Origin of the sequence: Gluconobacter japonicus, from assembly GCF_002723975.1 — a bacterium.
Classification (GTDB): Bacteria; Pseudomonadota; Alphaproteobacteria; order Acetobacterales; family Acetobacteraceae; genus Gluconobacter; species Gluconobacter japonicus.
Genome location: NZ_BEWO01000005.1, coordinates 115,343 through 171,712 on the forward strand (window position 1 = coordinate 115,343; position 56,370 = coordinate 171,712).

At 55.9% G+C, this 56,370-nt stretch carries 57 protein-coding genes and 2 tRNA genes (1 of these 59 running past the window's edge); 35 read left to right on the forward strand and 24 right to left on the reverse strand.

Features of this window, described 5'->3' with window-relative positions:
- The 3 genes from uvrC to GJA01_RS04980 form a co-directional block, all read left to right on the forward strand.
- Positions 1-764, forward strand: partial view of an excinuclease ABC subunit UvrC gene (gene uvrC / locus GJA01_RS04970; protein ID WP_253783332.1) — the 3' end only. Its footprint begins 1,120 nt before the window's first position; the window shows 764 of its 1,884 coding nt (coding positions 1,121-1,884); its start codon lies off the left edge, out of view; it ends in the stop codon at positions 762-764.
- A gap of 108 nt (positions 765-872) precedes the next feature.
- On the forward strand, positions 873-1,475 hold the full coding sequence (pgsA, locus tag GJA01_RS04975) for a CDP-diacylglycerol--glycerol-3-phosphate 3-phosphatidyltransferase (RefSeq protein ID WP_062504326.1): 603 nt from the start codon (positions 873-875) through the stop codon (positions 1,473-1,475).
- A gap of 101 nt (positions 1,476-1,576) precedes the next feature.
- The gene (locus GJA01_RS04980) at positions 1,577-2,182 is read left to right on the forward strand and encodes a hypothetical protein (protein WP_062504328.1); all 606 of its coding nucleotides are present in this window, start codon (positions 1,577-1,579) and stop codon (positions 2,180-2,182) included.
- 53 nt (positions 2,183-2,235) lie between these two features.
- On the opposite strand, the gene lexA is transcribed toward GJA01_RS04980, so the two are convergent.
- Positions 2,236-2,961, reverse strand: a complete 726-nt coding sequence (gene lexA / locus GJA01_RS04985) for a transcriptional repressor LexA (RefSeq protein WP_062504330.1) — start codon at positions 2,959-2,961, stop codon at positions 2,236-2,238.
- A gap of 307 nt (positions 2,962-3,268) precedes the next feature.
- Between lexA and rpmG the strand changes: the two genes are divergently transcribed.
- Entirely contained in the window at positions 3,269-3,436 is a 168-nt protein-coding gene (rpmG, locus tag GJA01_RS04990; RefSeq protein WP_007281888.1) for a 50S ribosomal protein L33, read from the forward strand.
- 102 nt (positions 3,437-3,538) lie between these two features.
- Here the strand turns inward: rpmG and GJA01_RS04995 are convergent, their stop codons facing one another.
- Positions 3,539-3,868 carry an FtsB family cell division protein gene (locus tag GJA01_RS04995; protein WP_062504332.1) on the reverse strand — a complete coding sequence of 110 codons (330 nt, stop codon included), beginning with the start codon at positions 3,866-3,868 and terminating at the stop codon, positions 3,539-3,541.
- Between the two features lie 136 nt (positions 3,869-4,004).
- On the reverse strand, positions 4,005-5,285 hold the full coding sequence (gene eno, locus GJA01_RS05000; protein WP_023942328.1) for a phosphopyruvate hydratase: 1,281 nt from the start codon (positions 5,283-5,285) through the stop codon (positions 4,005-4,007).
- Between the two features lie 101 nt (positions 5,286-5,386).
- Between eno and GJA01_RS05005 the strand changes: the two genes are divergently transcribed.
- Positions 5,387-5,872, forward strand: a complete 486-nt coding sequence (locus tag GJA01_RS05005; protein ID WP_253783334.1) for a DUF3429 domain-containing protein — start codon at positions 5,387-5,389, stop codon at positions 5,870-5,872.
- On the opposite strand, the gene kdsA is transcribed toward GJA01_RS05005, so the two are convergent.
- The 4 genes from kdsA to tpiA all read right to left on the reverse strand — a co-directional run bounded on the left by kdsA (position 5,860) and on the right by tpiA (position 9,522).
- Positions 5,860-6,684: a 3-deoxy-8-phosphooctulonate synthase gene (kdsA, locus tag GJA01_RS05010; RefSeq protein ID WP_062504336.1), complete on the reverse strand. Its 825-nt coding sequence runs from the start codon at positions 6,682-6,684 to the stop codon at positions 5,860-5,862. The genes GJA01_RS05005 and kdsA overlap by 13 nt on opposite strands.
- Positions 6,681-8,312 carry a CTP synthase gene (locus GJA01_RS05015; RefSeq protein ID WP_062504338.1) on the reverse strand — a complete coding sequence of 544 codons (1,632 nt, stop codon included), beginning with the start codon at positions 8,310-8,312 and terminating at the stop codon, positions 6,681-6,683. Before GJA01_RS05015 ends, kdsA begins: the two co-directional genes overlap by 4 nt.
- A 62-nt stretch (positions 8,313-8,374) precedes the next feature.
- Positions 8,375-8,725 (reverse strand): preprotein translocase subunit SecG, encoded by a 351-nt coding sequence (secG, locus tag GJA01_RS05020; RefSeq protein ID WP_010501757.1) that lies wholly within the window; start codon positions 8,723-8,725, stop codon positions 8,375-8,377.
- On the reverse strand, positions 8,722-9,522 hold the full coding sequence (tpiA, locus tag GJA01_RS05025; protein WP_062504340.1) for a triose-phosphate isomerase: 801 nt from the start codon (positions 9,520-9,522) through the stop codon (positions 8,722-8,724). The genes secG and tpiA overlap by 4 nt, the downstream gene beginning before the upstream one ends.
- 123 nt (positions 9,523-9,645) lie before the next feature.
- Between tpiA and GJA01_RS05030 the strand changes: the two genes are divergently transcribed.
- The 12 genes from GJA01_RS05030 to GJA01_RS05085 all read left to right on the forward strand — a co-directional run bounded on the left by GJA01_RS05030 (position 9,646) and on the right by GJA01_RS05085 (position 22,693).
- A complete protein-coding gene (locus GJA01_RS05030; RefSeq protein ID WP_062504342.1) occupies positions 9,646-11,583 on the forward strand; it encodes a peptidyl-prolyl cis-trans isomerase in 1,938 nt (645 codons plus the stop codon).
- Positions 11,583-12,995, forward strand: a complete 1,413-nt coding sequence (gene trpE / locus GJA01_RS05035; protein ID WP_062504344.1) for an anthranilate synthase component I — start codon at positions 11,583-11,585, stop codon at positions 12,993-12,995. The genes GJA01_RS05030 and trpE overlap by 1 nt, the downstream gene beginning before the upstream one ends.
- A gap of 48 nt (positions 12,996-13,043) precedes the next feature.
- Positions 13,044-13,640, forward strand: coding sequence for an anthranilate synthase component II (locus GJA01_RS05040; protein ID WP_061932954.1), 597 nt, complete (start codon positions 13,044-13,046; stop codon positions 13,638-13,640).
- The gene (trpD, locus tag GJA01_RS05045) at positions 13,637-14,728 is read left to right on the forward strand and encodes an anthranilate phosphoribosyltransferase (RefSeq protein ID WP_062504346.1); all 1,092 of its coding nucleotides are present in this window, start codon (positions 13,637-13,639) and stop codon (positions 14,726-14,728) included. The genes GJA01_RS05040 and trpD overlap by 4 nt, the downstream gene beginning before the upstream one ends.
- Positions 14,725-15,648: an indole-3-glycerol phosphate synthase TrpC gene (gene trpC / locus GJA01_RS05050; RefSeq protein ID WP_062504348.1), complete on the forward strand. Its 924-nt coding sequence runs from the start codon at positions 14,725-14,727 to the stop codon at positions 15,646-15,648. Before trpD ends, trpC begins: the two co-directional genes overlap by 4 nt.
- 170 nt (positions 15,649-15,818) lie before the next feature.
- A complete protein-coding gene (pdhA, locus tag GJA01_RS05055; RefSeq protein WP_062504350.1) occupies positions 15,819-16,823 on the forward strand; it encodes a pyruvate dehydrogenase (acetyl-transferring) E1 component subunit alpha in 1,005 nt (334 codons plus the stop codon).
- A gap of 5 nt (positions 16,824-16,828) precedes the next feature.
- Positions 16,829-18,196, forward strand: a complete 1,368-nt coding sequence (locus GJA01_RS05060; protein WP_062504352.1) for a pyruvate dehydrogenase complex E1 component subunit beta — start codon at positions 16,829-16,831, stop codon at positions 18,194-18,196.
- A 6-nt stretch (positions 18,197-18,202) separates the two neighbouring features.
- Positions 18,203-19,429: a pyruvate dehydrogenase complex dihydrolipoamide acetyltransferase gene (locus GJA01_RS05065; RefSeq protein ID WP_062504354.1), complete on the forward strand. Its 1,227-nt coding sequence runs from the start codon at positions 18,203-18,205 to the stop codon at positions 19,427-19,429.
- A 3-nt stretch (positions 19,430-19,432) separates the two neighbouring features.
- Positions 19,433-20,839 carry a dihydrolipoyl dehydrogenase gene (gene lpdA, locus GJA01_RS05070; RefSeq protein WP_062015159.1) on the forward strand — a complete coding sequence of 469 codons (1,407 nt, stop codon included), beginning with the start codon at positions 19,433-19,435 and terminating at the stop codon, positions 20,837-20,839.
- A gap of 4 nt (positions 20,840-20,843) precedes the next feature.
- Entirely contained in the window at positions 20,844-21,812 is a 969-nt protein-coding gene (lipA, locus tag GJA01_RS05075; protein WP_010501738.1) for a lipoyl synthase, read from the forward strand.
- Positions 21,812-22,285, forward strand: a complete 474-nt coding sequence (locus GJA01_RS05080) for a type II toxin-antitoxin system RatA family toxin (RefSeq protein WP_062504355.1) — start codon at positions 21,812-21,814, stop codon at positions 22,283-22,285. Before lipA ends, GJA01_RS05080 begins: the two co-directional genes overlap by 1 nt.
- A gap of 93 nt (positions 22,286-22,378) precedes the next feature.
- Positions 22,379-22,693 (forward strand): hypothetical protein, encoded by a 315-nt coding sequence (locus GJA01_RS05085; protein ID WP_010501734.1) that lies wholly within the window; start codon positions 22,379-22,381, stop codon positions 22,691-22,693.
- A gap of 57 nt (positions 22,694-22,750) precedes the next feature.
- Here the strand turns inward: GJA01_RS05085 and GJA01_RS05090 are convergent, their stop codons facing one another.
- From GJA01_RS05090 to GJA01_RS05100, 3 genes are read right to left on the reverse strand one after another with little or no spacing between them, the layout of a single operon-like run.
- Positions 22,751-23,236, reverse strand: coding sequence for a CinA family protein (locus GJA01_RS05090; protein WP_062504357.1), 486 nt, complete (start codon positions 23,234-23,236; stop codon positions 22,751-22,753).
- Positions 23,223-25,100 carry a lytic transglycosylase domain-containing protein gene (locus tag GJA01_RS05095; protein ID WP_062504359.1) on the reverse strand — a complete coding sequence of 626 codons (1,878 nt, stop codon included), beginning with the start codon at positions 25,098-25,100 and terminating at the stop codon, positions 23,223-23,225. Before GJA01_RS05095 ends, GJA01_RS05090 begins: the two co-directional genes overlap by 14 nt.
- Positions 25,081-25,683, reverse strand: a complete 603-nt coding sequence (locus GJA01_RS05100) for a YjbE family putative metal transport protein (RefSeq protein WP_062504361.1) — start codon at positions 25,681-25,683, stop codon at positions 25,081-25,083. Before GJA01_RS05100 ends, GJA01_RS05095 begins: the two co-directional genes overlap by 20 nt.
- Positions 25,684-25,773: 90 nt before the next feature.
- Here GJA01_RS05100 and purB point away from each other — a divergent pair, with 90 nt between their 5' ends.
- The 9 genes from purB (at position 25,774) to GJA01_RS05145 (ending at position 32,699) form a co-directional block, all read left to right on the forward strand.
- Positions 25,774-27,105 (forward strand): adenylosuccinate lyase, encoded by a 1,332-nt coding sequence (gene purB, locus GJA01_RS05105; protein ID WP_062504363.1) that lies wholly within the window; start codon positions 25,774-25,776, stop codon positions 27,103-27,105.
- A 143-nt stretch (positions 27,106-27,248) separates the two neighbouring features.
- Positions 27,249-28,013 carry a phosphoribosylaminoimidazolesuccinocarboxamide synthase gene (purC, locus tag GJA01_RS05110; protein ID WP_010501729.1) on the forward strand — a complete coding sequence of 255 codons (765 nt, stop codon included), beginning with the start codon at positions 27,249-27,251 and terminating at the stop codon, positions 28,011-28,013.
- Positions 28,010-28,252 (forward strand): phosphoribosylformylglycinamidine synthase subunit PurS, encoded by a 243-nt coding sequence (gene purS, locus GJA01_RS05115; RefSeq protein ID WP_061932973.1) that lies wholly within the window; start codon positions 28,010-28,012, stop codon positions 28,250-28,252. Before purC ends, purS begins: the two co-directional genes overlap by 4 nt.
- Positions 28,249-28,650, forward strand: coding sequence for a Rap1a/Tai family immunity protein (locus GJA01_RS05120; protein ID WP_062504365.1), 402 nt, complete (start codon positions 28,249-28,251; stop codon positions 28,648-28,650). Before purS ends, GJA01_RS05120 begins: the two co-directional genes overlap by 4 nt.
- A complete protein-coding gene (purQ, locus tag GJA01_RS05125) occupies positions 28,647-29,348 on the forward strand; it encodes a phosphoribosylformylglycinamidine synthase subunit PurQ (protein WP_062504367.1) in 702 nt (233 codons plus the stop codon). Before GJA01_RS05120 ends, purQ begins: the two co-directional genes overlap by 4 nt.
- Positions 29,345-31,549 carry a phosphoribosylformylglycinamidine synthase subunit PurL gene (gene purL / locus GJA01_RS05130; RefSeq protein WP_062504368.1) on the forward strand — a complete coding sequence of 735 codons (2,205 nt, stop codon included), beginning with the start codon at positions 29,345-29,347 and terminating at the stop codon, positions 31,547-31,549. Before purQ ends, purL begins: the two co-directional genes overlap by 4 nt.
- A 3-nt stretch (positions 31,550-31,552) precedes the next feature.
- A complete protein-coding gene (locus tag GJA01_RS05135) occupies positions 31,553-31,783 on the forward strand; it encodes a BolA family protein (RefSeq protein ID WP_023942351.1) in 231 nt (76 codons plus the stop codon).
- Positions 31,784-31,872: 89 nt separating this feature from the next.
- Positions 31,873-32,208 carry a Grx4 family monothiol glutaredoxin gene (grxD, locus tag GJA01_RS05140; protein WP_007281919.1) on the forward strand — a complete coding sequence of 112 codons (336 nt, stop codon included), beginning with the start codon at positions 31,873-31,875 and terminating at the stop codon, positions 32,206-32,208.
- Positions 32,209-32,399: 191 nt separating this feature from the next.
- Positions 32,400-32,699 carry a hypothetical protein gene (locus tag GJA01_RS05145; RefSeq protein WP_062504370.1) on the forward strand — a complete coding sequence of 100 codons (300 nt, stop codon included), beginning with the start codon at positions 32,400-32,402 and terminating at the stop codon, positions 32,697-32,699.
- A gap of 3 nt (positions 32,700-32,702) precedes the next feature.
- On the opposite strand, the gene GJA01_RS05150 is transcribed toward GJA01_RS05145, so the two are convergent.
- From GJA01_RS05150 to GJA01_RS05160, 3 genes are read right to left on the reverse strand one after another with little or no spacing between them, the layout of a single operon-like run.
- A complete protein-coding gene (locus tag GJA01_RS05150; protein WP_082785277.1) occupies positions 32,703-33,074 on the reverse strand; it encodes a YraN family protein in 372 nt (123 codons plus the stop codon).
- Entirely contained in the window at positions 33,071-34,069 is a 999-nt protein-coding gene (gene hemB / locus GJA01_RS05155; RefSeq protein ID WP_061933352.1) for a porphobilinogen synthase, read from the reverse strand. The genes GJA01_RS05150 and hemB overlap by 4 nt, the downstream gene beginning before the upstream one ends.
- A gap of 16 nt (positions 34,070-34,085) precedes the next feature.
- Positions 34,086-35,528 (reverse strand): APC family permease, encoded by a 1,443-nt coding sequence (locus GJA01_RS05160; protein ID WP_062504374.1) that lies wholly within the window; start codon positions 35,526-35,528, stop codon positions 34,086-34,088.
- Positions 35,529-35,620: 92 nt separating this feature from the next.
- On the opposite strand from GJA01_RS05160, the gene glyA reads away from it, so the two are divergent.
- On the forward strand, positions 35,621-36,925 hold the full coding sequence (glyA, locus tag GJA01_RS05165; protein ID WP_062504376.1) for a serine hydroxymethyltransferase: 1,305 nt from the start codon (positions 35,621-35,623) through the stop codon (positions 36,923-36,925).
- On the opposite strand, the gene GJA01_RS05170 is transcribed toward glyA, so the two are convergent.
- Positions 36,922-37,971 carry a M14 family metallopeptidase gene (locus GJA01_RS05170; protein ID WP_062504378.1) on the reverse strand — a complete coding sequence of 350 codons (1,050 nt, stop codon included), beginning with the start codon at positions 37,969-37,971 and terminating at the stop codon, positions 36,922-36,924. The genes glyA and GJA01_RS05170 overlap by 4 nt on opposite strands.
- Entirely contained in the window at positions 37,968-39,161 is a 1,194-nt protein-coding gene (gene argE, locus GJA01_RS05175) for an acetylornithine deacetylase (RefSeq protein WP_253783337.1), read from the reverse strand. Before argE ends, GJA01_RS05170 begins: the two co-directional genes overlap by 4 nt.
- Positions 39,162-39,312: 151 nt before the next feature.
- Here argE and GJA01_RS05180 point away from each other — a divergent pair, with 151 nt between their 5' ends.
- Complete coding sequence (locus tag GJA01_RS05180; RefSeq protein WP_062504381.1) at positions 39,313-40,518, forward strand: glycosyltransferase family 4 protein; 1,206 nt, start codon at positions 39,313-39,315, stop codon at positions 40,516-40,518.
- A complete protein-coding gene (locus tag GJA01_RS05185) occupies positions 40,509-41,573 on the forward strand; it encodes a glycosyltransferase (RefSeq protein WP_062504383.1) in 1,065 nt (354 codons plus the stop codon). Before GJA01_RS05180 ends, GJA01_RS05185 begins: the two co-directional genes overlap by 10 nt.
- On the opposite strand, the gene GJA01_RS05190 is transcribed toward GJA01_RS05185, so the two are convergent.
- Positions 41,570-42,808, reverse strand: a complete 1,239-nt coding sequence (locus GJA01_RS05190; protein ID WP_062504384.1) for a DEAD/DEAH box helicase — start codon at positions 42,806-42,808, stop codon at positions 41,570-41,572. The two genes, GJA01_RS05185 and GJA01_RS05190, sit on opposite strands and share 4 nt — an antisense overlap.
- Here GJA01_RS05190 and GJA01_RS05195 point away from each other — a divergent pair.
- Both GJA01_RS05195 and GJA01_RS05200 read left to right on the forward strand, forming a co-directional pair.
- The gene (locus GJA01_RS05195) at positions 42,792-43,724 is read left to right on the forward strand and encodes a mitochondrial fission ELM1 family protein (protein ID WP_062504386.1); all 933 of its coding nucleotides are present in this window, start codon (positions 42,792-42,794) and stop codon (positions 43,722-43,724) included. The genes GJA01_RS05190 and GJA01_RS05195 overlap by 17 nt on opposite strands.
- 11 nt (positions 43,725-43,735) lie before the next feature.
- Entirely contained in the window at positions 43,736-45,610 is a 1,875-nt protein-coding gene (locus tag GJA01_RS05200; protein ID WP_062504388.1) for a hypothetical protein, read from the forward strand.
- On the opposite strand, the gene GJA01_RS05205 is transcribed toward GJA01_RS05200, so the two are convergent.
- Complete coding sequence (locus tag GJA01_RS05205) at positions 45,592-46,716, reverse strand: acyltransferase family protein (RefSeq protein ID WP_253783341.1); 1,125 nt, start codon at positions 46,714-46,716, stop codon at positions 45,592-45,594. The genes GJA01_RS05200 and GJA01_RS05205 overlap by 19 nt on opposite strands.
- A 122-nt stretch (positions 46,717-46,838) precedes the next feature.
- Between GJA01_RS05205 and GJA01_RS05210 the strand changes: the two genes are divergently transcribed.
- A tRNA-Val gene (locus GJA01_RS05210) sits at positions 46,839-46,913 on the forward strand.
- 330 nt (positions 46,914-47,243) lie between these two features.
- Positions 47,244-47,858: a YitT family protein gene (locus GJA01_RS05215; RefSeq protein WP_062015317.1), complete on the forward strand. Its 615-nt coding sequence runs from the start codon at positions 47,244-47,246 to the stop codon at positions 47,856-47,858.
- A gap of 15 nt (positions 47,859-47,873) precedes the next feature.
- Here GJA01_RS05215 and GJA01_RS05220 read toward each other — a convergent pair whose 3' ends face one another.
- Complete coding sequence (locus tag GJA01_RS05220) at positions 47,874-49,310, reverse strand: sensor domain-containing diguanylate cyclase (protein ID WP_062504392.1); 1,437 nt, start codon at positions 49,308-49,310, stop codon at positions 47,874-47,876.
- Positions 49,311-49,667: 357 nt separating this feature from the next.
- Between GJA01_RS05220 and GJA01_RS05225 the strand changes: the two genes are divergently transcribed.
- Positions 49,668-51,146 (forward strand): MFS transporter, encoded by a 1,479-nt coding sequence (locus tag GJA01_RS05225; RefSeq protein ID WP_062504393.1) that lies wholly within the window; start codon positions 49,668-49,670, stop codon positions 51,144-51,146.
- A gap of 341 nt (positions 51,147-51,487) precedes the next feature.
- Here the strand turns inward: GJA01_RS05225 and GJA01_RS05235 are convergent, their stop codons facing one another.
- The 3 genes from GJA01_RS05235 to GJA01_RS05245 form a co-directional block, all read right to left on the reverse strand.
- Positions 51,488-52,087, reverse strand: coding sequence for a nucleoside 2-deoxyribosyltransferase (locus GJA01_RS05235; protein ID WP_062504397.1), 600 nt, complete (start codon positions 52,085-52,087; stop codon positions 51,488-51,490).
- A gap of 64 nt (positions 52,088-52,151) precedes the next feature.
- Complete coding sequence (gene xylB, locus GJA01_RS05240; RefSeq protein WP_062504432.1) at positions 52,152-53,612, reverse strand: xylulokinase; 1,461 nt, start codon at positions 53,610-53,612, stop codon at positions 52,152-52,154.
- A 111-nt stretch (positions 53,613-53,723) separates the two neighbouring features.
- Positions 53,724-54,605 carry an N-formylglutamate amidohydrolase gene (locus GJA01_RS05245; protein ID WP_062504399.1) on the reverse strand — a complete coding sequence of 294 codons (882 nt, stop codon included), beginning with the start codon at positions 54,603-54,605 and terminating at the stop codon, positions 53,724-53,726.
- Between the two features lie 77 nt (positions 54,606-54,682).
- Here GJA01_RS05245 and GJA01_RS05250 point away from each other — a divergent pair.
- Positions 54,683-54,757: transfer RNA gene (locus GJA01_RS05250), tRNA-Val, on the forward strand.
- A gap of 101 nt (positions 54,758-54,858) precedes the next feature.
- Here GJA01_RS05250 and GJA01_RS05255 read toward each other — a convergent pair.
- The 3 genes from GJA01_RS05255 to GJA01_RS05265 all read right to left on the reverse strand — a co-directional run bounded on the left by GJA01_RS05255 (position 54,859) and on the right by GJA01_RS05265 (position 55,931).
- Positions 54,859-55,026, reverse strand: a complete 168-nt coding sequence (locus GJA01_RS05255) for a DUF2256 domain-containing protein (RefSeq protein WP_216634305.1) — start codon at positions 55,024-55,026, stop codon at positions 54,859-54,861.
- A gap of 93 nt (positions 55,027-55,119) precedes the next feature.
- The gene (locus tag GJA01_RS05260; protein ID WP_010501677.1) at positions 55,120-55,326 is read right to left on the reverse strand and encodes a cold-shock protein; all 207 of its coding nucleotides are present in this window, start codon (positions 55,324-55,326) and stop codon (positions 55,120-55,122) included.
- 350 nt (positions 55,327-55,676) lie between these two features.
- Positions 55,677-55,931, reverse strand: a complete 255-nt coding sequence (locus tag GJA01_RS05265; protein ID WP_010501675.1) for a hypothetical protein — start codon at positions 55,929-55,931, stop codon at positions 55,677-55,679.
- Positions 55,932-56,370 lie beyond the last annotated feature (439 nt).

The window sequence follows — 56,370 nt, forward strand, 5'->3', positions numbered from 1 at the left end:
CCTTGGAACGGAAGCTTGCGGAAAATACGGGCCAGAAAAAGCTTCTTGAAGGTGTAGCGAAGGTTTTCAACCTTCCAGAAACGCCCAAACGTATCGAAACCTATGACAACTCACACATCATGGGGCAGGCGCCTTATGGTGTCATGGTCGTGGGCGGCCCGGAAGGGTTTGAAAAACGATCCTACCGGAAATACGCCATTAAAGGGCCTGTCACTCCGGGAGATGATTTCGGCATGATGCGTGAAGTCATGGAACGCCGTTTTGGCAAGGACAGGGAAACCGACGAGAGACCCGAAGACTGGCCGGATCTTCTGCTGATTGATGGTGGTCTGGGACAATTCAATGCGGTCCGCGCGGTACTGAATGATCTGGGCGTGACAGGCATTCCCATTGTGGCGATTGCCAAAGGGCCGGATCGGGATGCGGGCAGAGAATGGTTCTTTACGGAAACCCAGCCCCCATTCCAGCTTCCACCGCGAGACCCGGTTCTTTACTACCTCCAGCGCCTACGCGATGAGGCTCATCGCTTTGCCATCACAACACACAGGGCAGGGCGCTCCAAAGGATTGCGAAAATCAGAACTGGATGACGTTCCGGGAATCGGCGGTGCTCGCAAGAAAGCTCTTCTGAATCACTTTGGCTCTGCAAAAAGTGTGAGACAGGCCAGCCTTGAAGAGCTTGAAACAGCGCCAGGAATCAGTTCAGGCATTGCCAGAGCCATATACGGACATTTTCATCCTGAATGGCTCCGGACGCAAAGCTGACATTTCCGTGAGGATCGAGGCTCCATCTCCTTTTGGCACAAAAAATACACACATCCCGATCAGATTGGCGCATACCGGAACCAGCCAAACTGTTCTAGACTGCCTTCGATGCTCACTGATCTGCCAAATGTCCTGACCCTGCTTCGCATAGCGGCCATTCCAGTTCTGGTCGCTCTGCTAGCCCTGCATTCCGCACTGGGGAATGTAGCAGCCTGTGTTGTCTATACGGCGGCCTGCATCACGGATTATCTGGATGGCGCTCTGGCACGTCGGTGGCAGATGCTGTCCGAACTGGGGCGCATGATGGACCCTATCGCGGACAAGCTCCTGGTAGGAGCCCTGCTACTGGCTTTGGCTGGCCTGACGGTTCTTCCGGTATTCTCGCTCTACGCCGCGATCATCATTATGCTGCGCGAGATCCTTGTGAGCGGTCTGCGTGAATACATGGCTTCCCAGCGGGAAACCCTTCCTTCTACCCGTCTGGCAAAATGGAAGACCGGCATCCAGATGGTCGCCATTGGCTTCCTGATTGGTGGAGACAAGGCCGCTGCCGCTCTTCATCTGTCCTTTCTGCCCGCCACGCTGATTGGTGGTATTCTGCTGTGGATCTCAGTTATTCCAACAGTTCTCAGTGGCTGGGGCTACCTTACAATTGGCTTTTCCAGAATGATGGCATCTGATCCGCGCAAGTCCTCGAAGATCGTATCCTGATCTGGACTGTGCACGATTATTATTGCAGTTATCATCCCATCATCTGGCGCTTTCACGCAATGATCGCTAAAGGTCAATGATCGACCTTATGGGAGTATGCAATGCGTAAGGCCGCTCTACTGGCATTACCTCTCGCCCTGAGTGGCTGTTCGGGCATGGGCAAGTTTTTGAACGATACAGCTCTGTGGTCAGGCAGCAATCCTAACGCGCCACACGGGGATAGTGAAAACTTGCGTCGTGCTCGCGGGGAAACAGTTGCCTCCACGCCGATCCTTCCGGAAGGCGGGAATATGTGGCCTGGCTCTCCTCAGCCTCTGCCAACTCTGAAAGATGTTGAAAACCCCGATAGCGTGTTCAATCGCGCTCTGGGCGATCCTGCGACATATTTCGGCGGCGCCTCAATCGACAAAACATTTATGGGGGGAATTGCCGGCTCTGGTGCTTTGGGGTCCATGGGACATCAGATGAAACCAGGAGAAAGCATCTCGGCTGGAGAAAGTTCGGATACACGTCATGGTGTGTCTCAGGACCGGAGCAACCTCATCCCAGCACTTCCGACAAGCGTTCCAGATAACGCGCCCCATTTCCTGTCAAAAAACCCCGACAAGACAATCATCATTCCAAACGGAGATGGCACAAGTACGCTCATCGCCCCTGACGGAAAGGTAAGGGTTGTCCGCGGCATTCCAACTGCCCCGAAACATTAATCTGCATAATGGTTCCTGAAAGGCCCTCGCGGACTTACAGGAACCATACACGTTCAATACTGACGGAAGAGCGCTACCAAACGCCCCTGAATGCGAACACGCGACGCCGGAAGAATGCGGGTTTCATAATCCCGGTTGGCAGCTTCAAGGGCGATTGTAGAACCGCGCCGACGCAGTTTCTTGAGGGTCACTTCCTGATCATCAATCAAAGCCACGACAATCTGGCCATTATCCGCGAGTTCGCCACGGCGAATGATCGCCATATCTCCGTCCAGAATGCCCGCTTCAATCATGGAATCGCCTGCAACGGTCAGGGCATAATGTTCACCCGTGCCAAGCAGGGAAGAGGGTACCTGAATATGGGTGCTCTCATCCTGAAGAGCCTCAATCGGCAGACCTGCCGCGATACGCCCGTAGAGAGGAATCTGAACATTCACATCTTCGACGGGCGAGCGCGGCGCTTCCGAAAAAGCCCCCTCCATAGCCTGACGGCCACCTTCGACGACTGTCGGCACGAATGGAGCCTGCGCAACAGTGCTCTCAGCATGTGGCGCATCCATTCCCATATGAGGAAGACGCAGAACCTCCAACGCTCGGGCACGATGATGATGCCGACGCAGGAAGCCCCGTTCCTCAAGAGCGGAAATCAAGCGATGGATACCTGATTTGGAGCGGAGCTCGAGCGCATCCTTCATTTCGTCGAAAGAGGGAGAATACCCGGTCCGGCGAAGGTGCTCGTCAATATATAGCAAAAGCTGGTGCTGCTTGCGCGTCAGCATACAGGCGCTCCTGTGCGCCTCGGTGGAGGCATAATCTGAAAACAGACAGAACACATGACCAACATGTATCTCCCTTTTGTTCTTTATAGGTTCCTCTTTACCGGACCACAAGGACGTCAATGTCCTGAAAACATGAGTTTTAGCGGCTAAAATTGATTATTTTTCCGAAAAAAGACACGTTATCAGCGGATTTTCACGAGAAAGCCTTGACCTGAGACAGACAAATCAGCATGGTGCGCCGAACTAGATCAACCTGCTGCTTTGACACTTGCGAGCGGCATCAGGACGGCGCAAGCCCGAGGGTATCATGGCAAAAACCAACGTTATTCAGATCCGTCTCGTTTCGTCGGCTGACACCGGCTACTTCTATGTCACGAAGAAGAACGCACGTTCTGCTACGGGCAAGATGGAAGTCCGTAAGTATGACCCGGTCGCTCGCAAGCATGTGACCTTCCGCGAAGCCAAGATCAAGTAAGACCTCGCGGATCATACGAGTTTAAAAAGGCGGCCTTACGGTCGCCTTTTTTGTTGCCCCCACAAAAAAGAACCGATTAAGCGGTTCTTTCAAAAACTGACCTCAGAAAAGCTTGTCGTGCGGACCATAGGGCACAACAATATCCCCATTCCGAGTCAGATTCAGCATAGCCCGTGACCGCTCATCGAGAATATCAGCATCAAGCGCCTTTTCTTTCAGAGCCAGCACCCGCCGATGCCAGACAGCCTGCTCATCCTTGGCATCCTGTTGCGCCTGAAGAGCCTGCTGCTGAAGAACAAGCTGATCCTGATAGGCGCGAATACCATGCGCCCCATGGAGAGCATTCCAGCCGAAATAAGCCGTTAGGGAAAGAAACAGGACTGGCGGCGCAACCGTACGGATGGCGCGCTTGATGAGTCGAAGAGGTCTCACGCGGGGTACAGTCTCCCTTGGCTTTCAAACGTCCTGATAGCCTACCTCAGAGAGACAGAGCGAAACAATCATTCATGTCAAAAGACACCTGATTATTTTCTAAAAAAACCGGCCCCTTTTGGGGCCGGCTTTCTGGTTAGGCATTCTTGAGAATGCTGCGACCTGCATAACGTGCCGCGCTACCGAGTTGCTGCTCGATACGGATCAGCTGGTTGTACTTGGCCGTACGATCAGAGCGGGAGAGGGAGCCCGTCTTGATCTGCCCACAGTTGGTCGCAACAGCCAGATCCGCGATCACAGCGTCTTCCGTCTCACCGGAGCGATGGCTCATCACACAGGTGTAGCCAGCCTTGTGAGCCGTCTCGACAGCTTCCAGCGTTTCGGTCAGCGTGCCAATCTGATTCACCTTCACGAGAAGGGAGTTGGCCGTGCCAGCCTTGATGCCACGACGCAGACGCTCAGGGTTCGTCACGAACAGATCGTCACCGACGAGCTGGAGCTTACCACCCAGACGTGCGGTCAGTTCTGCCCAGCCTTCCCAGTCATCTTCTGCAAGACCGTCTTCAATGGAGACGATTGGGTACTTTTTCGTCAATTCTTCCAGGTAAGAGATCATACCGGAAGAATCGAATTCCTTGCCTTCACCCTTCAGATTGTAGCGGCCGTCGGCGTAGAACTCAGTCGCAGCACAATCGAGCGCAAACGTGACATCATCACCCGGACGATAACCCGCAGCCTCAACAGACTTCGTGATGAAGCTCAGAGCTTCGTCAGCAGACTTCAGGCCCGGAGCAAAGCCACCTTCGTCACCCACATTCGTGTTGTGACCAGCAGCGGACAGACCCTTCTTCAGCGCTGTGAAGATCTCAGAACCCATGCGTACGGCATCAGCGATCGTTGGCGCACCAACCGGCTGGATCATGAATTCCTGAATGTCGATCGGGTTATCTGCGTGCTCACCACCGTTGACGATGTTCATCATCGGAACGGGCAGGGTATGCGCAAAAACGCCCCCGACATAACGGTAGAGCGGCAGTTCCAGTTCTTCGGCCGTTGCCTTGGCAACCGCAAGGGAAACACCAAGGATGGCGTTCGCACCGATGCGGGACTTGTTCGGTGTGCCATCCAGTTCGATCATCGCGTTATCGATGGCGATCTGATCTTCAGATTCGGCACCCTGCAGCACTTCAAGGATTTCGTCTTCAACGAACCCACAGGCCTTCAGAACACCCTTGCCGTTATAGCGGGACTTGTCCCCGTCACGCAGCTCGACAGCTTCGTGGGCGCCAGTAGAAGCACCAGAGGGAACGGCGGCACGACCGCGGGCACCAGACGACAGCTCAACCTCAACCTCAACGGTCGGGTTACCACGGCTGTCCAGGATCTCGCGGGCAGTGATATCAACAATGGCGCTCAATGGAAGCTCTCCTGGATATGCGTGAACCGGGTGTGGCTCATAACCGTTCGGGACGGATCACCGTTTCGTCTCAAAATCAGAACATAAGGTCAATCGACGACATGCGTCTTCCTTTTCTCGCCCTGATCCTTGGTCTCGCGGGACTCATCCCGTTCGTGACGCTGGGAGGCTGGATTTTTCTGGCAGGGCTCTTCTCCCCACTACCGCACCTGACCGTCATTCTTCTGGCGTACGGCGCATGTATCCTGTCCTTTTTGGGGGCCGTCCACTGGGGGCTGACCATGGAACGACCTGACATCATCACAGTTCAGGGAACGGCAGATCGTGATCGTCAGAGACTCCTTCTGGGAGTCTGCCCTGCGCTCTGGGCATGGCTTTCACTCTGCGTCGGACTATTGGGGGACCTGCGTGCCGGATACCTACTAGAGGTCATCGGCTTCATTTCCACATTTGCTGTGGAACGGGCGGCCTGGAAGCATGGCGCGCTGCCACCCGGTTACATGCCCTTACGGGGCGTGCTGACAGCGGGGGCCGTCATAAGTCTCCTTATGGCAGCCCTCGCACCATTGCAGAACTATACGCTGTAAGACTTTGCCAGCGCGTCAAACGCCTTCAGACGCGTCAGAAGGCCCCTCATTTCCGAAAGCGGAACCATCGTGGGGCCGTCGCTCGGAGCGTTGTCAGGGTCCTGATGCGCCTCAATGAAAACAGCAGCAACACCAATGGACAACGCAGCGCGGGCGAGGGGTTCAACGAACTCCCGCTGTCCACCCGTCGAAGCCCCTAGGCCGCCCGGCTGCTGAACCGAGTGGGTGGCATCGAAAACAATAGGATAACCCGTCTGCGCCATGATCGGCAGTCCGCGCATGTCACTAACGAGCGTGTTGTACCCAAAGCTCGTCCCACGGTCACAGAGCATGATGCGCTCATTCCCCGTCGAAGCCAGCTTGGCCGCAACATTCGCCATGTCCCAGGGAGCTAGAAACTGGCCCTTCTTGACGTTGATGGCGCGGCCAGTCTGACCCGCAGCAAGGAGCAGGTCCGTCTGCCGACACAGGAAAGCAGGGATCTGCAAAACATCCACCGCCTGCGCCGCGATAGCGCACTGATCGGCAGAATGAACATCCGTCAAAACCGGAACATCAAAACGCTCACGGATGGAGGCCAGAATATCCAGCCCCTTTTCCATCCCCACGCCGCGCGCCGCATTCACGGAACTGCGGTTCGCCTTGTCGTAGCTACTCTTGTAGATCAGACCGATGTCAAGCTCGCGACACACTGTGGAAAGAGCATCCGCCATCTCCACGGCATGCTCTCGGGATTCGATCTGGCACGGCCCTGCAATCAGGGTGAAGGGCCGGTCCTGACCGATCTCGAGATTGCCAATTCGGAAGCTCACTTGCTTTCCGTCCGCTTGCGGGCTGCACCGATGAAGCCTGCAAAGAGAGGGTGTGGATCAAATGGCTTGGACAGCAGTTCCGGATGGTACTGCACGCCGATGAACCACGGATGATCCGGGTATTCCACGACTTCCGGCAGAACGCCGTCTGGAGACATGCCGGAGAAACGCAGACCCGTCTTTTCCAGACGATCCTTGTAATGCAGGTTCACTTCCCAACGGTGACGGTGACGTTCCCGCACTTCCGTCTTGCCGTAGATTTCCGCAACACGGGAGCCGGGAGCAAGCTTGGCCGGGAAAGCGCCCAGACGCATCGTGCCCCCAAGATCTCCACCTTCGCGACGGCGCATCAGCTCGTTGCCGTTGGCCCATTCCGTCATAAGACCAACCAGTGGTTCGCTCGTCGGACCAAACTCCGTGGAGGAGGCCTTGGGCAGACCGGCGAGGGAACGCGCACATTCGATCACAGCCATCTGCATGCCAAAGCAGATCCCAAGGAACGGAATACCGTTCTCACGGGCATAGCGAACGGCCTGAACCTTGCCTTCTGCACCACGCTCACCGAAGCCACCCGGCACCAGAATGGCATCCGCCTCCTTCAGGCGCTCGGCAATGTCAGCCGTCTTTTCGAACTCTTCCGATTCGATCCAGTCGAGCTTCACGCGAACATTGTTCGCGATCCCGCCATGCAGCAGGGCTTCGGCCAGCGACTTGTAGCTATCCAGCAGCGCCGTGTACTTGCCCACGACAGCAACATTTACTTCGCCCTGCGGCTCGCGAATCGCGTGGACGATCTTTTCCCAGCGGCTCAGATCCGGTGAGCCTTCGAACGGCAGACCGAAATAACGCAGGACTTCGCGGTCCATGCCTTCGTTATGATAGGAAATCGGGCACGCATAGATCGTATCCACATCCAGCGCGGCAATCACGGCCTCGGGGCGGACGTTACAGAAATTCGCGATCTTGCGGCGCTCGTTTTCCGGAATCGGACGATCCGAACGGCAGAGCAGAACCTGAGGCTGAATACCGACATTCTGCAGCTCCTTGACGGAATGCTGCGTCGGCTTCGTCTTCAGTTCGCCTGCTGAGGGAATATACGGCAGCAGCGTCAGGTGAACGCACATGGTCTGGTTGTGACCCAGATCATTACGAAGCTGACGGATGGCCTCAAGGAAGGGAAGGCTCTCGATGTCGCCAACCGTTCCGCCGATTTCCACCAGAACGAAATCATAGTCTTCCGTCCCAGCCACCACGACGTCCTTAATGGCGTCCGTGATGTGCGGAATGACCTGAACGGTTCCACCCAGATAGTCGCCGCGACGTTCGCGGGCGATGACATCGGAATAGATACGGCCTGTCGTGGTATTGTCAGCACGGCGGGCGTGAACGCCCGTAAAGCGCTCATAATGACCGAGATCGAGGTCTGTTTCAGCCCCGTCATCGGTGATGAACACTTCACCATGCTGATACGGGCTCATCGTGCCCGGATCCACGTTCAGGTAGGGGTCCAGCTTGCGCATGCGGACCTTGTAGCCGCGTGCCTGGAGGAGAGCAGCAAGAGCCGCAGAAGCGATGCCCTTGCCGAGAGAAGATACCACACCGCCGGTGATGAATACGAAGCGCGTCATGGGCGCTCCTCATACACCGAAGGTGGGGGCGAGGGGAAGCGTCGAGATGCTTCCCGACTCAGTTAGTGAGCAGGCGTCTCGGCAGGAGCCGGAGCGGCAGGGGTTGCTGGCGAAGCAGGAGCTGTTGTTGCGGCGGCTGGAGCCGGCGGATCAGCAAGAATGTCATGGCCTCCGACGCCAGAGGAGGCGCCACGATTCAGAAGGGCCAGAACGAGGCAAAGCAGCATGAAAACGCCGGCCAGAACGGAGGTCGCGCGCGTCAGAAGCGTTGCCGTTCCACGGCCGGTCATGAAAGAGCCCATGCCTTGGCTACTGCCGATACCAAGGCCGCCGCCTTCGCTGCGCTGGATCAGGATCGTACCGATCAGGGCCAGTGTGACCAGCAGATTGATGACAAGCAGAAAAGTGGTCATGAACGATAGGGTCCGGACAATGGTTGGGAGGAGAGGCGGAGCGATGCGGCTTCAGCAATGCGCAGGAAGCTTTTCGCGTCCAAGCTCGCACTGCCAACCAGCACTCCGCCCAGCACCCCGATGGAAAAAATGGTCGGCGCCTGGGCCGGTGTTACGGAGCCGCCATACAGGATTGGCACGCGAATGTCATCCATCTTGAGGCGGGACTGCAACAATCCGCGTAGAAGAAACAGCGTCCGCTCCAGTTCATCACGGGACGGCGTAACGCCACTCCCGATAGCCCAAATGGGCTCGTAAGCCAGAACGCCGTTGAAACTATCAGTCAGGGATCCATCGATCTGGCTGGCCAGAACAGTCGCCGCACGCCCGTCCTGACGCTCGGCCATGGTTTCACCAATGCAGACAACCGGCACCAGCCCCGCCGCTTCGGCTGCCTGCACTTTGCGACGAATGAGAGCGTCCGTTTCCCCACAATTCTGGCGCCGCTCGGAATGTCCCAGCAAAACGTACTTAACACCAACATCAGCCAGCATATCCGCTGAAATCTCGCCGGTGTGCGCGCCTGACGAGGCGGTGTGGCAATCCTGCGCGCCTAACTGAAGCTTTGAATCAGTGCCAACTGTTTCAAGAATATCAGACACGCGCTCCAGCTGGGTGAAGGGCGGACAGATAACCAGTTTGACGTCGTCAGGCAGGGAGCATGCGCCTTCGGCTACGGCAGTTGCAAGCTGTACGGTCTGTTCCCGCAAGCCATTCATCTTCCAGTTACCGATTACGAGTTTCGGCGATACGTCCATGCTTCCTCCTGAGGGTGAGCCGTCCGCTTACTGGTCAAGCGCGGCTCACGACATTATGGTGCCGCAAGTTTAGCGGGCCTTCCACGCCTGCACCATCCCGCCATCCGGATCCGTCCTGACCCTATGATTACCACCCTACGCCATCTTCTCGTTGACTCCTGGGCCGGCCGTGCCGCCGCAATCCTGATCTTCCTGGCCTTTATCGGGTGGGGCGTAGGGGATGTTTACTCCAATATGGGGACCAGTGGCTCCAACACGATTGTGCAGGTCGGTAGCCGCAGCATCACGCCAGACGATCTGGCACGGGCGCTCTCCACCCAACTGCCAGCCGCAGCGCAGCAGATGGGTCTGGCGGATGCTTCCCATCTTCCCGATGGCACCAAGCAGCAGATCGCCCGTCAGGTTCTTCACAATCTCGTGATCCAGAACGAAGTCCAGCTTGCTGGTGAGCGTGCAGGGATGAACGTACCCGATGAACTGATCCGCAAGGAAATCTTCGCGATCCCAGCCTTTCATAATGCTGCGGGCCAGTTCGATCGCACGATGCTGAATGACCGCCTGACGCGCATCGGTATTACTGAAAAGCGTCTGATCCAGATGATTCGCGAAGACATCATTTCCCGCGGACTGCTTCAGGGCATGGGCGCATCTGTACAGGCACCGAAGTCCCTGATGGATCGTCTCTTTGCGTTTGATGCAGACCAGCGCGTTCTGGATGTTCTGCGCGTACCCTTCACGGCTGGCACGGTTACTGCTGCACCAACAGACGAACAGCTTCACCGCTATTACGACAATCACCCGCAGGATTTCCGCACGACGGAATACCGTCATGCCAAGATGGTTGTGATGACGGCAGACAGTGTTGCCAAGACGATCGAAGTTCCGGATGACGTCCTGCACAAGCTGTATGATTTCCAGGCCCGTACCTACAATGTTCCTGAAACCCGGACGCTTCAGGTTCTGACCTTCCAGGACGAGGCGAAGGCCAACGCTGCAGCAACAGCATGGCGCAACACGAATGCGTGGGACGCTATCCAGAAGGCTTACCCGGACGCGGCAGCCGTAGCTCTTCCACATGTGCGCCAGAGTGACATCCCGAACCCGGAACTGGCCAAGCTCACATTCGCAGCGCAGGCAAACCAGATCACTGGCCCGACCAAAACGGCAGCAGGCTGGGTGGTCTTCAACATCACCGATGTTGTCGCACCGCATCAGACAAGCTTTGAACAGGCAAAGAACGATCTGCGCGATCAGGTCCAGAAGCAGGAAGCCCCGCAGGCTCTTCAGGCGCGCCTTGCGCAGTTTCAGGACGCGATTGCAGGCTCGACAACGCTTGAAAAAGTTCCGTCCAATCTTGGCGCGGTTCCAGCGGCAGGTTCCCTTGATGCCCGCGGCATGACGCAGGACGGCGTACCTGCTCCAATTCCGGGCGATGCCAATCTGCGTCAGTCCATCATCCAGCACATCTTCTCCCAGAAGAAGGATGCACAGCCGGTTGTCGTGAATGGTCCGGACGGGTCTGCTTTCGCAGTTGCTGTTGACGAAGTTCATCCGGGTACGCTGCGCCCCTTCACGGAAGTCCGCGATCAGGTTGTTCAGGCCTGGACCGCAGACCAGCAGCGTCATGCCGCTGATGCACGCGTCACGGCTCTGTTCACGGAAGCGAAGAAGAGCACTCTGGCCAAGGCTCTCGAAAACCAGCCAGAAGCTTCGAACCTGCGCAAGAACGTTGCTGTTTCCCGCGTTCATCCTGATCAGTCCCTGCCACAGAATGTTCTGCGGGCTGCCTTCGGCCTGAAGGTTGGCACAACCGGCATGTATGAAGGCCCGGACGCGTTCTGGCTGGTCAACGTGACGGTGCAGAAGCCAGGCGATGCCGGTGACAACCAGTCTCTGCGCCACGATCTGGACGCTCAGTATGTTCAGTCCCTGCAGGCTGACATTCCGATGGCTCTGGACGCAGCGTTGGAAAAAACCGTTCCCGTCTCACACATGAACATGAACCTGTTCAATCAGGTTGTGGCCTCGACATCCCCCGCAGCCGCTAACGGAGCGCAGTGATGCCGATTGTTCACAGTATCGAAGCCGCAGACCTCCTGACCCCGGTTTCAGCCTATCTGCGCCTGTCCCGTCTTTCCGATGATCCTTACCGGATGTTGCTGGAAAGCGTGGAAGGCGGCGCGACGAGAGGCCGTTATTCCGTGATTGCCCTTCTACCGGATCTGGTCTGGAAGTGCCGGAACGGGGAGGTAACCCTTGATGGAACGTCGCTTCAGGGCAAACCGCTGGACACGCTGAAGGACATCATCGACCAGAGCCAGATGGATCTTCCTGTTGATATGCCACCGATGATCGGCGGCGTATTTGGCGTGCTGGGCTATGACATGGTCCGTCAGATGGAAGTCCTGCCCAACGCTCCGGTCAATGATCTGGATCTGCCGGAAGGCATCATGATCCGCCCCCAGCTTTTCGCCGTATTTGATTCAGTCCGTGATGAGTTGACGCTCGCGGTGCCGGTTCGTGGCGCCATGACAACCGCAGAAGCTCATGCACTACTGGATCGGGCGCGGGCAGCGCTGGCTGCCCCTCTGGAAGATGCGACGGAAACGCTGCCTGCGGGCACCGAACTTGCTCCCCCATCCTCCAACGTAACGCAGGAGCAGTTCGAAGCGAATGTCCGAACCGCGCAGGATTACATCGCGGCCGGAGACGCATTCCAGATCGTTCCAAGTCAGCGTTTCACAACACCATTCCCGCTATCTCCGCTTGCGTTGTACCGAAGCCTGCGTCGCATTAACCCGGCTCCGTTCCTGTTCCTGATGGAACTGGAAGATTATGCACTGGTTGGTTCGTCGCCGGAAATTCTCGTCCGTCTGCGGGCAGGGGAAGTCACGGTTCGCCCCCTCGCTGGCACCCGTCCGCGTGGCAACGACCGGGCACATGATCTGGAGCTTGAGAAAGAACTGCTCGCGGATCAGAAGGAACTCGCCGAGCATCTCATGCTCATTGATCTGGGGCGGAATGACGTAGGCCGCGTCTCGGAACTGGGGACCGTGCAGGTTCCCGATCAGTTCGTGATCGAACGCTACAGCCACGTCATGCATATTTCCTCGACGGTCACGGGACAGATCAAGGCTGGAAAAACCGCCATGGATGCGCTTGTTGCCGCGTTTCCGGCCGGAACACTGACAGGTGCGCCGAAAATCCGTGCCATGGAAATCATCGACGAACTGGAGCCAACCCGCCGCGGGCCGTATTCAGGTTGCGTTGGATATTTTGGTGCGGATGGGGAGATGGATACCTGCATCGGGCTAAGGATGGCTGTTCTGAAGAATGGCCAGATGTATGTTCAAGCAGGCTGCGGCGTCGTGGCAGACAGTGATCCGAACTCGGAGTTTCGCGAAACACAGGCAAAGGCGAGAGCACTTTTCCGGGCCGCGGAAGTCGCTGTCTCCAACGCAGCAAAATCCTGAAACAATGTTGCATTTGACGTAACGAAACGTGAAGGCCATCCTGTTGCCATGATCCTGCTCATCGACAACTACGACAGCTTCACATTCAACATCGTGCATCATCTGGGCGCATTGGGTGTTGAATGTGATGTGCGGCGCAATGACGCCCTGAGCGTCGAGGAAGCTCTCGCTCTTAAACCCTCCGCCATTGTGATTTCGCCCGGCCCCTGCGCCCCCGATGATGCAGGTATCTGTTGTGATTTGATCCGTGCGGCGGCGGGAAAGGTTCCGGTCTTCGGTGTCTGCCTCGGCCATCAGGCAATCGGGCAGGTTTTCGGCGCGAAGGTCGTCCGGGCACCTGTTCCAATGCATGGCAAGATCAGCCCGGTTGACCATGACGACACCGGTGTTTTCGCTGGCCTTCCTAATCCGGTGAACGTCGTGCGCTATCATAGCCTGACGCTGGAGCCAGCAAGCATTCCCCCGGAACTGATCGTTAATGCGTCTACGAAGGACGGCATTATCATGGGCGTCCGTCACCGGGACTACGATGTGCATGGCGTTCAGTTTCATCCAGAGAGCATTGCTTCTACGGCAGGCCGCGAACTACTGGCGAACTTCCTGACAATCGCTGGCATTCCGCACAAGACCGTAGAGCCGGCATGACGGAGAAAGCTGACTTTCCGTCTCTTCTACGTCGCGTTGCTGACGGTTCTATTCTGACAACCGACGATGCTGAAAACGCATTTTCGGCAATCATGGCAGGAGAGGTAGAACCTGCCCAACTCGCGGCTTTCCTCACAGCGCTCAAAATGCGCGGTGAAGCTGCTGATGAACTGACAGGAGCGGTTCAGGCCGTCCGCCGTTATATGACAGTTCTGCCAGATGTTCCGGCAGATACGCTGGACGTCTGCGGGACGGGCGGCGACGGACTTGGCACACTCAATGTGTCGACCGCCGTTGCGTTCGTTCTGGCGGGGCTGGGTATCCCGGTCGCCAAACATGGCAATCGCGCGCTTTCATCCCGATCTGGCGCGACTGATGTTCTGGAAAAGCTTGGCGTTCCGCCGATCGACGATCCGGCTTTTCAAAGTGCCCAGTTGCGGGAGAACCATCTGGCGTTCCTTGCAGCACCATTCCATCATCCGGCCATGCGCCACGCGGCTCCTGTCCGTAAGGCACTAGGATTTCGAACACTTTTCAATCTGCTTGGACCGCTCTGCAATCCGGCTCAGGTGCAGCGTCAGCTTATTGGTGTTTTTGACGTTCGCTGGTGTGAACCAGTCGTCCGGACCCTCGCCAGCCTTGGCAGCACCCATGTCTGGGCTGTTCATGGCACAACAGACGAAGGTGGCAGCGATGAACTGACACTCGCCGGCTCTGCTGAAATCGTAAGCCTCGAAAACGGCACGATTAACCGCATGACATTCGACCCGAGCATCGCGGGAATGTCGTTCACTCCAATTTCTGCCATCCGCGGCGGAGATTCCAATGCGAACGCCAAGGCTCTGACTGCGCTCCTTGAGGGAGTTCACGGACCTTATCGTGATACCGTTCTTTTGAATGCAGCCGCCGCCATTCATGTGGCTGGACGTGGCAATATTGTGCATAATGGCGCGATTGACGCACAGGCGTTTCGTAACAATATGGCATTGGCGGCTCGTTCCATTGACGATGGACATGCACGGACAGCCCTGGAACGGGCGCGTATTGCCATTGCCTCCCTTACCAAGACAAATGCAGGACTATCATGACCTTCATGCATCAGCGACCAGCGATGACCTATGCACCTGAAGGGGTAGAGCAGTTTCCTGACCCGGAAGTTCCGGAAACGACCACGCCGCCCATCAAGGACCCTTCAGTCGAAACGACAGATAGAAGCGACGTTCTGGCTCGCATCTGTGCACGTACCCGCGTGGATGTGGAACAGCGCTCCCAGATCATGTCGCTCGAGGACATTACGCTCCGGGCGCGCGAAGTTACGACGCCAACACGCGGTTTCGGACAAGCCCTCCAGCATCTGACGGCAGACCGACAGGTCGGTCTGATTGCCGAAATCAAAAAAGCTTCCCCGTCCGCAGGTGTTCTTCGACCGACATACGATCCTGTCGGTATTGCTCAGGCCTATCAGGCAGCGGGCGCGACCTGCCTGTCCGTTCTGACGGAAGGGTCGTGCTTTCATGGCAGCACGGACGATATTCGCGCTGTTCGTGAGGCTTGCAGCCTCCCGATTCTTCGCAAGGATTTCATTCTTGACCCATGGCAGGTGCATGAAAGCCGCCTGATCGGTGCGGACTGTATCCTCCTCATTATGGCGGCCCTGACAGAAACGCAGGCATCCGAACTCATCGGTATCGCCCGTGGTCTGGATATGGACGTTCTGGTGGAAGTGCATGACGCAGATGAACTGAACCGTGCGTTAGCTCTTGATACCTCGCTGATCGGTATCAACAACCGTAATCTTCGCACGCTTAAAACAGACATTCAGACGACACTGGATCTGGCTCCCATGGTTCCCCCAGACCGCTTGGTGGTCTCTGAAAGCGGTATCAAGACGCAGGACGACCTCCTCAAGGTTGGTGAGGTAGGAGCCAGCGCCGTACTGGTTGGAGAGAGCCTCCTTCGCGAAGATGATCCGGGAGCAGCAGCCCGTCGCCTTCTTGGCTTTACCTGACATCCGGTCCTGTTGAAGGGGGCGCTTTCGCGTCTCTCTTCAACAGGGCGTTTCCGTTAAGCTTCCGGACCCTGCCTCTCCTTTCGGAGATGTAACTGGGGTCACTCTGGCCTTCGAGGCCAAGTATCGGTAAGAGCTTCCCCAGATTTGTGCATTTCCAGGAGACCGCCATGGACGAGACAACGTCCGCTTCCATCCGGAGCAACGGTCCGGCCCTTTCGCCGGAGACAATGAAGCGTGCCTACAAGGACATGCTCCTGATCCGACGTTTTGAGGAAAAGGCTGGGCAGCTCTACGGAATGGGGCTCATCGGGGGCTTCTGCCATCTTTATATCGGGCAGGAAGCTGTTGTGGTCGGTATTGGCCTGAACATGAAGCAGGGCGATAAGTCCATCACGTCCTACCGTGACCATGGCCAGATGCTGGTTGCCGGCATGACAGCCCGTGGCGTCATGGCCGAACTGACAGGTCGCTCCGGTGGCTATTCCCGCGGCAAGGGCGGCTCCATGCACATGTTCTCCCGTGAGAAGGAGTTCTACGGTGGCCACGGCATCGTCGGTGCTCAGGTCGCACTTGGAACGGGGCTGGCATTTGCCAACCATTATCGTGGCACGGACGAAGTCTCGATCGTCTATTTTGGCGAAGGTGCATCTGCGCAGGGGCAGGTTTACGAGAGCTTCAATCTCGCCGCCCTGCACAAGCTGCCCTGCATCTATGTGATCGAAAACAACCGCTACGGCATGGGGACGTCCATCGAGCGCGCCTCAGCATCCAAAGATCTTTCCCGAAATGCCGAGCCTTGGGGCATCCCCAGCCGCAAGGTTGACGGCATGGATGTTTTCGCCGTGCATCAGGCCGCTCAGGAAGCTATGGAGCATTGCCGCGCAGGTAAGGGACCATTCCTGCTGGAAATGGAAACCTATCGCTATCGCGGGCACTCCATGTCCGATCCGGCGAAGTATCGTCAGCGGACTGAAGTCGAGGAAATGCGTCGCACGCGCGATCCGATCGAAAATCTGAAGGCTGAAATGCTGCGGAATGGCATTGGCGAAGACGTCTTCAAAGACATTGAAACTGACGTGAAGGCCGTTGTGGCTGACGCTGTCGAATTTGCACAGACCTGCCCGGAGCCGGATGAATCCGAGCTCTGGACTGATATTCTGGTGGAGGCCTGAGTTCCATGGCATCTCTGATTCTGATGCCGGCCCTGTCGCCGACCATGACCGAAGGTACGATTGCGCGTTGGCTCCGTCAGCCGGGCGAGGCTGTAAAGTCGGGCGATGTGATCGCTGAAATTGAGACCGACAAGGCCACGATGGAAGTCGAAGCTGTTGAAGACGGCGTCTTCGGCAAGGTTCTGGTTCCCGAAGGTAGCGAGAGCGTTGCCGTCAATACACCTATCGCCGTTCTGCTTGAAGACGGTGAAGATGCGGCGGCGGCAGACACCGTAACACGTCCTGCCGATCCGGCTGCTGGCGCACCTGTTGCGATTGAAACCCCATCTGCTCCTGCCATCGTTGAGGCTCCGACCATCAAACAGGCGGAAGAGGAAAAGGACTGGGGCGAAACGAAGAACATCACTGTTCGTGAAGCGCTGCGGGATGCAATGGCCGCAGAACTTCGCCGCGACGAAGACGTCTTCCTGATGGGTGAGGAAGTTGCCCAGTATCAGGGTGCGTACAAAATCAGTCAGGGTCTTCTGGACGAATTTGGTGAAAAGCGCGTCATCGACATGCCAATCACCGAGCATGGCTTTACGGGAATGGCAGTCGGCGCAGCACTGACAGGGCTGAAGCCGATCGTTGAGTTCATGACCATGAACTTTTCTCTGCAAGCCATTGATCATATTATTAATTCTGCTGCCAAGACACTTTATATGTCCGGCGGTCAGATGGGCTGCCCCATCGTATTCCGCGGTCCTAATGGTGCCGCAGCGCGCGTGGGCGCACAGCACTCCCAGTGCTTTGCAAGCTGGTATGCTCATATCCCGGGCCTGAAGGTTGTGGCTCCTTGGTCTGCCGCTGATGCGAAGGGCCTGTTGCGCGCGGCTATCCGCGACCCGAACCCGGTTGTCGTGCTGGAAAACGAAATCCTGTACGGACAGAAGTTCCCATGCCCGACGGATGAAGACTTCATCCTGCCAATTGGCAAGGCCAAGATCGAACGTGAAGGCAAGGACGTTACGCTGGTCGCGTTCTCCATCATGGTCGGCGTGGCTTTGGATGCTGCGGCAAAACTTGCCGAAGAAGGCATTGAGGCCGAAGTCATCAACCTGCGCACTCTGCGTCCGCTGGATACCGAGACCATCATCAAGAGCGTCAAAAAGACGAACCGGATTGTCTCCGTTGAGGAAGGCTGGCCGGTTGCAGGTATCGGTGCAGAAATCTGCACGGTTGCCGTTGAGCAGGCGTTCGACTGGCTCGATGCACCGCCAGCCCGCGTCTGCGGCCTTGATCTGCCGCTGCCTTATGCTTCCAATCTTGAAAAACTGGCACTTCCGAAACCCGAATGGGTTGTGGAAGCAGTCCGCAAGCAGTTCGGGGACTGACCAACAATGGCAACCGATATCCTGATGCCGGCCCTGTCGCCGACAATGACCGAAGGCAAACTGGCCCGCTGGCTCAAAAAAGAGGGCGATAAGGTTTCAGCCGGCGATGTGATCGCGGAGATCGAGACCGACAAGGCCACGATGGAAGTCGAGGCTGTGGACGAGGGTATTCTCGGCCGCATTCTTGTTCAGGAAGGCGTAGAGGGTGTTGCAGTCAACACACCCATCGCCATTCTGGTTGAGGAAGGCGAAGATGTACCTGACGCATCTACAGCACAAACTCCTGCTGTTGCTCTAGCCGCTGAGCCTGTTGCTGCAAGTATACCTCCAGCAAGTACCAAAGCCGCGCCGAAAGATGAGAGCAGCGAGCGCATTTTCGTCTCCCCGCTGGCAAAACGTATGGCTAAAGACCGCGGAATTGCTCTTGGATCCCTCAACGGGACCGGCCCGAACGGTCGTATTCTGAAGCGGGATGTGGAGAAGGGCGGCAACGCTGCACCGGTCGCGCCGAAAACGACCCCCGCGACCCCGGTTGCTACAGACGGGGATGTAAAGCGTGTTCCTAACTCCACAATGCGAAAGGTTATTGCGCGGCGCCTGACGGAATCAAAGACACAGGTTCCACACTTCTATGTATCCGTGGACATCGAACTTGATGCTCTGCTGGCCCTTCGTTCGAAACTGAACGCAACGGCTGAGGACAACAGCTTCAAGATCTCCGTCAACGATATGATGATCAAGGCGGTTGGGCTCGCACTGAAGAAGCAGCCCGGTCTCAATGTTCAATTTACCGATGCCGAGACACTGCATTTCGAGAATGTAGACATCTCGATGGCCGTCTCCATCCCGGAAGGCCTCATCACGCCGATTATCCGGAATGCGGATCAGAAATCCCTGCGCGAAATCAGTCGGGAAGCCAAAGATCTGGCCAAACGCGCCCGTGCGGGCAAGTTGAAGCCGGAAGAATTTCAGGGCGGGACGTTCTCCATTTCGAACATGGGCATGTTTGGCGTTCGGGATTTCGCGGCGATCATCAATCCGCCGCAGGCTGGTATCCTGGCCATTGCATCAGGCGAGAAACGCGCTGTTGTGCGGGGAGACCAACTTGCAATTGCAACCGTCATGACGGCGACACTTTCTGTTGATCATCGTGCCGTTGATGGCGCGCTCGGCGCACAGTGGCTGAACGCCCTGCGCGACATCGTACAGAACCCTTACACTCTGGTGGTCTGATCCATGTCCGATACTTTCGATCTGATCGTTGTTGGTGGCGGTCCTGGCGGTTACGTCGCAGCACTTCGTGCAAGCCAGCTCGGCATGAGCGTTGCCATCGTGGAAAGCACGCATTTTGGCGGTGTCTGCCTAAACTGGGGCTGCATTCCAACCAAGGCGCTCCTGCGGTCTTCCGAGATTCATCACCTCCTGCATGATCTGGGCACCTTCGGCTTCTCGGCCGAAAATGTGTCTTTTGATCTCCCCAAGATTGTTGCGCGCTCCCGCGGTATTGCACGCCGTATGGGCGGCGGCATTGCTCATCTGCTCAAGAAAGCCAAAGTCACGACCTTTGACGGTCGGGCAAAACTGGCTGGCCGGGCAGGGGAAGCGCACAAGGTTTCCATCACCAAGGATGGCGCCGAAGTGGCGGTCATCAAGTCGCCCAACGTCATTCTGGCGACTGGCGCACGTGGCCGTCAGCTTCCGGGTCTGGAGACAGATGGCAAGCTGATCTGGGGTGCGCGTGAAGCCATGACCCCGACCGAGCTTCCGAAACGCCTGCTGGTCATTGGCTCCGGTGCCATTGGTATCGAATTTGCGTCCTTCTATCGCAACATGGGCAGCGAAGTGACCATTGCGGAAGTTGCGGACCGAATTCTGATTGCAGAAGACCCCGAGATCAGCGCCGCCGCTCGCAAGGCCTTTGAGAAGCAGGGGATGAAGATCATCACCGGCGCAAAGGTTGGTCCGCTTCAAAAGGGTGAGAACGAGGTTTCCACCACCATTGAAAGCGCATCCGGCACGGTTGACCTGACGGTGGATCGCGTGATCTGCGCCGTTGGCATTGTTGGAAATGTTGAGGATCTTGGCCTTGAAGGGACCAAGGTTCAGGTCGATCGGACTCATATTGTCACGGACGGCTTCTGTCGTACGGCAGAGCCGGGCATCTATGCCATCGGTGACGTTGCGGGCGCTCCGTGGCTGGCTCACAAGGCAAGCCATGAAGGCATTCTCTGCGTTGAAAAGATTGCCGGCCGTTCCCCACAGCCTCTGCATGCACTGAACATTCCGGGCTGCACCTATTCCCGCCCACAGATCGCTTCGGTGGGTCTGAGCGAGGAAAAGGCTATCGCTGCAGGCCACAAGGTTCGTGTCGGGCGCTTCCCATTCATGGCGAACGGCAAGGCCGTCGCAATGGGTGAGACGGAAGGCATGGTCAAGACCGTGTTTGATGCCACGACCGGGGAACTTCTGGGCGCACACATGATTGGCGCGGAAGTCACGGAAATGATCCAGGGCTACGTCATTGCCCGCACGGGTGAACTGACGGAGGCAGAGCTGATCGAGACAGTGTTCCCGCATCCGACAATTTCCGAGACGATGCACGAAGCCACTCTGGCGGCCTTCGACGGTCCGCTCCATATCTGACGCCATGTCCCAGCGCATCACCATAGATCATCGTGAGATGTCGGCTCTCCGCCACCCGGAGAAGGCACATCGTCCTGACAACCCGATTCAGCGCAAGCCATCCTGGATCCGGGTAAAGGCGCCCAATCATCCCGTGTATCACGAGACACGGGCTCTGATGCGGGAGGCGAATCTGGTTACGGTCTGTGAAGAAGCAGCCTGCCCGAATATCGGGGAATGCTGGTCCCAGCGCCATGCGACCATGATGATCATGGGGGAAATCTGCACACGGGCATGCTCGTTCTGCAATGTGACCACAGGCCTGCCCAAGGCGCTGGATACCGATGAACCGCGCCGGGTTGCCGAAGCTGTCGCGAAACTGGGCCTGAAGCATGTTGTTATCACATCGGTTGATCGTGATGATCTTGCGGATGGCGGTGCACGTCACTTCGCGCATGTCATTCAGTCAATCCGTGCAGCCTCCCCGGAAACAACCATTGAGATCCTGACGCCTGATTTTCTTCGGAAACCAGGTGCCTTGGAGATCGTAGTGGAGGCACGGCCGGACGTTTTCAATCACAATATCGAGACTGTACCGCGTCTCTATCCCACAATTCGCCCAGGTGCGCGATACTACCAGTCATTGCGTCTTCTGGACGGTGTGAAGAGGCTCGATCCATCCATTTTCACCAAGTCTGGCCTGATGCTTGGCCTTGGTGAGGAGAAGATGGAAGTATGGCAGGTCATGGATGATTTCAGGGTCGCCGATGTCGATTTTCTGACGTTGGGACAGTACCTTCAGCCAAGCGTAAAGCATGCGGCTGTCGAAAAGTTTGTTACGCCGGAAGAGTTTGATGGCTATGCTGCGGCTGCCCGTTCGAAAGGATTTCTTCAGGTCAGCGCAAGCCCTCTGACGCGATCCTCCTATCATGCGGACAGCGATTTCGCGAAGCTCCAGGCCGCGCGGAACAGCCGGCTGAAAGAAAGTCTCTGATGCCGACACATGCCGAGCAACGGTTGATTGCCTACACACCGGAACAGCTTTTTGATCTGGTGGCAGATGTGGAGAAATATCCGCAGTTCCTGCCGTGGTGTGTCAAAGCCGCCATCAAGTCCCAGACAGAGCAGGAACTTGTAGCAGACCTGACCATCGGTTTTGGACCTTTTCGCGAGACGTTTACCAGCCGCGTTACGCTCGAGCGTCCCTCACGTATTCGGGTACGCTACGAAAAGGGGCCTTTCCGGTATCTGAACAATGTCTGGACGTTCACGCCAGACCTTAGGGGCTGTCTGGTCGATTTCTTCGTAGACTTCGAATTTCGTTCGCGTCTGCTGCAAAATGCCATGGGCGTAGTGTTCAACGAAGGTGTTCGCCTGATGGTCTCCGCGTTCATCAAAAGAGCGCGGGATACCTATGGGGTACAGACAGCTCAGAGCCGCGCAGCTCAACAGCCAGGACTTTCCTGACCGAGAAAGAAATACCGTAATATATTATGAACTATTTGGGCCATGGGCCGTTTCAGGCCCAACCACCGAATGGTGTCATGAAAGGATTACGCAATGAAGACGCTTTCCTTCGGCGCATTTGCTCTCTCGGCTCTGATTGCTGCTGCTTCTCCTGCCATGGCCGAACATCACGGCCACCATCACAAGAAGTCTGGTGCGCATGCCCAGAAATCCGATGAAGTCTCAGCCACTGATGCCCTGAACGCACGTTCTCTCCAGCAGGCACAGACACCGGTTCAGGTCCAGCCTCCGGCACCGCCGACACCGGTTGCAACGGTTCCGACATCTGCTGTCGTCCCTACGGCTCCTGCGCCATCAGTCCCGCCAGCTTCCACAATGCCTGCGACTGCTCCAAACGACGGACAGTAAGTTTCCAATCGTTTGGCTAATAAAAAATCCCCGCTCGGCAGCGGGGATTTTTTTATTTCAGACTTTCAGGATCATATCCAGAGCATGTCTCACTGTCGCTCGCCGTATATCTGAGCGGTTACCTGGGAAAACATGGCGTTCTGTAAGACTTGCCCCCTGAAAGATGGACAACCCGAAACAAACCGTTCCAACAGGCTTGGTAAGCGTTCCGCCATCAGGCCCCGCAATGCCTGTAACCGAAATGGCGATCGTAGCATCCGTCGCATGCCATAATGCACCTTCCGCCATAGCCTGCGCAGTTTCCTCACTGACTGCCCCATAGCAAGACAAAATATCCTCAGGAACACCGGCGGCGCTTGTTTTAAGAGCATTGGAATACGTTACAAAGCCGCCCTCAATAAAAGCTGAAGATCCCGGGATATCTGTCAATGCCGCGCAGATCATTCCCCCTGTACAGCTTTCTACGGTGACAAGGCGCATTTTGCGGTCGGAAAGATGCTTCAGCACGGTTTCCGAAAGGGTTTGAAAGTCAGTTTCGGACATTGGTTGCACTCACCCGATAAACCATCATGTTTGCCTCGATATTCTCGATATACATCCGCGTTTCCCGGTAAGGCAGGCGCTCGATCCAATCCAGAAGCCCATCTTCCGTCAGCGGATCAGCAGGAGGATTTGCCTTGAGCCAGAGATCCACTCTGTGTGGACCTGCATTATAGGCAGCGAGTGCATAGGGAATGGTATTTTCAAACCGTGTCAGAAGCTGCGACACATATGCGTTTCCGACGGTCAGATTGGTCTGCGGATTGAGCAAGGCTGCAGCTGAAACATTTATTCCGCCGAGATGCCCGCGCCGGACAACATCCTTCGCTGCTGCAGGAAGAATTTGTAGCAAACCAATGGCATGTGCACTGCTGATTGCAGAAGGGTCGAACCCACTTTCCTGCCGAATAATAGCAGGAAGGAGACCCACAGGGATTGTAGAGGCTGCAGGCCAAGGATCAGGAAACCCTTGCGGATAAAGAGCCACTCCTTTTCGAGACAGGGCATGTGCTGCAAAAACTTCAGCAGCCGGAACATTCAAACGTCCCCCCAGATCAGCGACCGCTTTCTGCCCTTCAGGTGATGGATTTGCGATCTGAAGTAGAAGAAGAAAATCTTTTGCATGCTCCAGATCGCCCGACTGTGCGAGTTCGGAGGCCGCCTCAACCAGATCCTGTCTCTGCAATACCCCCGCATTCAGAGCGGGGAGTGCTTGCAAATCCTGCAGGAGGGCATGATCGAAATCAGGTGACGACGCACCGGAGACAAGCAAGGACAGTTCTTGAGTCAGTGCAGCCTGAGCGAGCTGACCATGAAATGTCGTGGGAAAGCGTGTGGCCTGCTGGAAGGCCATCTGTGCACCACCATCGTCTTTCAGGGCTTGTCGGGCTCGCCCGGTCCAGTACCAACCTCGCGCCTGCATGGCGAGCGAGGTTGCCTGTTGCAAAGGACTGAAAAACTGCTCGGCTTTTTGCGGGTCTTCAAGCAGTCGCAAAGCGATGAAACCCGAAAGATTTTGGGCTTCCTGACGATCAATTTCGGTAAGAGGCAGTGTCGTATCCTGGGCAAGCGCATAAGCGTCCTGCGTCCGGCCTGCCAGAAGAAAAGCTCGCGCAAGATTGGCTCTTTCGCTCGACCAGTCGTGAGATGGGGCAGCAACCTGAAGGGCGTAGCCTGCCGACGTCCAGAGAGTTAATGCTTCATCCAGACGATTTCCACGCCGCAGCGCCTTCAAACGATAACGGACCAACGTAGGGTCTGACCGATCACGAGATGAAAGAGTATTGAAAGCCGTGTCGGCATCTGGAGACGCTGCACGCTCGGCGAGGCGGGCCTCTGCCAAAGCCTGCCGATCCGTAGGAAGGCGATCAATCTGGCGACTTGCAGCTGAAATTTGTCCGGAGCTTTCAAGGCGCTCATAACGATGCCACTGGTCTTCGAGCGTAAAATCTGCACCGTAAAGGCCAAGAAGCGAGACTTCCTCCTGCGCATTACCAGCGCCAGAAATCCAGAGATTACGCGCCTTTGCAGCGGAATCAGACATATGGTCGGAGCATGTCAGGAACGCTGAAACCATTGTCAGCGGCAATGTTGGGCAAAGTCGGTCAAGCGTTGCCGGATCGGATGTATGGGCGAGGGCGGTCTGGTAACGCCACATCATTTTTGCCCGCTGCGGCCAGGTCGGCGTCTGCACCAGAAATGCCTGATAGGCCTCTGCAGGGAGGTTACCTGCGTCGGGTGACACCAGTTGAAGCCACTGGGCGAGCCTGTCCCGGACAGGAGGCGTTACGTTCGGAACAGGCGCTGCAGCTCCCATAAAAAGAGCAGCAGCCAAAAGAACGGAACGTTTAGCTCGGCAGCACAACATGACGCCAGATTTCTCCTCCGCCGCGGATGATGAGTTCAATCGCCACGGCTAGCACAACAAGCAGACCACACCAGGCGATCCAGCGATAGCGGGCAAGGAGCCCTGCAATGAACGACGCCGCAATTCCCATCAGCAATACGGAAAAAGCCAGGCCGCCAACGAGAATCCAAGGGTGCCCGACAGCAGCCCCTGCAACCGCAAGAACATTGTCCAGGCTCATGGAAAGATCGGCCACGATAATCTTGAGAATGGCAGGCCCCAGTCGGGACGGAGCATCCACTTCCGCTTCGGCATCGCTGTGACGAAGTTCCCGGTACATCTTCCAGCAGACCCACAGCAGCAGGCAACCACCGGCGAGTGTCAGGCCAATAACCGCCAGAAGACGTGCGGCAACAAGGGCTAATCCCACACGCAGGAGAGCTGCAAAAGCTGTCCCGATCAGGATGGCAAGCCGTCTCTGACGCCCCTGGAGACTACGCACCGCCATCCCGATGACAACCGCGTTGTCTCCGGCAAGGGTAATGTCAATCAGCGTTACCTGCGCGAGCGCGATCAGGGCGTGGGTCAGGGTATCGGGCGTCAAAGGGTCATTTCTTCCAAAAGGGGTCCGTGCAATCTCTTCGTATTTGGTCTAAGCAGCCCTCGTAAAGCCCCACTCGCTTCCGGAGTTCTCATGGTTCCGCGTTACAGCCGCCCCCAGATGACCGCGATCTGGTCGCCCGCCAACCGTTACCGGATCTGGTTCGAAATCGAAGCCCTGGCCTGTGAAGCCATGGCTCAACAGGGCGTCATGCCTGTCGAATCAGCCAAAACCATCCGTGAGAAGGGGGATGCCGCCATGGCTGCATTCTCCGATGCTGATCTGGCCCGAATTGACGAGATCGAGGCTGAAACGCGCCATGACGTGATTGCGTTCCTGACCTGGCTTGCGGAAAAAGTTGGCCCGGACAGCCGCTTCGTTCATTTGGGCATGACATCTTCCGACGTGCTGGACACCTGCCTGTCCGTTCAGATGACGCAGGCCGCCGATCTTCTGCTTGAAGATCTGGACCGTGTTCTGGAAGCGCTCAAAACACGCGCCTATGAGCACAAACTGACTGTCACGATTGGCCGCAGCCACGCCATCCATGCCGAGCCGACGAGCTTTGGCCTGAAACTGGCTGGTCATTACGCTGAATTTGCCCGCAACAAAGAGCGTCTGCTGCAGGCTCGCAAGGAAATCGCCGTCTGTGCCATTTCCGGCGCAGTCGGCACCTACGCGCATATCGACCCGGCGGTTGAAGAATATGTTGCAGACAAGCTCGGGCTTGTTGCCGAGAGCGTCTCTACGCAGGTCATCCCGCGTGACCGCCACGCTGCGTTCTTCTGCACGCTCGGCGTCATTGCGAGTGGCATCGAGCGTCTGGCCGTTGAAGTGCGTCATCTTCAGCGTTCGGAAGTCCGGGAAGCGGAAGAGTTCTTCCACAAGGGGCAGAAGGGCAGCTCCGCGATGCCGCACAAGCGGAATCCGGTTCTTTCCGAAAACCTGACAGGTCTTGCCCGTCTGATCCGCTCGCACGTCGTTCCGGCTCTCGAGAACGTGGCGCTGTGGCATGAGCGGGACATCAGCCATTCTTCCGTAGAGCGAAACATTTGCCCGGATGGAACGATCGGGCTTGATTTCGCGCTGATCCGTCTGGCTGGCATGATGGAAAAGCTGGTGATCTATCCGGATCAGATGATTGCCAACATGGAAAGCCTCGGCGGCGTGGTCCATTCCGGCGAAGTTCTGCTGGTTCTGGCCCGTGCCGGTATCTCCCGTGAAGACGCCTACCGGATCGTGCAGCGCAACGCCATGGAGACATGGACGAAGCTGGGTAAGCCGGGCTTCCGCACGTTCCGCGAAAATCTGGAGGCCGACCCGGAAGTGTCAGGTCGTGTGAGTGCCGAGGTTCTGGATCGCGCTTTCGATCCGGCACAGCATCTCAAGCAGATTGATCGTATCTACAGCCGCGTTTTCGGCTAATCTGGACAAACCTGGGCGGGAATAGTTTTCCCGCACTCTCGCGGTTCCGGTTCCGCAATGCTATGGAACCGGAAAACCGTCGCTGGACCAGCCGTTTCCGCATCCCTGTGAACCGGGACGGCGCAACGCAGTAAGGATTGCTCATGGCCCGCCGCCGCCAGCTTTACGAAGGCAAAGCCAAGGTTCTTTTTGAAGGACCAGAGCCCGGAACACTCGTGCAGTATTTCAAGGATGACGCCACCGCCGGAAACGGTGCGAAAAGTGGCATCATCACGGGGAAGGGTGTGCTGAACAACCGCATCAGCGAACACCTGATGATGAAGTTGCACGACATCAACATCCCCACGCACTTCATCCGCCGTCTGAACATGCGCGAGCAGCTGATCCGGGAAGTCGAGATCATCCCGTTGGAAGTTGTGGTCCGCAATGTCGCGGCTGGTTCCATCGCCAAGCGTCTGGGCATTCCCGAAGGAACGCGCCTGCCACGCACCATCATCGAATATTATTACAAGAATGATTCCCTGGGAGACCCAATGGTCTCGGAGGAGCATATCGCCGCGTTCGACTGGGCCTCGCCGCAGGACCTGGATGATATGAACACACTGGCACTCCGGACCAATGATTTCCTGATGGGAATTTTCATGGGTGTCGGCATTACGCTCGTTGATTTCAAGCTGGAATTCGGCCGTTTGTGGGAAGGCGAGGAGATGCGGATCATCGTCGCTGACGAGATCTCTCCAGACAACTGCCGCCTGTGGGACGCCAAAACCAGCGAGAAGATGGACAAGGACCGGTTCCGCAGGGACATGGGCCGCGTCGAAGAGGCTTATCAGGAAGTCGCACGGCGTCTCGGGATTCTTCCCGAAGCCAGCAATGGAGACCTCAAGGGTCCGGAGGCAGTACAGTGAAGATCCGCGTTTTTGTTTCTCTGAAAGACGGCGTTCTTGATCCTCAGGGCAAGGCTGTTGGCCATGCACTTGAGTCTCTTGGCTTCAAAGGTATCGGCGAAGTCCGTGTGAACCGCGTTGTCGAACTAGACGTTCCTGCAACGGACAAGGCCGAGGCGATCCAGCAGGGTGAAGCCATGGCCCGTGCGCTTCTGGCCAATGAAGTGATCGAGGATTTCAGCGTCGAGGTGGCAGCATGAAGGTCTTCTCCGCAGTTCTTCTGGCAAGCGGCCTTCTGGTCACGACGGCCGTTCCGGCTCACGCACAACGCGTCTCCAAAGTTTCCGGCAAAGCTCTGGGCAACATGTGTTCGGCCAGCAAGTCTACCGCTCTGTGCGATGCCTATCTTGCAGGCGTGATGGACAGCGAAGTCTGGGCCAAGAAATACGACAGCTATGCAGATGATGCTGGCGCTCCGGTTGCCTTCTGTGTTCCGACGGGTGAGACTACCACGCAGGTTCGTGGCAAGCTGATTTCATGGCTGCACGCGCACACTGATGCCCTGACGCAGCCTGGTGGAAAGGCCGTTTATCGTGCTCTGCACGAGGCTTATCCGTGCCATGCCGCAGCATCGGCTCCAGCGGAGGGCCAGAAATGAAGGCCGGTATTGTCGTTTTCCCCGGTACGAACCGGGAGCGCGACATGGTGCATGCCCTGAAGCTGGTCTCCGGCCAGACCCCGAAAATGATCTGGCATCGCGAGACATCTCTCGGTGATCTGGATCTCGTGGTTCTGCCGGGTGGCTTCAGCTTCGGGGACTACCTGCGCAGTGGCGCCATGGCGGCTCATTCGCCCATCCTGCGCGAGGTCAAAGCCTTCGCAGAGAAGGGCGGTCACGTTCTCGGCGTTTGTAATGGCTTCCAGATCCTGACGGAATCCCATCTTCTGCCGGGTGCGCTGCTTCGGAATGCCGGTCTGCGGTTCCTGTCACAGGACTGCCATCTGAAGGTCGAGAACGCATCGTCTCCCTTCACGCAGGGCTGGTCTTCCGGCGATGTTTTCCGCGCGCCTCTGGCGCATGGGGACGGCAACTACACCGCTTCTGACGAAACGCTTGCACGTCTCGAAGGTGAGGGCCGTGTGGCGTTTCGCTACTGTGGTGCCAAAGGCGAGGTTTCGCATGATGACCGCCATGTGAACCCAAATGGCAGCGCTCGTTCCATCGCCGGCATCCTGAGCGAAAACGGCCGTGTCTGCGGTCTGATGCCGCACCCGGAAAACCTGACTGACCCGGAAATCGGTGACACCGATGGTGTGCCGCTCTTCAAAGGCCTTGTGGAGGCTCTCGTCGGATGAGTGTGACAATCGACGCCAAACTGGCTCAGTCCTTCGGTCTGACGGTCGAGGAATATGAGAAGGTCCTAACCATCATGGGTCGGACCCCAAGCTTTACGGAGCTTGGGATTTTCTCGGTCATGTGGTCGGAGCACTGCTCCTACAAATCCTCCCGCATCCATCTCAAGACGCTGCCCACTAAAGCTCCATGGGTTATCCATGGGCCAGGTGAGAATGCGGGCGTTGTGGATATTGGCGAGGATCTAGCTGCTGTCTTCAAGATGGAAAGCCATAACCACCCGTCTTTCATCGAGCCGTATCAGGGTGCTGCGACAGGTGTGGGCGGTATCCTTCGTGACGTCTTCACCATGGGTGCCCGTCCGGTCGCCAACCTGAATGCCTTGCGTTTCGGCGATCCGAAAACACCGGGAACGCGCCGCATTGTCGACGGCGTGGTTCGCGGCGTTGGTGGCTACGGCAACTGCGTTGGCGTTCCGACGGTCGGCGGCGAAGTCAATTTCCACAAGGCCTATGACGGCAATCCGCTCGTCAACGCCATGACGGTTGGCGTGGCCAAGCAGGATAAGATCTTCCTGTCCGCAGCTGCTGGTGTGGGTAATCCGGTCGTGTATGTCGGCTCCAAGACAGGACGTGACGGCATCCATGGTGCCACCATGTCTTCCGCGGAGTTTGACGAAGAGGCCGCATCCAAGCGCCCGACCGTGCAGGTCGGAGACCCGTTCATCGAGAAGCTTCTGATTGAAGCCTGTCTTGAACTGATGGCAACCGATGCGATCGTGGCTATTCAGGACATGGGCGCTGCTGGCCTGACGTCTTCTGCCGTCGAAATGGCAGGCAAGGGCGGCGTTGGCATCGAGATGGATCTTGATGCAGTTCCTCAGCGCGAACCCAACATGTCCGCCTATGAGATGATGCTGTCCGAGAGCCAGGAGCGGATGCTCATGGTCCTCAAGCCGGAAAGCACCGAACAGGCGCGCGCCATCTTCGAAAAGTGGGAGCTGGATTTCGCCGTTGTCGGGCATCTGACCGATACCGGACGAATCACGGTCAAGCACAAGGGCGTAATCGAAGCTGACATCGAACTGGCACCGCTGGCCGATGAAGCTCCGATCTATAACCGTCCGACCGTGCCGCTGGAAAAGCCACGCCATATTCAGCCTCCGGCTGATCCGGTGGGTGTTGAGCATGCTCTTCTGACGCTGATTGGTTGCCCGGACCTAGCCTCCCGCGCCTGGGTCTGGAACCAGTATGATGGGTCTGTCGGCGGCAATACGGCGCGTCGTCCTGGTGCGGCTGATGCTGCTGTTGTTCGCGTGGAAGGCACCCGTCTGGGTCTCGCCCTCACGACTGATTGCACACCGCGGTATTGTCAGGCGGATCCGAAAGTTGGCGGGGCGCAGGCTGTTGCCGAAGCATGGCGCAACATCACGGCAACAGGTGCGAAGCCGCTTGCCGTGACGGATAACCTGAACTTCGGCAATCCGGAACGTCCGGAAATCATGGCGCAGTTCGCAGAAGCCATCAAAGGCATGGGCGATGCGTGCCGCGCGCTCGATTTCCCGGTCGTGAGCGGCAACGTCTCACTCTATAACGAGACGCGCTCCCCGACGGGTCTGGCTCAGGCCATTCTTCCGACGCCGGCCATTGGTGCGCTTGGCGTGCTGGCGGATGCTTCAAAGTCCATCGGACTTGCCATGCCTGATGCGCACGGTCTTGTCCTGATTGGTGAAATCCGTGGCGAACTGGGTCAGTCCCTGTGGCTGCGTGAAATCTGCCATCGGGAAGAGGGTGCTCCACCGCATGTTGATCTCGTGGCCGAACGCCGGAATGGCGATTTTGTCCGCGGTCAGATCGAAGCCGGTGCTGTGACAGCCTGTCATGACATCGCAGATGGCGGCCTTCTGGTCACGATTGCCGAAATGGTCATGGCTGGAGACGTTGGCTGCACGCTAAATCCGCCTCCGTCCAATCTTCCGCTACATGCGTTCTGGTTTGGTGAAGATCAGGCCTGCTATGTCGTGGCAACACCAGATGCCCAGAAGCTTATTGCCGCGGCTGAAAAAGCTCATGTTCCGGCACGCAAGCTGGGTCGCTCTGGCGGCACGTCACTGAACCTTGCTGACGGGATTTCCCTGGAAGCCAGCAGGCTGCGCAAGATCAACGCTGCCTTTTTCCCGAAATTCATGGGTGAGGAGGTCTGAATTATGCCGATGAGTGCCGCTGAAATCGAACGCACGATTCTCGCAGCGATCCCGGATGCTGAAATTACGATCCAGGACCTGGCTGGAGACGGCGATCATTATGCCTGCACGGTCGTCAGTGAAGCCTTTCAGGGGCTTTCGCGTGTACGACAGCACAAACTGGTTTATGATGCGTTCGGAAGCCGAATGGGCACAGAGCTTCACGCAATGGCTCTCAAAACCCTGACCCCTTGAACTGCGAGGGAATCATTCCCTTCTGAAGTGACTGCTGACAGTGGGAGAGGGGCTGCCCCCCTCTCTTCTGCCCATAAGAGGAAAACCTAATGTCCGAGACCGTGTTCCAGCACATCCAGAACCTGATCGACGCAAACCCGGTCATGTTGTTCATGAAGGGTGACAAGCTCTTCCCACAGTGCGGCTTCTCTGCACGCGTTGTGCAGATCCTGACGCATCTTGGTGTTCCGTTCGAGACCTGCAACATTCTTGAAAGCGCTGAACTCCGTCAGGGCATCAAGGATTTCTCCCAGTGGCCGACCGTTCCTCAGCTCTACGTCAAGGGTGAGTTCGTCGGTGGCTGCGATATCGTCACGGACATGTACCAGAGCGGCGAACTTGAAACGCTGCTGACTGAAAAGGGAATCGCTACGGCAAATGCCTGATCTGTTAATTCCGGCCTGTAAAATGGCCGGAATTCAACACTCTGCAAGGTCTGCGACCGCCACAATTCAGCCATGTTGCGCCCAAAAATGGCAAGACCTTGATTTTTTCTAAAACTTACCCAAACGGGGTTGTCGAACTCTGCGTTTACGTCATACGGTGAACTCATCAGAACAGGGATGGGATCACATCAATGGCGCGACAGTGGGCTGGCCGAATTGCTCTCGGCATTATGGGAGTTGGACTTTGCATGGGAGCCGGAAAAGCTCATGCCCGTGCAGCCATTACCGATTTTGAAGCCAGCAAGCTGACATTTGACGCTCTGACGGCCACGCCAGTTTATCACCGCCCTGTTGCTCATTTCGCTCGCCACTCTGCAAGCCATTCCATGGCATGGAGCGGGCATCGCGCTGTGATCCGGAACGTAGCTTACCGTCCGCACGCTTCTGTTGCGACGGCAGCCCATCGTCATACGCGCAGCCGCCGTACCTGATCTTTATGTGAGGCGTAGCGCATCCATGATGCGTCTCGCCTGTCCCGTGTGATCGACGACAATAACGTCGAATCGCGTATTGGGGCGACACCATTCGGGTTTGGTTTCCAGAATATAACCGAATGACGCCATCAGGCGTTCTGCCTGACGAGGAGCCAAAGCCTCTGCGCCATCTCGAAGCGTAGAGCGGCTTTTGACTTCCACCCCAATGATCCAGTTCTCATCCGCGACCAGAAGATCAATCTCGCCATAGGGTGTTCTGAGCCTCTGAGCCAGAATGTCCAGCCCTGCTTCCACCATATGGCGTTTAGCGATCTCCTCGGCGTTCAGGCCACCGTAATATGCCTGAACACCTTTCGCGCGACGGTTAATCAGTGCTCTTCTTTCAGAAGGCGGGCAGCATCAATCGCAAAATACGTCAGGATGCCGTTACAGCCAGCACGCTTGAAAGCGATCAGACTTTCCATGATGGTGCGATCCCGCTCAAGCCAGCCATTCTGAATAGCGCCAGCCAACATCGCGTATTCACCTGACACCTGGTAGGCGAAGGTCGGCACCGAGAAACGGTCACGGATGCGGCGAATAATGTCCAGATAGGGCATTCCCGGCTTGACCATGATCATATCGGCCCCTTCACGAATATCCTGCTCAACTTCACGCAGAGCTTCATCCGAATTGGCCGGGTCCATCTGGTAGGTTTTCTTGTCACCCGTCAGAAGGCCACCCGATCCCAGCGCATCACGGAAAGGACCGTAGAAAGCGGAAGCATATTTTGCCGTGTAGGCCATGATGCGGACGGTCTCGAAGCCGTTGGCATCAAGCGTCTCGCGGATTGCCTGCACACGACCATCCATCATGTCAGACGGCGCAATAATATCGTTTCCAGCGCGGGCCTGATTGAGCGCCTGCTGACGCAGGATCTCAACAGACTCGTCATTAAGGATACGGCCATCCTTGATAACGCCGTCATGGCCATGATCCGTATAGGGATCGAGCGCCACGTCACCAATAACACCAAGCTCTGGAAAGGCTTCCTTGATGACGCGCGACGCGCGGCACATCAGATTGTCCGGGTTCAGAGCTTCGGTACCCGTTGCATCACGCAGTTCAACTGGCGTGATCGGGAAAATGGCAACCGCCGGAATGCCGAATTCAACAGCCGGGCGGACATGCTCCACCAGATTGTCGAGGCTGACGCGCTCAACACCGGGCATGGAGGACACTTTCTGGCGCTGGTTTTCACCTTCACAAACGAAAATCGGCCAAATCAGGTCATCGACGTGCAGTCGATTTTCCTGAACCAGCCGACGTGTAAAGGCATCGTGGCGATTACGCCGCGGGCGGAAGAGGGGGAATGATGCGTTCGTCATGCCCCCAATCATGCTCCTATATTTTTGATCTGGAAAGCAGGCTGTGACGTACTCCGTAACAGAAATAGATCGCCAGTCCGATTGCAAGCCATACAACCAGCCGAACCCAGGTCAACAGGTCCAGAGACACCATGACCGCACCGCAGGACAGGACGCCCAGAACAGGAATGACCGGGCCACCTGGCACACGGAAGAGACGTGGCGCCTGAGGCTCCCGCATCCGCAAAAGTGGAACACCAACGCAGACGATGATGAATGCAAGCAGGGTTCCAATGGATGTCATGTTGCCCAATTCACCAATAGGCAACACGGCTGTCAGAACACTTGTGAGCGCAGCAAAACAGAGATGGGACGTCCACGGTGTATGTGTGCGTGTGTTCAGCTTCGCAAAAACTTTCGGAAGCAGACCGTCATGTGACATTGCCAGAAATACGCGCGCCTGTCCTAGAAGCAGTCCAAAGAGGACAGAAACATACCCGACAGTAATCCCCAGCTTCACAAGACTGGCGAGCCAGGGCGCACCCGCGGCATCGATCGCCGTCGCAACCGGGCTTGGATCGTTTGCCATACCTTTATAGTTCACAACGCCTGTCAGAACTGCCGAGAACACAGCATAGACGACACCACAGATCAGCAGGCTTCCTATAATCCCCACGGGAATGTCCCGAGCCGGGTTTTTGCTGTCCTGCGCGGTGGTGGAGACGATATCGAATCCCAGATAGGCAAAGAAGGCCATCCCCGCGGCACGCATCACGCCAGAGAAGCCAAAATGCCCGAAGGTGCCATCATTCGGTGGGATATAAGGATGGTAATTGGCCAGCTTGATATGCGGGATGCAGAATACCAGCACCAACGCGATGACTGTCAGCTTTATCATCACGATGGCATTGTTCACGGCAGCGGACTGGCTGACACCGCGCATCAGCAACGCCGTCACGACCCAGATGGCCAGAACCGCCGGGAAATTGAACCAGGCGCTGACGACTGACCCGTCCGAAAGTGTCACGGGCGTCATGGGCGTAGCCAGAAGCCTCGGGTCAATCGTGATTCCCCAACCTGATAGCAGGGAGGCCACATAGCCGGACCAGCTTGAGGCGACAGCAGCAGCCCCCACTGTATATTCCAGCACAAGATCCCAGCCGATAATCCATGCGATCAACTCGCCCATAGACGCATAGGCGTAGGAATAAGCAGACCCGCCAGACGGGATCATGCCAGCCAGTTCGCCGTAACAGAGACCGGCAAAGCCACAGGCGAGAGCGGCAATAAGATAGGACAGCGTGACGGCAGGGCCTGCATTTTGGCCTGCTGCAACGCCTGTCAGTGAGAACAGGCCGGCACCAATGGTCACACCGACGCCAAGTGCGATCAGATGCCAGGGGCCAAGAACACGTTTCAGGCCTGTATTGTCAGACGCAGCGGAAGACACAGGCTTGGTCCGCCAGAGCGGATTGGTCATGAAAGATCCTCGTTGGAAACACGGATTGTTTTTGCCGACGCGCGCATTCTGCGGTAGTGACGGGGCGAACTCACCCTGGAGAATGGACCACGATGTCGGAACACGCCAGCCAGTCCACGCTGAATCCTTTTTTCCACGCGCCTCTGAAAGAGGCTGATGCCGAAGTTGCCGCCATCCTGAACGACGAACTGACCCGTCAGCAGGATGGTATCGAGCTGATCGCGTCCGAAAACATGGCATCTTTTGCCGTGATGGAAGCGCAGGGCTCTGTTCTGACCAATAAGTACGCTGAGGGCCTTCCGGGCAAGCGCTACTATGGTGGCTGCGTTGACGTGGACCGCGTTGAAACCCTCGCTATCGAGCGCCTTAAGAAGCTGTTCGGCGCAGAATTTGCAAACGTGCAGCCGCATTCCGGCGCCAATGCCAATCAGGCCGCCTTCATGGTGATGGCAAAGCCGGGCGACACCATTCTGGGTCTGAGCCTCGCGGCTGGCGGACATCTGACCCACGGTGCAGCTCCGAACTATTCCGGCAAATGGTTCAACGCCGTTCAGTATGGCGTCCGTGCGCAGGACGGCCTGATCGATTACGATCAGATGGAAGAGCTGGCCCGTGAGCACAAGCCGAAGATTATCGTCGCCGGCAGCTCCGCCTATCCGCGCGTCATCGACTTCCCGCGCTTCCGGAAGATTGCCGACGAAGTTGGCGCTTATCTGATGGTGGACATGGCGCATTTTGCCGGTCTGGTCGCAGCTGGCCTATATCCGAGCCCGCTCCCGTACGCGGACATCGTGACGTCCACGACCCACAAGACGCTACGCGGCCCCCGTGGTGGCATCATCCTGACGAACAGCGCAGAGCTGGCCAAGAAGGTCAACTCTGCCGTATTCCCAGGCCTTCAGGGTGGTCCACTGATGCATGTCATCGCTGGCAAGGCCGTTGCCTTTGGTGAAGCATTGAAGGACGATTTCCGCGACTACCAGAAGCGCGTTGTCGCCAATGCGAAAGCACTGGCCGACGAACTTCAGCTACGTGGCTTCGACATCGTGACAGGTGGCACGGACAGCCATCTGGTGCTGGTTGATCTTCGCCCCAAAAAGGTGACGGGCAAGCTTGCAGAAGAAATTCTGGAGCGCGCTGGCATCACGGCTAACAAGAACGCCATTCCGTTCGATCCGGAAAAGCCGTTCGTCACGTCCGGCATTCGTCTGGGCAGCCCTGCTGCAACAGCACGTGGTTTCGGCGAAGAAGAATTCCGCACGATTGCCCGCATGATGGACGAAGTTCTGACGGCAGCTCTGGAAGAGGGCGACGTCAATGACACGACCAACCGTGTCCATGAAGAAGTGAAGGCGCTCTGCCGTCGCTTCCCGATCTATGATCGCGCTTCCGCCTAAGCGTTGAGGTGGACTGCGGTGCGTCTGGCCAGCCGCACCGCAAGCTGCCCTTGTCTGGGGCGCAAATTCGGAACGATCAGTAAACACTTGTCATAAGGTGTGCAGATCAGATCATGTCCGTCCCGGGCGATGACGGTTCCCGCATTCGGGATGCAGGTATTGCCAACCCATGGCTCCACAAATCTAAAGTCTGCGCTTCGCGCCAGGACATTATCCGTCACGACGCCCATCTCTGCGGGCTGCTTCGTATCCGTTTCGCGTCCCTGAAAATGAATCCGCATCGCGTCTTTCAGAAAACGCTCGGAAACCTTCACCATCATATCCACGGTTTCTGACCGCCAGTGCAGACCGGCTTCCAGAAGGCAGGCACGGCCGGTCCCACCAACCGCCATAAATCGGGAATACTCGACGAGACGCGAGCCACCTTGATGCCCCAGATCCGTCACAACCAACGCTGCAGACTGCTCTTCGGAAGCCAGAACACAGGCAAAATCACTGGAGCGCCGTCGCGGAGGCACAATAAAGACGGGCTCAGACGGCCATAGTGTAGAATGAAGATCCAGCAGCAGATCCGCGCGCTCAATAAAAGGCAAAATTTGTCGGGCTCGATCCAATTCACTGGACCGTTCACTACCGTTCAGCCGTGACGGATGCCACAGACGGTTCAGATCTTCCGTCAGATAACGGGAGGCCATAGGCGCATTCGCCTCAAACCGATCAAAGGCGGCCAGGTTTGCAAGAATCAGCGTCAGCCGGCCGGTATGCGGAACCGGATTATTCTGCCGAAGGATTTCAAGAGCATGCCCACCTGCATACTCGTTACCATGGACCATCCCGACAATGACAAGGTCAGGGCCACTCAAACCAGAATCAAAAACATGAACACCGGAAACGCCAGAGGCTGTATTACGCCAAGCTGAAAGATCCGGAACTTTCAGGCATACATCCAAAGGATAAGCCGGACGACCACATCCTGGCAGGTCTTCCGTCAGGCAAGGCTGACGGATCCTGATCGGATGATGTCTCTGGCCGGCCTTGCAACTCATGCTGTCCCGCTTACCCTCCGCGCGAAGTCTCGCAGCGCCTTTTCACAAAATTCCAGTTGTTCTCTGGCAATAAATTCATCCGGTCGATGAGCCTGTGCAATATCGCCAGGCCCACAGACAATGCTATCCATACCGCCCCTCTGATAGATACCAGCCTCGGTGCCGTAAGAAACCATGCCAGGACTATTTCGACCCGTGATCTGACAGGTTATCTCGGTTAGCAGATGGTCCACAGACAGGGCGAGGGGCGGGAGATCTACCAACTGGAAATAACTGATACCACCTTCGGGATTGTTCTTTCTGAGCTCCTCGTCCAAAGGCGCCAGAGCATTCTGGAGTTTCCGGAACTCTTTAACGCCTTCGTCTCCCGGCACATTCCGCCATTCCACATCGAATTGCGCATGCTCGGGAATGATATTGAGAATACTTCCTCCTGACGCCAGCCCGACCTGCATGGTGGTATAGGGAGGCGTAAAGCCATCAACCCGACGCCCTGCGAGAGCAAACCGGTCCGCTTCATCCGCACATAACGCAATGGCTCGTCCCATGGCATGCAGCGCGTTTCGACCGCCTTCCGGGAGAGAGGAGTGACCAGGCTTTCCCACAAGCCGGACCCTGACGGCAAAACGGCCCTTGTGCGCGATCACTGGGCTCATCATCGTCGGTTCACCAACGACGCAAAGCTCTGGAAGCCGATCGGCGCGCTGGATATCCGCAATCAGATGCCGCGCACCATCGCAGGTAATCTCTTCATCACAGGTGAAAAGGAGATGGACGGGCTTGGGAAGTTCCATGGCCTTGAAGTCAGGAATAGCGGCCAGCATACAGGCCACATAGCCTTTCATGTCTGCGGCACCACGCCCATAGAGACGACCATTCTCTTCACGCAAAACAAATGGATCAGATGACCAGTCCTGTCCTTCGACCGGGACACAATCCACATGCCCAGCGAACGCTATGCCACCAGCAGTCTGCGGGCCGATGATAGCGTGAAGGTTCCATTTCCCTTCGTCTCCGCCTGGATAACGAACGAAAGGAACCTCGTGTGATGTCAGATAGGCTTCAATCCACTCGATAATCGGCAGGTTGGATCGGCTGCTCGTTGTATCAAACGATATCAATGCCGAAAGAATCGTTTCTACATTGAGGGAAATGGGGCGCTGATCCGTCATAGCTTGTACTGTAAGCACGTTCCTCACCACTCACCATAGAGACTTTGACAGGGGAGAAGAGGACGATGTGTATGCTCGCAACACGTTGTAAAAAATGAAACGCGAAAATTGTGGTTTTTAGTTTCCGACACTTTTCGCGCCTTCCCAAAAACACCTTGAAGGATTTTCTGTGAGTCGCAGTGCGGGCCTTTCTGTTTTTCACAGATTGTGGCGAAAACTTCCCCCGCAGCAAAGACGACGCTTCTTTGCATGGGCGACAGCCATCGTAACGCCTGGCGTCAGAGCCAGTTACCCTCGACACGCCTCTGGTGTCATCATTGCAGGGGAGTTCAGCCGAGGTTCCGGTCTGGGCGAAGGTGCACGTCTTATGGTGGCAGCCCTTCGCAAGCTCGGTATTCTCTGTGCCACATGGGACATTGAGACATACCGACTGGATGGAGACGCTGTCGGGCCCGGCGCGCCGCTTATCGTACACGTCAATGCACCGATGCTTCCCGCCGTACTACTCAGAATGCCGCGTACACTCCGCAGCGGACGTAAAGTCATCGGCTATTGGGCTTGGGAACTCCCGATTGTACCAGATACCTGGAAACATGCACGACGGCATATTCATGAAATCTGGGCACCGTCCCGATTTACGGCAGATGCTCTGGTTTCGTTGAATCGTCCAGTGCGGATTGTGGAACATCCCGTGGGCCTTGCAGGGCAGATACCTTCCGCACGGAACCGGGCTTTTTTCGGGCTACCAGAAAAGGCCGTTACTGTTCTGGTCTCTTTCAATCTGGCGTCCAGCATGGTGCGCAAAAACCCGGTTGATACGATTTTGGCGTTCCGTGAAGCATTCGGAGATCGTCCAGACAGAATCCTGATTTTGAAAATCGGTCATACGGAACATTATCCTGAAGATATGGCCGCCATTCGCAGTGCTGTTAACGGCGCCCCCAACATCCAGATACAGACACAACATTACACCGGAGCCGATCGTCTGGCCCTGATGCAATGCTGTGATATCGTCCTGTCCCTGCATCGCAGCGAGGGTTTCGGCCTTGTCGTTGCCGAGGCAATGGCTCTGGGTCGATGCGTTGTTGCAACCGACTGGTCTGCTACGGCAGAATTTCTGGACAGCACCTGCGGACTCCCTGTCGCCTATAGTCTCGTCCCCGCCCATGACCCCAGAGGCGTACTGGAGATGCCCCAGACATGCTGGGCTCTGCCGGACAGGCAATCGGCGGTGCAGGCCCTTCGTCTGGCAGCAGACCATCCTGATCTTCGGGCTCGCCTTGGAACTGCGGCTCAGAAGCGCATTGCAAAGCATCTCGACGGAACCAGCCTTCTGAAAGCCATCCACGCGGCAGGAGTTGAAGCGTGGCGATAAAGACTGTCCTTGTCTGGCAATGGGGCAAAAGAGGAGCAGGACCACGCATTGCGGTCGATCTCGCCAATGGACTGACCGCACTCCCAGACGTCTCTGTAAGATTGTGCCTGTCGGAAGACGCGGAGATCCTTCACAGTCATCATGCCCCGCAAGATGCTCTGGTGTTCAAAACCTACAGATCCGCCTTCGGATTGTTGGGCAGATTTCTTCAGGCCCCGTTGATCATTTCAAAGCTGTTCTTGTCGATGCTCCAAGACAAACCGGACATCGCCATCTGCGCGATGCCAGCGCCGCTCGATGTTCTCATGGCTCATGCTCTTCGAAGGGCAGGCGTCAAAGTCGTGACGATTGTTCATGACGCCAGGGCACATCCGGGAGACGGCTACCCGTTACAGATGTTTCTGCAAAAAGCGCTTATCAGCCAGTCGTCCTTTCTAGTTACCTTCAGCCAGCACGTCGCCACTGTATTGTCAGGCGATACCGTCTGTCGCGGAAAACCGGTTGTTTCTCTCTCACATCCGCCTTTCGTGGGAACCGAGGCTCCTCCGCCTTTCAGTCATGGGGGGAAACCCAGGCTGCTGATGTTTGGTCGATTACTTCCCTACAAGGGTCTGGATCTTCTTGCCGACGCCCTTCCTCAACTGGAAATGAGGGTAGATTGCAGAGTGATCGGGAAAGGCCCTCAAAGCCCGGAATTGCTTCAACTGTCCGGAATGCGCGACGTGATCGTAGAAAATCGTTGGGTGCCGGAAGACGAATTGTCGCGGCTGATCGCCTGGGCAGACGTACTGCTTCTTCCATATCGGGAAGCATCGCAAAGCGGTGTCGGCGCCATGGCCGTTGCGGGAGGGCGGTATGTGGTGGCCACCAATGTTGGTGGATTGTCAGAACAGTTTTCCGGACATGCCCAGGCCATGCTCTGCGAGCCTGATTCCATGTCCATTGCAATAGCCATTGCTCAGCTTCTAAATGCTCCGCCGCCTATCGCCCCGGTCCCTGACAGCGCTAAGGCATGGCAGGCCTTGGGGCAAAAAATCCTCAGTGCCGCGGATTAAGTATCAAGGGCATCTTCCGTTGCAATTCGGATGCGATAGCCAATGTGCTTCTCGATATCGCGAAGGGACAGGCGTTCGTCGATATTGATGAGCGAGAACGCAGCGCCCTTCTTACCCGCACGCGCGGTCCGCCCAATGCGGTGAACATAAGCTTCGGGCGTCTCAGGCATATCCATGTTGATCACGAGATCCACATCGGAAATATCCAGCCCGCGGGACGCAATATCCGTCGTGACCAACACCGGCACGCGTCCTTGACGGAACAAATCCAGCGCCTTGTTTCGCGCGCCCTGCGACCGATCTCCGTGCAGGGTTTCAGACTTGATGTTGTGCTTGCGCAGAACCCTCGCCAACAGATCAACATTCGCCTTCGTGCGGGTAAACACCATACTCCGCCCCGGAAAACGCTCCAGAATACGAGCTACCGTCTCAGGCTTGTCTTCCTTTTCCACGAACATCGCACGCTGGCGGATCTTCTTGGGGGTGAACGTCTCTGCAGCCACCTCAACCCGAACAGGATCACGCGTCACACGCTTGGCCAGATCCATGACTGGCTCTGGAAGCGTTGCGGAACAGAAAACCGTCTGGGGTGGAACGTCGGGGAAATAAGGCGTCAGAGCCGTCATGCTCTCGGAGAAATCTTCATCCAGAAGACGGTCAGCCTCATCCAGAACGAGATAGCTCAGGTACTCCAAAACCAGATCACCCTGCATCACAAGATCCAGCAAACGACCATGCGTAGCGACAACGATGTCAACGCCATCGACAATGGAACGAACCTGCTGTTCACGTGATGTTCCGCCACAGATCACACGCGTCTTCAGGGAAAGGCGACGGCCGAGCTGGCGGCAAACTGCGGCTGTCTGCGCAGCCAGCTCACGCGTTGGCTCCAGAATCAGTGCACGCGGCCCATGGGCGCTCTCACCCTTGGACAGGATCTGAAGCATGGGGAGAACAAAAGCAGCCGTTTTGCCGCTGCCCGTCTGGGATGCCACAAGAACATCGCGCCCCTTCAGCAAAGGCGGGATGGCCTGAACCTGAATCGTGCTGGGCCGCTTGTGCCCTACCTGTTCCAACGTGGCGAGAAGAGGCGGGATCAGCCCAAAAGCGGCAAAGCCGTCAGGAGTGTCAGTCGAGGGTGTTTCTGGCATCGTCATATGCGCTTCTTGCCAAATTTCTTCCGTTTCGGGAAATAGCTCTTTTTTCAGGAGGCCCGCCATGAAGGCGACAATCATCGCAGAAGACTTCGCCGGCATGCGGGCACAGGGGACAGGGCTGGCCGAAAAGGCTGGTCTTGAGTGGGAGTTCCGGCCCGTTCTGATCCGCAAACCCTGGGGCCACTTTCCAGCCCGCTACTGGCCTTCTCCTTTGAAACGGATTGCTCCGATCAGCATTTCGCCTGATAGCCGCCTCATTATCAGCATTGGCGGAACGGGCGGGATTGTCGGGGCTGCTGTTGCCAGACGGGAAGGGCTACCGGTCGTCCAGATCCAGAACCCGAGAACAGCGCTGGCCAAGTTCGATCTCGTAATCGCCAATACACATGATGGCATCACCGGCGAGAATGTTTTGATTTCTCGCAATGCGCTTCACCCCGTAACGCCGCAAAAGCTGGAGGTCGCACGCACCGCGTGGGAAGACCGCCTGAAACTTGATGACAGACCACTCCTGTCTATCCTGATCGGCGGAACGAATGGACGTTTTTCTCTTGGAGCCGCCGAAGCAGCAGAGATGGCCGATGGACTGATCGCTTTCGCCAGCCGCAATGGGATGCAGGCCGTTCTGACACCATCCCGCAGAACGGATGCCGCCGCGCTGACGGTCCTGAAGGAAAAACTCATCCCGGCGGGAATACGGATTCTGGAAGGACAGGGCGATGATAACCCCTATCTGGGGATGCTGGCTTGTGCGGACGTCCTTGCCGTCACGACAGACAGTGTCTCGATGATTTCGGAGGCCGCGGCGACGACCGCTCCGGTCATGATCCTGCCGCTGCCCGGCAAGTCCACCCGGATTGGCAGGTTTGTCGAAACCCTTCAGGACGCCGGGCGTATCCGGCTCTTCAGCCCCGACCTTGAACCCTGGTCCGTCCACCCGCTTGACGACACCCCTGCTACGGCGAGAGAAATGCGCCAACGACTGAAGCTCTGAAAGGGCCCTCTATGCTCGATATCCGCACGTTCGGTCCACAGGGTGGCAATGTGCTCTACAAGGCGCTGGCCCACCCGCTTGCCGCCGAGGCGCTGACGCGGATGGAGCAGGACTTCGCCGGGCAGACGATCGCCATTTACGATCCCGAAGATACGGTCCGGACGCTGGTGGCCCTTTATCCTGGCCTGCGCCCCTCTGTCGTTCTGGTTCATGATACGGAACAGGTCGGCCAGCCGGACGGATTTGGCGGTGCGCGAAAAGCCCTCGTGGACCTGCCGCATGTGGATGCGGATATCATCCTCGCGCTGTCTTTCGACGATGCAAAAATGCGTGGTCGGCTGGACTCACTCCTGAACGGCCGCGACCTTCACACACTCGCGCCTGCACGCCTACCGGACGACATGATCGTTCGTGGCCGTCCGTATCTCGACAAGCTGAACTTTGCGACGAATTTCGCATTTTTCCGGGATGATGACCGCTTCTCCACGCGGATCGTCACGGCGAACTACTGGTCCAATTACGGCGCACAAAACCTGCGTTACTGGCTGCGCCTCTATGACGGAGCAGGGAAAATCATCGCGCAGTGGGAACAGCCCGTTGAACACGCCGGCGCTGGCATCACCATCGACAGTGCGGATATCCGTAAACGCTTTGGTCTTCCTGCCTTCATGGGACAACTGTTCATCCACGTCATTGGTGCCCGCGGGCATGACGTCGTGAAATATGCGCTCGACGTGTGGGGCAAGAACGGCGATCCGAGCCTCTCAGTCACACATGACGCCAACGCCTGGCCGTCTGTGCGCTATGCGACGCTTCCCGCTCCTGAAGCCGACGAAACCCTCACGGTCTGGGTACAGAACAGCCACGCCACGACCATTCCGGCTGGCGCCATTACGTTCAACCCAATGGGCGTGGACGATCATCGGGGCGTGAATCGTGCGATCGGGCCATTTGAGACGGTGGCCGTTAATGTCGGGACACTTTTCCCAGGACTAGCTTGGCCATCGCAGCTTGAAATGCGGTCTGGCCGCCACCTTGTGCGCCCCCGCTATGAAATCGAGCAGCGTGGAAGAACGCGTATCGCGCATCTGAACGTCGAGCGGGACAATATCCGTCCAGACCCGGCTATCCGGAACTTCGCACCCTCGCTGGGCCGTGGGTTCCTTCTGCCATTCCCCATTCTGGACCCGGCGAAGTTCGAGAGCTTCGTTCAGCCCAACCCGATGTCCGAAGCTCTGGAAACACTCCCCGTTCGGCTCGATATTTTCGATGAGGCTGGCCAGCCCGTCGGCTCGCATTTCCTCGGAAATCTGCCCCGCGACCATTCCACGGCGATTGCCCTGCATGACCTGACCGATCGTCCGGGCCATGCAGATATGGTCTATGATTTTCGCGATGGCGGAGAGGCGGATGGCTGGCTTCATGCCCTGATGCGCTATCGTAACCGCGACACGGAGCACGCCGCCGAGACCAGCTTTGGCGCCCACATCTTCAACACGCTGATGACATGGCGCTCCGAGCCGCAGTCCTATTCCGGACCGCCGCCGGGCCTGACGACACGCCTGTTCCTGAAACTCGGCCATGATGCACTGCGGAGTTTCTGCTGCCTGATCCACCCGGCCTCCATCGAAGGCACCAGTCCGTCCGAAACGGTTCTGCTGCTTCATGCCGCAGATGGCAGCCTCATCGCGGAGACCACCATCCACATTCAGCCGTCAGGTTCCTTCATGGTCCGTCCACACGACCTGTTCGAAGGCGCGCATCTGGAGCGGGCTGGCGTTGGCGGATATGTTCTGATCCGCGATCTGACGTGCCGACTGTTCGGCTATCATGGTCTCGAAAATGGCGAGGGCGGCTTCTCTCTCGATCACATGTTCGGGTTCTGAACCAGCACCCGCCGTCGGAACCGGGAGGCAACTTCCCGGTCCAGCAGGAGAGCGACCGGGCGGGAGAAGAAACGGGACACCGCTTCTCCCAGCCCCCAGATCAGCACCAGACAGATCGGATAGACGATCCAGCCCATACTTTGCGGCCAATGATTGTGTTTCCAGATCCGCACAGCCGCCATAACAACGAACATGTGTGTCAGATAAACCTCATAGGACAACTGCCCCATTCGGCGGATCCACCAGCTTCCTGCGCCTCCTTCGAAAGACCTCCAGCCACAGGCCAGAACCAGCATGGCAATCCCGGCGTAAAAGATAGCGATCAGACCATTCGGGAGCAGGCGCCACCAAGACATCGGTCCCCACATCTCCGCCAGCATCATGACTAAGCCAACAGCCCCCATGACAATAGGCCAGCGCCCTTTGGGTCGGTAATTGGCAGCAATAATCGCCATGAGGACGCCCATCGCGATGGTTCCGACACCGGTCAGTGTGGCCTGTTCGCGCCAGATTTCGTTGCCATGCAATGTTGCCCTGTAAATTGGCGCGGTGATGGCGAGAGCAACAAGAACCCCAACCCGGATACGACTGTTCAGGTGGCAGAAGAACGGGAAAAAGAGATAGAACAGTTCTTCAATCGAGAGGGACCAGAGCACGGTCCAACCTGCCACGCTCCAGCCATGCCGTGCTTGCCAGACATTGAAGTACAGACCGAACGCAGCCAGTGTCGCACCGGAAAAACTCTGACCCGGCTTCACGAAGCGGTAATCCTCGAAACCGATATAGTCGAGCAGCCCCAACACCGTGACGAGTGCAACAAGGCAGGGCAGGATGCGTGCGGCCCGATGAGCAATGAAGGGCAGGGGCTGGATCCGATCCAGTGCTCCAAAGCGCTGAATGACGCGCGATGCAATCAGGAAGCCCGACAGCACAAAAAAAATGCTGACAGCTTCGCCGCCATTGTAATTCATGCCGACCAGAAGCCAGTGCGGCAGAAAATCACCCAAAGCCGTATGAGCGAGGGGAACACGGATCCCAAGATGGTTTCCAAGGACGAGAAGGATTGCAGCACCGCGCATACAATCCAGAGCCGCATTCCGTTTCATTGCCATTCCCTGTCAGACAAAGTGTTTCTGGAGGCGCAATGAGTTCAAAGAAAGGCGGGCGCGTGGCGAAAAAAGCGTCTTGTCAGAGAGTTGGCCCGCTGATAAAAGCCCGTCCATCGAATGGGCGCGTAGCTCAGCGGTAGAGCACTCCCTTCACACGGGAGGGGTCACAGGTTCAATCCCTGTCGTGCCCACCATTCGAAATTCACTAAAAATCTGCTTCAAAGCTCATATAGTCAGTGAGAACCTTGCTATGAGCATGCCTCTCCCGGACGCTAAAGCATAATTTCAAAAACAGGCTCGCCCGAGAATCGTAACCTGCACCATCGTGCAGGCTCAAACAGCCGCTTATCGCGTATCAGAAGCAGTTTCGAACAAGTCCAGGATGGAATTCTTGAAACAATATTTTCTGATGCGGAATGGGACTGGGCAGTGCGTCAAAGCTGACTTATCTGGCTGAAAACCTCATCCATTCATTTCGTTTTACGGGGTGGATTTTTTTTGCTGAACGGCTGGATTTTCCGGATATGACTTCGCCATACGGACCTGGACTGCGCCATTCTTATGCCGAGGATATTTATGCCTTTCTCATCGGCTGCTCCCTGATTGTCATGGGCCTGATGTGTCTTCACAAGGCCGGCTTGGTCACCGGAGGCGTTGCAGGCATTGCACTGCTGCTTTCATACCTTCTCCCTGTGACGCCTGGAAACCTGTTCACACTCATCAATATCCCGTTTCTGCTGTTTGCAATCCGAGCAATGGGGCCACAGTTCGCCTTCAAAACAACTATTGCGAGTTTTGGTATTACAGTCCTGTCCAGCCTTCTCCCCGCCATCATGACACTTTCCTACATTCAACCACTCTTTGCGGCTCTCTTTGGAGGCACCGTCATTGGCATGGGAATTCTGTCTCTGGCTCGACATCAGGCAGGTGTTGGCGGCACAGGTGTTATAACGCTCTGGCTTCAGAAAAGCCGCGGCCTCAATGCCGGTCGCGTACAGATCATGATTGATGCTGCCATTCTCGCTGCCTCAGCCTTCTTCCTGCCATGGGAGAAAGCTGTACTCTCCGCCATCAGTGCATTTGCGATGAGTAGCGTTCTCGTGGTCTTCCACAGACCAGGCCGCTATATCGGCCATTAAAAACAAATTCCGACATCAGGAAACGTGAACAGCACGTTCCTCCAATAGCGACGAGGATAGCGCAACCTGATTTCGTCCGTTGGACTTGGCTTGATAAAGCGCTGCATCTGCCTGCGCCAACAGGTCACGAAACTTCAAATCCTCTGTGAGCCACTGAAACGCGACACCGATACTAACAGTCATATGAATAAACGTATCCGAATTCACTGGAATAAGGATTTTCTCAACAGACTGTCGGATCTTTTCAGCCAGACAGATCGCTTCATCAAGCACTCCAACCGAAATGGTAAGCGCAAACTCCTCGCCTCCGAGACGGCCACAGATCTGCCCTTCGGATAAGATATCCGAGATCGCTTTAGCGACTGCCTCCAGAGTATTGTCTCCAACAAAATGACCGTATGTATCATTAATTCTTTTAAACTGATCAATATCAAGCATCAGAATAGAAATCCCTGAAGCAGATTTCTTTTTTTCTCTCTCAATGAAAGACTCACTCTGCTCCAGATAGGCCTGTCGACTCAAAACTTTTGTCAGACTATCCCAAGTAATGGATTTATTCAGGCGCTCGACTAAAGCACGTTGAGTTGTCATGATTGCAGTAACAGTCAATGGACCAAGTACCAGGAACGACAATCCCAGGCGGAAGGAAACGATTCCCGCAAGATGCGGATATGCCTGGCCGAAATTCAAAAGCCCGGCCTCGACTATCCCCATCACAGAGACGTTAAAAATCAGAACAATGAGGCACAACGGTAGAACCGTGTAGCTCAAGGCACACCACAGCAGGGCAGGAACCGGAAATGCTATAGCCCCCGGGCCACCCGTAAGAGTTGCAAGAACAACAGATATAGCCAGACTTGCTGCCGGAGCGATATTCACACTGCGAAGATTGAAAATCTGGTACCAGTGACGGAGGGTCTGTCGGGAAAACCATTCCCGGCCTGAAAAACACACAGGCAACAGGACCAGATGACGATTCAGTTCACTGCTGAACCACAGAATAAAGCGGCTCCATGTCGTCGTCCCGGGAAGGGATATTGCAAGAAGTGTTCCGACAGATGCGGAGGCCCCCGCAGCCCCGCTACAGACCAGCAGAAGAGAGAGAACTGATTTAGGTCCCTCAAGCCCATTCCCGCGTTTTCTGAATACTCTGAACAGAAGATATCCGGCACAAACACCCGCCAGATTAGCGGATGCAAGCCAGACATTGACCACAAACCGGTCTTTCATGACCCAGCCTGCCAGCAAGTAGCCAATGCAGGCTCCTAACCAGCCAGCCCAACGGTCAAGTTGGCGATAGGTAATCATCATCCAGAGTAGCAGCGCATTCGCTGGCCATATCTGGGCAAGCTGACCAAAATGTCTGGAGTAAATACCGATTACAGCAGCAGAAAATACAATTCCGCCAACAAGGAATGCAGGAGTGTATTTTTCTACGATCCGGGACAACATACGACTTTAAATTGTTCCTGAGATTAAAGAGTAACAGAATGGATCTACCTCAATAACCTTTTATAATATCTTAAGATATTAGATCAGAACAAACAACCAATCTTTTGTTTCATAAAACAATTTGCATAAGGTTAACAAAAACAAAATTAATCGTACTCATCATAATTTCTTTCACACTGTATCTGGAAATTAATTCAAGAACTCTTGCAACACCTTATTGATTTTCTTCTCTCTGGTACAAACAGATCGAGAAAATGTGAGCCCTCCACGCACTTTTTGCCACCGCAACGTCAAACTCCCTGCGTTTCCTACAGCATCAATCGACTATCTAAACGTAAAAGCAGAGAGGGGACTGACTTGCAGAAAAATGTTCAGGACTTCCATTCTTCCATCAATGCCTTCCACAATGGAAAGCCACTGGAAACGAATATCCCTGCGCGCCTGGACCGGTTACCCTGGTCCCGGTTTCATATGCTCATCGTCATCGCACTGGGGATCACGTGGATCCTTGATGGACTGGAAGTAACCATCATCGGCTCCCTTGGACCATCCCTACAAAGAGCAGATACGCTCCACCTTAGCGCCGAAGGCGTTGGTCTTGCCTCTTCTGCCTACGTAACAGGCGCAGTCCTAGGTGCTCTTGTTTTTGGTTGGATGACAGATCGACTGGGACGCAAACAGATTTTCTTCCTGACACTCGGACTGTATGTCCTTGGTGTAGGTGCATCCGCCTGCGCATGGGGGACGGTTAGTTTCGCTCTTTCCCGCATGGTGACAGGTCTCGGCATTGGCGGAGAGTACGCCGCAATCAATTCAGCCATTGATGAACTGGTGCCCGCACGTCTGCGTGGGCGTGTTGATCTCATGGTCAATGGAACATTCTGGGCAGGTGCAGCGCTCGGAGCCTTGGGGTCCATAGCCCTTCTAAACACCACTGTTTTCCCCGTTGCCATCGCATGGCGGGTCTCCTTTGCCATCGGAGCCATGCTTGGTCTCATCATTCTTTTTCTACGGGCTTTTGTTCCTGAAAGCCCTCGTTGGCTGATGACGCATGGCCGCATACAGGAAGCCGAAGCAATTGTTTCCAGAATGGAAGCCCATTCATCAAACCTTGAAAGCAGCAGTGCGCTTCCGAAAGTTCTGATCTATCCCGCAGGCGTCTTCATGCCACTGGATATGATCCGGATCATGTTGAAGGATTATCGCGGTAGAACATTTTACGTTCTTGTTTTGATGATTGCACAGGCCTTTCTCTACAACGCTGTGTTCTTTACCTATGGAATGGTTCTAACCACTTACCTGTCCGTCCCTACAGGGCATGTGGGTTGGTATATTCTTCCCCTGGCTCTTGGAAACCTCCTCGGACCACTTCTTCTGGCGCGCTGGTTTGATACGATCGGTCGCCGTCGTATGATTGGAACAAGCTACGCGCTTTCGGGGCTGCTCATGATGATCGTGGCCTGGGCCATGCACGCCTCAATATTGACTGCGCTAACCCAGACACTGGGCTGGAGCGCTGTTTTCTTTTTTGCATCTGCAGCAGCTTCTTCTGCCTATCTAACCGCCAGCGAGCTTTTCCCACTTGAAATGCGCGCTTTCGCGATCGCGGTTTTCTATGCACTGGGAACATTATTTGGCGGCGCAGCAGCCCCCGTGCTTTTCGGATACCTGATTGAAACGGGTCAACTTGATTCCGTTGTTGCAGGATATGTTTTTGCAGCCGTTCTTATGATTTGCGCCAGTATTGTGGCGTGGATCTTCGGCGTTGATGCCGAGAATAAATCTCTCGAAGAGGTGGCTCCGCCGCTATCGAGTTTTCGATCCCATATGCAATAAACGGCTACCATCCCGGGCCATTCAGAGAAGAAGGGCCGGCCCCAGTGCCCATCCCTGAGCCAGCCCCGAAACCGGAACTCATCGACATGCTCCCATGGACCTTTCCGTCTTTCTGAAAAGCAGAGGAGAGGTCTGTTCCCGAGCGGTCGCTTTTGACGGGCCTTAAAAGATCCGCCCGAGTATCTCTTCGCTGAGGCTCTGCGCAGCCAGAAAGTCCCAGTAGGGCAATCAGCATCAGACCAGAAGTGCGCACCGCGATTTCCTTCATGCAAAGACAATGATCATCAGCCCCGCAAGTAAGTCTGACGATCATTTGTCCTTACCAGAAGGGCTGTGATCTCTTAACGGCCCAGACGCTCAGAGAGACGTTTTGCAGCCTTCCGAAACGCTTCATAAAAATCGGCATCTACCGCAATTTGTCCACCGGAAAACCCGATAAATCCATCAACCATGCCGTTCTGGTACAACCCCTCGGAATGCGCCAGCATTCCATCCGGATCCTCCATACTCCCCGAAGCGGGGGCCCCATCTTCTTTCCGTGCACGAAGCGGTTCCCCCCAGGCTTCATGCCAGTAAGCTTCGACCTTTTCAGGATAAAGCCGACCATCCACAGTGTAGCCTTCCATCGGCTTTCCCAGACCGTGCATGTAGCCAATTTCTACCGCAGTCCCAGGGTCCATATCCGCTGAACGACGGAATGGATCTACGCAAAACAACCCGCCATCACATTGATCCATCAGTTCGCGATCCGCACGAACGAAAGCCAGAATGGTCTCCCGCCCCGGCGGCATCAGCCTTGCTTCAGCCTGCCCGTCAAAAGGGGCGATACCTTCAAGGCCTACCTCTGCACAGATGGCTTTAAGACGTTCGAAAAGAGAGAGCGCATCCGGCCGAAACACCAGATCACCGGCCAGATAAACGGAAGGAAATTTTGCCTGCATATGACCGGGATTATCATACCGGCATCACAGGCAAAACATCTTCTTTTCGGCCTGTTTGGTGTATTCAGGCGTCCTGAATTCCCCGAAGAGCAGGATAGAGACGACGATAGCGGCTATAGGCTTGATCGTAGGCGTTCTGTAATTCCGGGACAGGATCAGTGGCAGAAACCCGCTCCGGCGGTGTGCACACACTCTCCACACTTTCACCCGTTGCAGCAATTCGGGCCAAACGCGCCGCACCAAACGCACCTCCATGCTCCCCATGTGCAAGGCTATGCAGCCGCAAACCAAGAACCGAAGCAAGAATAGCAATCCAGAACGGGCTACGAGACCCACCGCCAATTACATCGGCTTCAGTGATTATGGACCCGGAAGCCGTCAAACCTTCCAGAGCATCACGAAAAGAGAACGCGACCCCTTCAAGCACAGCCTGCGTCAATTCTGCCCGGCTCGTATCATGGGACAATCCAACAAATCCGCCCCGGATGGTCCCATCATTATGAGGTGTTCTCTCTCCGGACAGGTAAGGCGCAAAAAGAACAGATGACGGGCGGGCAGGGCGCTCTGGTAACTCAGCCAACAGATCGCGTTCCGTCACGCCACACACTTTTGCCCACCAGGCAAGAGACGCAGCAGCAGAAAGTGTCACCCCCATCTGATGCCAGGTTTTCGGTACGGCATGACAGAAAGCATGAATGGCAGACTGATGCTCTGGCCTGAACTCATTGGTTGTCACCCACACAACGCCTGAGGTTCCCAGAGAAACGAAAGCATCCTCATTGCGAATAGCGCCAAGGCCTACCGCTCCGGCAGCATTGTCTCCGGCACTTCCCGCAAATACAGGCGCAGACGTCATGCCCCAACGGTGCGTCAGATCTTCCTTCAGAACACCGGCAGGCTCCGTTCCTTCACAGAGAGTTGGCATATTGGCCAGCGTCAAACCCGTGGCCTTCAAAGCCTCGACCGACCAGGCACGCTTTCCAACATCCAGCCAGAGCGTCCCCGAGGCATCCGACATGTCTTCGATCATCTCGCCAGTCATCCGGTACCGCAGCCATGCTTTTGGAAGCAAAACATGACGGATTCTGGCAAAAATTTCGGGCTCATGCCGTGCGACCCAGAGCAGCTTTGGAGCGGTAAAGCCCGGCATGGCAATATTGCCCGTCACTTCACGACTGAGCGGGAACCGTTCCTCAAAGAGTGCACATTCCGCTTCTGCACGCGTATCATTCCACAGAATGCACGGGCGTAAGACTTCACCAGATGCGTCAACCAGGACCGCGCCATGCTGCTGTCCTGAGAGACCAATGCCACGGATCGCCGCAACCGCTTCAGGATGCTGACCGTGCAGTTTATCAATGGCGCGACAAGCGGCTTTCCACCAGTCTTCCGGATCCTGCTCGCTCCACCCCGCATGAGGCCGGCTAACCGTCAGGCTCTCCGTATGGGATGCAACTTCATGCTGGTTTTCATCCACCAGCAAAGCCTTGATTCCGGATGTCCCGACGTCAATTCCCAGAAACATGCACTTGTCCAAACTCAGATTCAAAAACACGCCTTTAGGGCATACTTCCGGCTGCTACTCACCGCAATTTTAAGTGACTGTCCCAATCTTCCGGATGCCACAGAAAAGCCATCACGAGGCTGACTGCACTCTGGAAGGGGCGTGCGAGGATAGCCGGTCTTCCACAAAGTGAGAGAGCGTCTCCAGAAGGGCCGCCATATCGCTCTGAACCTGCTGGAAACCACGCGATGGTTGTAAAGTCGCAGGATTCAGATACCGCGAGCGGCAGATCTCCAACTGGATGGCATGTATTCCTTCATGGGGACGACCATAATGACTTGTAATGTATCCGCCTGCATAAGGAACATTCCGCCGAACCTCATATCCAAGCTGACACAGAGATTGCTGCACAATGTCCGTAAGGTGCGGGGAACAGGATTTTCCATGCATATCTCCGATCACCATGTCACACGCACGAGCCTGGGGGAGAGGTGGCATTGAATGTGCTTCCAGCAAAATCACGAAACCAAACTGTTGCTTTAGTTCCTTAAGCAATCTGTTCAGGCTCTCATGGTAAGGGATCCACGCTAGCTGCAACCGCCGATGAATTTCTTCGACAGGAAGGCAATGAGTGTAAATCGGCCGTCCCTGAGAAGCACATCGCGGAATAACACCAAATCCCGCCCGGACTTTCGCACTCTGCACAAGACCTTCACTCGGCAGTGCGGGACGGAACATTCCCGGATCCAGTTCCCGACAATCCCGGTTCACATCACACCAGACACGCGGAAATTCTGTCGTCAGCAGCGTACCGCCCATCTCAGGGGTATAGTTAAACAACCCGTCAACGAACCTGTCTTCTGTCTGCTGAAGCTCCCGTAAAGACAATCGGGTCATCTGAAGAAAATCGGGAAAATATTTTTCTCCGGAATGGGGAGAGGAAACCACAATCGGAATGGCAGTTTTCTGAGGTTTTTTAATGATAACAGCAGGATAGGGGGGAAGGGTCGTCATAACCTCGGTGCATTTTTTTCATTTTTGGGGGTTGTCACCCCGAACTGATACAGCTAAACACCGCCTCACCGGATCGGGGGCGCATAGCTCAGCGGTAGAGCACTACCTTGACATGGTAGGGGTCACAGGTTCAATCCCTGTTGCGCCCACCACCCGATCCGGTCAGAATTTTCCTAAAAATCTGCAAATCAAAGAACGCTCTAATCAGCGTCTTTTCCAAGCGACTCTGTAGCCCCTTAACAAGCAAAAATAATCATACTTCGCGCTTGGCTCGCTTACAGGCTTCTGAACAATATCTGACCTGATCCCAGTCCTTGGCCCATTTCCGACGCCAGGAAAACGGCCGGACGCAAACAGGGCAAATCTTTTTGGGCAAATGAGCCTTAGCAGGCTTACGGTCAATTTTTCCCTTACCGCGCACAATTTTTTCAGTTCTTGAGAATATCCACGCGCAAAGAATACAAAAAAGCCGCCCAAACAGGCGGCTTTTTCTACAGGCAAGAATGCCCGGACGTCATGCGACCTTGAGAGCGACCGCAGACTTCTTGCCGTTACGGCCAGCTTCGACCTCGAAGGAAACCTCCTGGCCTTCGTTCAGAGTCCGCAGACCTGCACGTTCAACTTCAGAAATGTGAACAAACACATCCTGAGCGCCACCTTCTGGCTGAATGAAACCGAAACCCTTGGTCGGGTTGAACCATTTTACGGTGCCTGTTGTCATAACGAGGCTCCTTATTAGAAAGGCGGTCGCGCGCAAAACACGCACGCAATCATAACTTTTAAGGGAAAAATTGATGCAACGCGCATCCATGATCCGGATAAAAGCATCCGCCAATGACGATATATATTTAAGCGAGATACAAATGCAAGAAAAACATAAAATATACTGAAAATAATGTTGTCATTATAAAACGAGAAAGAACCCAAATATTTGAAACGCAATATTTTTATCATTCAATTCTCAGACGGATTTTTAGAAAAATAATTTTCATCCGCTTGAATTTTCTTTGAAAAACAAAAAAAGCCGGACCACCTCCACGGTGGACCGGCTTTTACAAAACTCAAAGAAACTTACTCGCCGTCGTTGAATTCGTCTTCTTCACCGTCATCATAAAGAACTTCTTCGACAGTGATAGAAAGAGTGTCATTCTCGCTCAGAAGATCAGCAACCGCGTTGGCTTCATCTTCTTCTTCATAGAGTTCGGCATCACCTGGATCCGAAACCCACTTTTCCGCAGGATTCCAGAACTCATCGTCCCCATTCTCCAGCTCGCGGCGGATCAGGTAACCTGCAACTTCGTCACCAGCAATATCTTCATCGGCCATGATAATGGTCCTCCTTAGCGAGAGGAGAGGCTCTTTCATGTGTGGTGTCAATTCCTTTGAAAGCAGAGAATCTAGCCGTACCGCCTCATGAAAGATGAAACATTTTCGACAACAGCGCAGAAAGGCGCTTTTTCCATCTTTTCATAAACCACTCTGATCAGACTGATAAATTTTTCCCCTTGGAACGGGATTTTTCTACCGCTCACAGTTCAAATAGGGTATATTTGGTCCAGATTAATGGAGGGCAGTTTAATGGTCGACAAAATCTCCAGCCTCTCTCTTCAAGACAGAATTGATGAATCCATCAAAGGTGGAATGCTGGAAGCCTGCGCCAGACATTCGGATATGTTTCTGAAGCCTCGGTCACACATGACACCGTCTGTCCTTCTCTGGACAGTGAGCACCCCTCCGGTACACACGCAACCAGACCTCCATGAGA

What these genes read in the sequence shown, in the direction of transcription:
- GJA01_RS05170 (WP_062504378.1), bottom strand. Translation starts at nt 37,971, where the DNA reads ATGAGTTGCAAGGCCGGCCAGAGACATCATCCGATCAGGATCCGTCAG.
- purL (WP_062504368.1), top strand. Translation starts at nt 29,345, where the DNA reads ATGAGTGTGACAATCGACGCCAAACTGGCTCAGTCCTTCGGTCTGACG.
- GJA01_RS05120 (WP_062504365.1), top strand. Translation starts at nt 28,249, where the DNA reads ATGAAGGTCTTCTCCGCAGTTCTTCTGGCAAGCGGCCTTCTGGTCACG.
- GJA01_RS05090 (WP_062504357.1), bottom strand. Translation starts at nt 23,236, where the DNA reads ATGTCCGAAACTGACTTTCAAACCCTTTCGGAAACCGTGCTGAAGCAT.
- pdhA (WP_062504350.1), top strand. Translation starts at nt 15,819, where the DNA reads ATGGACGAGACAACGTCCGCTTCCATCCGGAGCAACGGTCCGGCCCTT.
- GJA01_RS05135 (WP_023942351.1), top strand. Translation starts at nt 31,553, where the DNA reads ATGCCGATGAGTGCCGCTGAAATCGAACGCACGATTCTCGCAGCGATC.
- GJA01_RS05040 (WP_061932954.1), top strand. Translation starts at nt 13,044, where the DNA reads ATGATCCTGCTCATCGACAACTACGACAGCTTCACATTCAACATCGTG.
- hemB (WP_061933352.1), bottom strand. Translation starts at nt 34,069, where the DNA reads ATGACGAACGCATCATTCCCCCTCTTCCGCCCGCGGCGTAATCGCCAC.
- GJA01_RS05095 (WP_062504359.1), bottom strand. Translation starts at nt 25,100, where the DNA reads ATGTTGTGCTGCCGAGCTAAACGTTCCGTTCTTTTGGCTGCTGCTCTT.
- GJA01_RS05220 (WP_062504392.1), bottom strand. Translation starts at nt 49,310, where the DNA reads ATGTTGTCCCGGATCGTAGAAAAATACACTCCTGCATTCCTTGTTGGC.
- trpE (WP_062504344.1), top strand. Translation starts at nt 11,583, where the DNA reads ATGCCGATTGTTCACAGTATCGAAGCCGCAGACCTCCTGACCCCGGTT.
- GJA01_RS05265 (WP_010501675.1), bottom strand. Translation starts at nt 55,931, where the DNA reads ATGGCCGATGAAGATATTGCTGGTGACGAAGTTGCAGGTTACCTGATC.
- GJA01_RS05260 (WP_010501677.1), bottom strand. Translation starts at nt 55,326, where the DNA reads ATGACAACAGGCACCGTAAAATGGTTCAACCCGACCAAGGGTTTCGGT.
- GJA01_RS04980 (WP_062504328.1), top strand. Translation starts at nt 1,577, where the DNA reads ATGCGTAAGGCCGCTCTACTGGCATTACCTCTCGCCCTGAGTGGCTGT.
- xylB (WP_062504432.1), bottom strand. Translation starts at nt 53,612, where the DNA reads ATGTTTCTGGGAATTGACGTCGGGACATCCGGAATCAAGGCTTTGCTG.
- trpC (WP_062504348.1), top strand. Translation starts at nt 14,725, where the DNA reads ATGACCTTCATGCATCAGCGACCAGCGATGACCTATGCACCTGAAGGG.
- purC (WP_010501729.1), top strand. Translation starts at nt 27,249, where the DNA reads ATGGCCCGCCGCCGCCAGCTTTACGAAGGCAAAGCCAAGGTTCTTTTT.
- GJA01_RS05195 (WP_062504386.1), top strand. Translation starts at nt 42,792, where the DNA reads ATGAAGGCGACAATCATCGCAGAAGACTTCGCCGGCATGCGGGCACAG.
- GJA01_RS05235 (WP_062504397.1), bottom strand. Translation starts at nt 52,087, where the DNA reads ATGCAGGCAAAATTTCCTTCCGTTTATCTGGCCGGTGATCTGGTGTTT.
- GJA01_RS05160 (WP_062504374.1), bottom strand. Translation starts at nt 35,528, where the DNA reads ATGACCAATCCGCTCTGGCGGACCAAGCCTGTGTCTTCCGCTGCGTCT.
- GJA01_RS05060 (WP_062504352.1), top strand. Translation starts at nt 16,829, where the DNA reads ATGGCATCTCTGATTCTGATGCCGGCCCTGTCGCCGACCATGACCGAA.
- secG (WP_010501757.1), bottom strand. Translation starts at nt 8,725, where the DNA reads ATGACCACTTTTCTGCTTGTCATCAATCTGCTGGTCACACTGGCCCTG.
- GJA01_RS05030 (WP_062504342.1), top strand. Translation starts at nt 9,646, where the DNA reads ATGATTACCACCCTACGCCATCTTCTCGTTGACTCCTGGGCCGGCCGT.
- GJA01_RS05200 (WP_062504388.1), top strand. Translation starts at nt 43,736, where the DNA reads ATGCTCGATATCCGCACGTTCGGTCCACAGGGTGGCAATGTGCTCTAC.
- GJA01_RS05215 (WP_062015317.1), top strand. Translation starts at nt 47,244, where the DNA reads ATGACTTCGCCATACGGACCTGGACTGCGCCATTCTTATGCCGAGGAT.
- GJA01_RS05190 (WP_062504384.1), bottom strand. Translation starts at nt 42,808, where the DNA reads ATGATTGTCGCCTTCATGGCGGGCCTCCTGAAAAAAGAGCTATTTCCC.
- GJA01_RS05015 (WP_062504338.1), bottom strand. Translation starts at nt 8,312, where the DNA reads ATGACGCGCTTCGTATTCATCACCGGCGGTGTGGTATCTTCTCTCGGC.
- glyA (WP_062504376.1), top strand. Translation starts at nt 35,621, where the DNA reads ATGTCGGAACACGCCAGCCAGTCCACGCTGAATCCTTTTTTCCACGCG.
- grxD (WP_007281919.1), top strand. Translation starts at nt 31,873, where the DNA reads ATGTCCGAGACCGTGTTCCAGCACATCCAGAACCTGATCGACGCAAAC.
- rpmG (WP_007281888.1), top strand. Translation starts at nt 3,269, where the DNA reads ATGGCAAAAACCAACGTTATTCAGATCCGTCTCGTTTCGTCGGCTGAC.
- purQ (WP_062504367.1), top strand. Translation starts at nt 28,647, where the DNA reads ATGAAGGCCGGTATTGTCGTTTTCCCCGGTACGAACCGGGAGCGCGAC.
- GJA01_RS05005 (WP_253783334.1), top strand. Translation starts at nt 5,387, where the DNA reads ATGCGTCTTCCTTTTCTCGCCCTGATCCTTGGTCTCGCGGGACTCATC.
- GJA01_RS05205 (WP_253783341.1), bottom strand. Translation starts at nt 46,716, where the DNA reads ATGAAACGGAATGCGGCTCTGGATTGTATGCGCGGTGCTGCAATCCTT.
- lexA (WP_062504330.1), bottom strand. Translation starts at nt 2,961, where the DNA reads ATGCTGACGCGCAAGCAGCACCAGCTTTTGCTATATATTGACGAGCAC.
- GJA01_RS05145 (WP_062504370.1), top strand. Translation starts at nt 32,400, where the DNA reads ATGGCGCGACAGTGGGCTGGCCGAATTGCTCTCGGCATTATGGGAGTT.
- lipA (WP_010501738.1), top strand. Translation starts at nt 20,844, where the DNA reads ATGTCCCAGCGCATCACCATAGATCATCGTGAGATGTCGGCTCTCCGC.
- trpD (WP_062504346.1), top strand. Translation starts at nt 13,637, where the DNA reads ATGACGGAGAAAGCTGACTTTCCGTCTCTTCTACGTCGCGTTGCTGAC.
- GJA01_RS05085 (WP_010501734.1), top strand. Translation starts at nt 22,379, where the DNA reads ATGAAGACGCTTTCCTTCGGCGCATTTGCTCTCTCGGCTCTGATTGCT.
- GJA01_RS05065 (WP_062504354.1), top strand. Translation starts at nt 18,203, where the DNA reads ATGGCAACCGATATCCTGATGCCGGCCCTGTCGCCGACAATGACCGAA.
- GJA01_RS05245 (WP_062504399.1), bottom strand. Translation starts at nt 54,605, where the DNA reads ATGACGACCCTTCCCCCCTATCCTGCTGTTATCATTAAAAAACCTCAG.
- pgsA (WP_062504326.1), top strand. Translation starts at nt 873, where the DNA reads ATGCTCACTGATCTGCCAAATGTCCTGACCCTGCTTCGCATAGCGGCC.
- tpiA (WP_062504340.1), bottom strand. Translation starts at nt 9,522, where the DNA reads ATGGACGTATCGCCGAAACTCGTAATCGGTAACTGGAAGATGAATGGC.
- lpdA (WP_062015159.1), top strand. Translation starts at nt 19,433, where the DNA reads ATGTCCGATACTTTCGATCTGATCGTTGTTGGTGGCGGTCCTGGCGGT.
- purB (WP_062504363.1), top strand. Translation starts at nt 25,774, where the DNA reads ATGGTTCCGCGTTACAGCCGCCCCCAGATGACCGCGATCTGGTCGCCC.
- GJA01_RS05080 (WP_062504355.1), top strand. Translation starts at nt 21,812, where the DNA reads ATGCCGACACATGCCGAGCAACGGTTGATTGCCTACACACCGGAACAG.